The organism is Faecalicatena faecalis, from assembly GCF_012524165.2.
GTDB classification, from domain to species: domain Bacteria; phylum Bacillota; class Clostridia; order Lachnospirales; family Lachnospiraceae; genus Faecalicatena_A; species Faecalicatena_A faecalis.
Genome location: NZ_JABACJ020000027.1, coordinates 1 through 57,671, shown reverse-complemented (window position 1 = coordinate 57,671; position 57,671 = coordinate 1). Strand labels below are relative to the sequence as shown.

Annotated in this window: 52 protein-coding genes and 2 tRNA genes (1 of these 54 running past the window's edge); 26 read left to right on the top strand and 28 right to left on the bottom strand. The window is 44.5% G+C overall.

Annotation, left to right across the window (positions count from 1 at the left end):
* The 16 genes from HGO97_RS20090 to HGO97_RS20015 all read right to left on the bottom strand — a co-directional run.
* Positions 1-1,673: the 5' portion of a CD3337/EF1877 family mobilome membrane protein gene (locus HGO97_RS20090; protein ID WP_216244646.1), read on the bottom strand. 517 nt of this gene lie to the left of the window's left edge; 1,673 of the gene's 2,190 nt are visible here — the first part of the coding sequence; its start codon is at positions 1,671-1,673; its stop codon lies off the left edge, out of view.
* Positions 1,674-1,678: 5 nt separating this feature from the next.
* The gene (tcpF, locus tag HGO97_RS20085; protein ID WP_216244643.1) at positions 1,679-4,129 is read right to left on the bottom strand and encodes a conjugal transfer ATPase TcpF; all 2,451 of its coding nucleotides are present in this window, start codon (positions 4,127-4,129) and stop codon (positions 1,679-1,681) included.
* Positions 4,116-4,505, bottom strand: coding sequence for a conjugal transfer protein (locus HGO97_RS20080; protein WP_025490949.1), 390 nt, complete (start codon positions 4,503-4,505; stop codon positions 4,116-4,118). Before HGO97_RS20080 ends, tcpF begins: the two co-directional genes overlap by 14 nt.
* Before the next feature lie 111 nt (positions 4,506-4,616).
* On the bottom strand, positions 4,617-5,114 hold the full coding sequence (locus tag HGO97_RS20075) for an antirestriction protein ArdA (protein ID WP_181970303.1): 498 nt from the start codon (positions 5,112-5,114) through the stop codon (positions 4,617-4,619).
* Between the two features lie 12 nt (positions 5,115-5,126).
* Positions 5,127-5,621, bottom strand: a complete 495-nt coding sequence (locus HGO97_RS20070) for an antirestriction protein ArdA (RefSeq protein ID WP_216244640.1) — start codon at positions 5,619-5,621, stop codon at positions 5,127-5,129.
* Between the two features lie 76 nt (positions 5,622-5,697).
* Positions 5,698-6,168, bottom strand: coding sequence for a hypothetical protein (locus HGO97_RS20065; protein ID WP_216244638.1), 471 nt, complete (start codon positions 6,166-6,168; stop codon positions 5,698-5,700).
* 10 nt (positions 6,169-6,178) lie between these two features.
* The gene (locus HGO97_RS20060) at positions 6,179-6,649 is read right to left on the bottom strand and encodes a DUF6650 family protein (RefSeq protein WP_216244636.1); all 471 of its coding nucleotides are present in this window, start codon (positions 6,647-6,649) and stop codon (positions 6,179-6,181) included.
* Between the two features lie 70 nt (positions 6,650-6,719).
* Entirely contained in the window at positions 6,720-6,941 is a 222-nt protein-coding gene (locus tag HGO97_RS20055) for a hypothetical protein (protein ID WP_025490955.1), read from the bottom strand.
* Entirely contained in the window at positions 6,938-7,072 is a 135-nt protein-coding gene (locus HGO97_RS20050) for a DUF3789 domain-containing protein (protein WP_216244635.1), read from the bottom strand. Before HGO97_RS20050 ends, HGO97_RS20055 begins: the two co-directional genes overlap by 4 nt.
* A 3-nt stretch (positions 7,073-7,075) precedes the next feature.
* The gene (gene mobT, locus HGO97_RS20045) at positions 7,076-8,284 is read right to left on the bottom strand and encodes a MobT family relaxase (protein WP_456298624.1); all 1,209 of its coding nucleotides are present in this window, start codon (positions 8,282-8,284) and stop codon (positions 7,076-7,078) included.
* Between the two features lie 230 nt (positions 8,285-8,514).
* A complete protein-coding gene (locus tag HGO97_RS20040) occupies positions 8,515-9,873 on the bottom strand; it encodes an FtsK/SpoIIIE domain-containing protein (RefSeq protein WP_216244634.1) in 1,359 nt (452 codons plus the stop codon).
* A 13-nt stretch (positions 9,874-9,886) separates the two neighbouring features.
* Complete coding sequence (locus HGO97_RS20035; protein WP_216244633.1) at positions 9,887-10,702, bottom strand: Mom family adenine methylcarbamoylation protein; 816 nt, start codon at positions 10,700-10,702, stop codon at positions 9,887-9,889.
* Positions 10,703-10,710: 8 nt separating this feature from the next.
* On the bottom strand, positions 10,711-11,103 hold the full coding sequence (locus HGO97_RS20030; protein ID WP_216244632.1) for a YdcP family protein: 393 nt from the start codon (positions 11,101-11,103) through the stop codon (positions 10,711-10,713).
* A 15-nt stretch (positions 11,104-11,118) separates the two neighbouring features.
* Entirely contained in the window at positions 11,119-11,433 is a 315-nt protein-coding gene (locus tag HGO97_RS20025) for a YdcP family protein (RefSeq protein ID WP_054353011.1), read from the bottom strand.
* A 208-nt stretch (positions 11,434-11,641) separates the two neighbouring features.
* On the bottom strand, positions 11,642-14,698 hold the full coding sequence (locus tag HGO97_RS20020) for a VaFE repeat-containing surface-anchored protein (RefSeq protein WP_216244631.1): 3,057 nt from the start codon (positions 14,696-14,698) through the stop codon (positions 11,642-11,644).
* Between the two features lie 223 nt (positions 14,699-14,921).
* A tRNA-Trp gene (locus tag HGO97_RS20015) sits at positions 14,922-14,992 on the bottom strand.
* A 328-nt stretch (positions 14,993-15,320) separates the two neighbouring features.
* Between HGO97_RS20015 and HGO97_RS20010 the strand changes: the two genes are divergently transcribed.
* From HGO97_RS20010 to HGO97_RS19985, 6 genes are all read left to right on the top strand, one after another.
* A complete protein-coding gene (locus HGO97_RS20010; protein WP_216244630.1) occupies positions 15,321-16,007 on the top strand; it encodes an N-acetylmannosamine-6-phosphate 2-epimerase in 687 nt (228 codons plus the stop codon).
* An 84-nt stretch (positions 16,008-16,091) separates the two neighbouring features.
* Positions 16,092-17,009, top strand: a complete 918-nt coding sequence (locus HGO97_RS20005; protein ID WP_168866692.1) for a dihydrodipicolinate synthase family protein — start codon at positions 16,092-16,094, stop codon at positions 17,007-17,009.
* 74 nt (positions 17,010-17,083) lie between these two features.
* Positions 17,084-18,589, top strand: a complete 1,506-nt coding sequence (locus HGO97_RS20000) for a sodium:solute symporter (protein ID WP_216244629.1) — start codon at positions 17,084-17,086, stop codon at positions 18,587-18,589.
* Between the two features lie 86 nt (positions 18,590-18,675).
* Positions 18,676-19,128 carry a YhcH/YjgK/YiaL family protein gene (locus tag HGO97_RS19995; protein WP_216244628.1) on the top strand — a complete coding sequence of 151 codons (453 nt, stop codon included), beginning with the start codon at positions 18,676-18,678 and terminating at the stop codon, positions 19,126-19,128.
* Between the two features lie 109 nt (positions 19,129-19,237).
* Positions 19,238-20,167: an ROK family protein gene (locus HGO97_RS19990; protein WP_216244627.1), complete on the top strand. Its 930-nt coding sequence runs from the start codon at positions 19,238-19,240 to the stop codon at positions 20,165-20,167.
* Positions 20,168-20,252: 85 nt separating this feature from the next.
* The gene (locus HGO97_RS19985) at positions 20,253-21,095 is read left to right on the top strand and encodes a MurR/RpiR family transcriptional regulator (protein ID WP_216244626.1); all 843 of its coding nucleotides are present in this window, start codon (positions 20,253-20,255) and stop codon (positions 21,093-21,095) included.
* Positions 21,096-21,237: 142 nt separating this feature from the next.
* On the opposite strand, the gene tsaA is transcribed toward HGO97_RS19985, so the two are convergent.
* Positions 21,238-21,924, bottom strand: a complete 687-nt coding sequence (tsaA, locus tag HGO97_RS19980; protein ID WP_216244625.1) for a tRNA (N6-threonylcarbamoyladenosine(37)-N6)-methyltransferase TrmO — start codon at positions 21,922-21,924, stop codon at positions 21,238-21,240.
* A 3-nt stretch (positions 21,925-21,927) separates the two neighbouring features.
* On the bottom strand, positions 21,928-22,863 hold the full coding sequence (locus HGO97_RS19975) for a cation diffusion facilitator family transporter (RefSeq protein WP_216244624.1): 936 nt from the start codon (positions 22,861-22,863) through the stop codon (positions 21,928-21,930).
* A 234-nt stretch (positions 22,864-23,097) separates the two neighbouring features.
* Here HGO97_RS19975 and HGO97_RS19970 point away from each other — a divergent pair, with 234 nt between their 5' ends.
* The 4 genes from HGO97_RS19970 (at position 23,098) to HGO97_RS19955 (ending at position 28,108) form a co-directional block, all read left to right on the top strand.
* Complete coding sequence (locus HGO97_RS19970) at positions 23,098-24,123, top strand: aldo/keto reductase (RefSeq protein ID WP_216244674.1); 1,026 nt, start codon at positions 23,098-23,100, stop codon at positions 24,121-24,123.
* 61 nt (positions 24,124-24,184) lie between these two features.
* Complete coding sequence (locus HGO97_RS19965) at positions 24,185-26,104, top strand: sensor domain-containing diguanylate cyclase (RefSeq protein ID WP_216244623.1); 1,920 nt, start codon at positions 24,185-24,187, stop codon at positions 26,102-26,104.
* A gap of 150 nt (positions 26,105-26,254) precedes the next feature.
* Positions 26,255-27,049 carry an SseB family protein gene (locus tag HGO97_RS19960; protein WP_216244622.1) on the top strand — a complete coding sequence of 265 codons (795 nt, stop codon included), beginning with the start codon at positions 26,255-26,257 and terminating at the stop codon, positions 27,047-27,049.
* Between the two features lie 138 nt (positions 27,050-27,187).
* Positions 27,188-28,108 (top strand): class II fructose-bisphosphate aldolase, encoded by a 921-nt coding sequence (locus HGO97_RS19955; RefSeq protein ID WP_216244621.1) that lies wholly within the window; start codon positions 27,188-27,190, stop codon positions 28,106-28,108.
* A gap of 52 nt (positions 28,109-28,160) precedes the next feature.
* Here HGO97_RS19955 and HGO97_RS19950 read toward each other — a convergent pair whose 3' ends face one another.
* Positions 28,161-29,012 carry a PocR ligand-binding domain-containing protein gene (locus HGO97_RS19950; protein WP_216244620.1) on the bottom strand — a complete coding sequence of 284 codons (852 nt, stop codon included), beginning with the start codon at positions 29,010-29,012 and terminating at the stop codon, positions 28,161-28,163.
* A 170-nt stretch (positions 29,013-29,182) separates the two neighbouring features.
* On the opposite strand from HGO97_RS19950, the gene HGO97_RS19945 reads away from it, so the two are divergent.
* From HGO97_RS19945 to HGO97_RS19930, 4 genes are all read left to right on the top strand, one after another.
* Positions 29,183-30,583, top strand: coding sequence for an L-fucose/L-arabinose isomerase family protein (locus tag HGO97_RS19945; RefSeq protein WP_246597633.1), 1,401 nt, complete (start codon positions 29,183-29,185; stop codon positions 30,581-30,583).
* Positions 30,584-30,702: 119 nt separating this feature from the next.
* Positions 30,703-32,199, top strand: a complete 1,497-nt coding sequence (locus tag HGO97_RS19940; RefSeq protein WP_216244619.1) for an FGGY-family carbohydrate kinase — start codon at positions 30,703-30,705, stop codon at positions 32,197-32,199.
* Between the two features lie 168 nt (positions 32,200-32,367).
* A complete protein-coding gene (locus HGO97_RS19935; RefSeq protein WP_216244618.1) occupies positions 32,368-33,327 on the top strand; it encodes an aldose 1-epimerase family protein in 960 nt (319 codons plus the stop codon).
* A gap of 115 nt (positions 33,328-33,442) precedes the next feature.
* The gene (locus HGO97_RS19930) at positions 33,443-34,993 is read left to right on the top strand and encodes an AAA family ATPase (protein ID WP_216244617.1); all 1,551 of its coding nucleotides are present in this window, start codon (positions 33,443-33,445) and stop codon (positions 34,991-34,993) included.
* A 60-nt stretch (positions 34,994-35,053) separates the two neighbouring features.
* Here HGO97_RS19930 and HGO97_RS19925 read toward each other — a convergent pair.
* The 7 genes from HGO97_RS19925 to HGO97_RS19895 form a co-directional block, all read right to left on the bottom strand.
* A tRNA-Ser gene (locus tag HGO97_RS19925) sits at positions 35,054-35,139 on the bottom strand.
* A gap of 120 nt (positions 35,140-35,259) precedes the next feature.
* A complete protein-coding gene (locus HGO97_RS19920) occupies positions 35,260-35,880 on the bottom strand; it encodes an SdpI family protein (RefSeq protein ID WP_246597631.1) in 621 nt (206 codons plus the stop codon).
* Positions 35,861-36,169 carry an autorepressor SdpR family transcription factor gene (locus tag HGO97_RS19915; RefSeq protein ID WP_216244616.1) on the bottom strand — a complete coding sequence of 103 codons (309 nt, stop codon included), beginning with the start codon at positions 36,167-36,169 and terminating at the stop codon, positions 35,861-35,863. The genes HGO97_RS19920 and HGO97_RS19915 overlap by 20 nt, the downstream gene beginning before the upstream one ends.
* Positions 36,170-36,202: 33 nt before the next feature.
* Positions 36,203-36,409, bottom strand: a complete 207-nt coding sequence (locus HGO97_RS19910) for a DUF1648 domain-containing protein (RefSeq protein ID WP_216244615.1) — start codon at positions 36,407-36,409, stop codon at positions 36,203-36,205.
* 40 nt (positions 36,410-36,449) lie between these two features.
* A complete protein-coding gene (locus HGO97_RS19905; RefSeq protein WP_216244614.1) occupies positions 36,450-38,048 on the bottom strand; it encodes a hypothetical protein in 1,599 nt (532 codons plus the stop codon).
* The gene (locus HGO97_RS19900; RefSeq protein WP_216244669.1) at positions 37,987-38,751 is read right to left on the bottom strand and encodes an ABC transporter ATP-binding protein; all 765 of its coding nucleotides are present in this window, start codon (positions 38,749-38,751) and stop codon (positions 37,987-37,989) included. Before HGO97_RS19900 ends, HGO97_RS19905 begins: the two co-directional genes overlap by 62 nt.
* Positions 38,752-38,942: 191 nt before the next feature.
* Positions 38,943-40,292: an MATE family efflux transporter gene (locus tag HGO97_RS19895; protein WP_216244613.1), complete on the bottom strand. Its 1,350-nt coding sequence runs from the start codon at positions 40,290-40,292 to the stop codon at positions 38,943-38,945.
* Between the two features lie 466 nt (positions 40,293-40,758).
* On the opposite strand from HGO97_RS19895, the gene HGO97_RS19890 reads away from it, so the two are divergent.
* From HGO97_RS19890 to HGO97_RS19845, 10 genes are all read left to right on the top strand, one after another.
* Positions 40,759-41,103 (top strand): PadR family transcriptional regulator, encoded by a 345-nt coding sequence (locus HGO97_RS19890; RefSeq protein ID WP_168866801.1) that lies wholly within the window; start codon positions 40,759-40,761, stop codon positions 41,101-41,103.
* A complete protein-coding gene (locus tag HGO97_RS19885) occupies positions 41,100-42,119 on the top strand; it encodes a hypothetical protein (protein WP_216244612.1) in 1,020 nt (339 codons plus the stop codon). Before HGO97_RS19890 ends, HGO97_RS19885 begins: the two co-directional genes overlap by 4 nt.
* A 161-nt stretch (positions 42,120-42,280) precedes the next feature.
* On the top strand, positions 42,281-43,399 hold the full coding sequence (locus tag HGO97_RS19880; protein ID WP_216244611.1) for an ROK family protein: 1,119 nt from the start codon (positions 42,281-42,283) through the stop codon (positions 43,397-43,399).
* Between the two features lie 21 nt (positions 43,400-43,420).
* Positions 43,421-44,032, top strand: a complete 612-nt coding sequence (locus HGO97_RS19875; protein WP_246597629.1) for a DUF1016 N-terminal domain-containing protein — start codon at positions 43,421-43,423, stop codon at positions 44,030-44,032.
* 123 nt (positions 44,033-44,155) lie between these two features.
* On the top strand, positions 44,156-46,864 hold the full coding sequence (locus HGO97_RS19870; RefSeq protein WP_216244610.1) for a translation factor GTPase family protein: 2,709 nt from the start codon (positions 44,156-44,158) through the stop codon (positions 46,862-46,864).
* A gap of 281 nt (positions 46,865-47,145) precedes the next feature.
* Positions 47,146-48,174 (top strand): zinc-dependent alcohol dehydrogenase, encoded by a 1,029-nt coding sequence (locus HGO97_RS19865; RefSeq protein ID WP_216244609.1) that lies wholly within the window; start codon positions 47,146-47,148, stop codon positions 48,172-48,174.
* Between the two features lie 54 nt (positions 48,175-48,228).
* Positions 48,229-49,677 (top strand): MFS transporter, encoded by a 1,449-nt coding sequence (locus HGO97_RS19860; RefSeq protein ID WP_281420009.1) that lies wholly within the window; start codon positions 48,229-48,231, stop codon positions 49,675-49,677.
* A 207-nt stretch (positions 49,678-49,884) separates the two neighbouring features.
* Positions 49,885-50,688, top strand: coding sequence for an FAD binding domain-containing protein (locus HGO97_RS19855; protein WP_216244608.1), 804 nt, complete (start codon positions 49,885-49,887; stop codon positions 50,686-50,688).
* Positions 50,689-51,153 (top strand): (2Fe-2S)-binding protein, encoded by a 465-nt coding sequence (locus HGO97_RS19850; protein WP_216244607.1) that lies wholly within the window; start codon positions 50,689-50,691, stop codon positions 51,151-51,153. It begins immediately after the preceding gene.
* Positions 51,150-53,432: a xanthine dehydrogenase family protein molybdopterin-binding subunit gene (locus tag HGO97_RS19845; protein ID WP_216244606.1), complete on the top strand. Its 2,283-nt coding sequence runs from the start codon at positions 51,150-51,152 to the stop codon at positions 53,430-53,432. Before HGO97_RS19850 ends, HGO97_RS19845 begins: the two co-directional genes overlap by 4 nt.
* A 129-nt stretch (positions 53,433-53,561) precedes the next feature.
* Here HGO97_RS19845 and HGO97_RS19840 read toward each other — a convergent pair whose 3' ends face one another.
* Positions 53,562-54,050, bottom strand: coding sequence for a GNAT family N-acetyltransferase (locus tag HGO97_RS19840; protein WP_216244605.1), 489 nt, complete (start codon positions 54,048-54,050; stop codon positions 53,562-53,564).
* A 235-nt stretch (positions 54,051-54,285) separates the two neighbouring features.
* Here HGO97_RS19840 and HGO97_RS19835 point away from each other — a divergent pair, with 235 nt between their 5' ends.
* Entirely contained in the window at positions 54,286-55,683 is a 1,398-nt protein-coding gene (locus HGO97_RS19835; protein ID WP_216244604.1) for a L,D-transpeptidase family protein, read from the top strand.
* A 135-nt stretch (positions 55,684-55,818) separates the two neighbouring features.
* Positions 55,819-56,781: an ATP-grasp domain-containing protein gene (locus HGO97_RS19830; protein WP_216244603.1), complete on the top strand. Its 963-nt coding sequence runs from the start codon at positions 55,819-55,821 to the stop codon at positions 56,779-56,781.
* 65 nt (positions 56,782-56,846) lie between these two features.
* Here the strand turns inward: HGO97_RS19830 and HGO97_RS19825 are convergent, their stop codons facing one another.
* On the bottom strand, positions 56,847-57,494 hold the full coding sequence (locus tag HGO97_RS19825) for a hypothetical protein (RefSeq protein WP_216244602.1): 648 nt from the start codon (positions 57,492-57,494) through the stop codon (positions 56,847-56,849).
* Positions 57,495-57,671 lie beyond the last annotated feature (177 nt).

Below are 57,671 nucleotides of genomic sequence, written 5' to 3'. Positions count from 1 at the left end.
ATGCCACGCTTGAAATCTGATACGTTTTCTTTCGTCTTTTCCTTTACGGAGTGGACAGCATAGCCAGCCTGTGTCGGCATATCCTTGACCTGCTCCTTGACGGTCTGTGCTTTGTCCTTGACCCTCTGTCGGGTATCCAGAACCGCACCGACCTTTGAGCCAGCACGCTTGCCAAAGCTGGGAGTACCGCCAGATTGCTGTCCTGTGTCATGGTTCGGACGTGTGGCCTGTCTGGTATCATTCTTCTTTGCATGAGAAGCCACCGCTGCACCTACCGCACCGCCAGCCATGCCAGCGGCTAACGTCCTGCCGACACGACGCTCCAAACGCCTTGCCCCACGGTTTAGTAACAGATAAGGGCGGCGCATGATACGCCTGCCGACCTGCTGGGTGTCCCCAGATTGCAGGCTGAACATTCCCATCAAGTCCCCAAGTTTGAAATAGATACCGCCATAGGTGACAATCTGCAAAAAGGCAATCATAAAGAACGGATACCCTGCTGAAATGGAGTAGAACATGGTACTCACGCTAAAGGCAGCGGTGATAATGAGGGTGATACCTGCCCTCATCATAATCGTGTTGAACAGTTTCGTGATGGCCTTTTTCCCCATGCCCTCATAGGTAGGTATCATGGAAAGAACAAAACTCACAGGCAGGAACATGGCATAGATGATGAACAGCACTTGCGAAAAAATCATCATGCCTGTAAGCAAAAATACAAAGATGGAAATGCCAATATTGAACAGGAACAGAAAGACCACCGTTCCCAAGCGGCTCATGGTCTTTGTGACGCTCATGTTGGGATTGTCCTTGTCCTCGATTTCCTCTATGACCTTATCCTCTCTGGTGTCCGTGTCTGGGCTGGCGGAAAGCAGACCGTCCACACGGTCAGCCCCAAGCTCCTCCATATCGGAAGTCCCATACTGCAATAACAGCCAAGGCTGCTGCACCTGTATGGAAAACAGGCTGTCCCGTATCAAGTCCACGCTGTCTTTCCCTTGACTGTCCGAGTTGGGCAGGGTGATTTTCGTTCCCAGCGTCAGTGCCGCACTACTGATGTCCGAAGAAAAGTCATTGATTTTAGTGATGTAGTTGGGCGCATAGGCGATAAAGGACGCTGACAGAAGAAAGACTACAAGGAAGTTGACGACCGCATGGACAGCCTTTGTGGTTTCCCGTTTGATAAGCCCCGTATAGGCAACATAGATACCTACAATAAGCACAAGTATAAGCAGGAAACCCACATAAAATCCCTGTGTGGAAAAGCCGCCAGCACTCACACCAGCCAAGGTCTGGATATTCTTGCCGATTGCGTTTGCGGTGTCCGAGATAAAATCCAGCTTGTATGCCTCCTGTACCACATACCCTGTGGCATTGGAGATATACATACTCACTGTCCAGACAAAGTTGGTGATGGCATAGAGTCCGTATTGGATAGACTTGCCGATACCGTCAAGCCAGTTCCAAGGCAGCCAGTCCCATGAGCTGTCCACATAGAAATCAAGCTGGTAGTTTTCCAGTGGGTACTTTGAATACTGGTTGGCAGCGTCCACCGTGTCGTCCACCAGACCAGCGGCGTGAGCCACCGTGCCTGTGATGGATAAGAAAGCGAGGATACCGACCACCACCAAGAGGGTGATACCTGCATAGCGCAGGATTTTTTGTTTCCTCATGGGCTTCACCTCGTTTCTTCATTCTGTTTTGGCGGTCTGGTGTCAAAGGCAGCGAACAGGTCAGCGAATACAGGGTGTATCTGGATAACGCCCACACGACCGTAGAGGTCTTGAAACAGGCATTGCCCGTTCTCCAAATCCCTTAGACGCTTCTGGTTGTTTTCGTCCTCTTTATCCACGCCGAAAAATTCAAGGGTGTTCTTAATCTCACTGATGTCCGTGGAACGGAACGCAAATTTTAAGCCGATATTGTTCTTCATCTTCTCGTCGTCCACGTCACCAGAGTTCTGTGTCACGAAATAGACAGCGGCGTTCATGGAACGCCCTGCACGTATGAGCTTATTGGACAGAGCCTTGCCCTGTGCCACCTGCAAGAACGTCCACGCTTCATCTAAATCCACCATCTTGAAAACGCTACGGTCTGAATGGATAAAGTCGAGGGCAAAGGTGGAAATGACAATCAGCATAGCCACCGAGAGCAGCTCCATGGTGGTGTATTCCTCAAACTTTGTGTCACGGTCGGGCAGCACAAGGTCAGCCACCTGTATGACATTTAGCTGCCTGTCTAAGCTGATGGACTGTTCCACCGTACCATCAGAAAAGAGCAGGTGTGCAAAGTCATAGTCCACCATGCTCTCGATATGCTCCGCTATGTTGTTGGACACGGGCGTGTTTTCTTTTCTAAGCTCATCAATGACAAGCAGCAGCCCATGCCTTTTTCCCTGTGTCACACAGCGGATTGCCTTTCTAAGCACAGGGAATTTTTCACCGTCACGGGAGCTGATACCTGTTAAAAAGGTCAGTATGTCGATGGCAAGGCTCTCGGCGTCTTTTAGGTTCTTCATAATCACGTAGGGGTCAAGCAGCCCCTTGTTCCTTGCTTCACTGGTAAGGTTCACGATATTGATTTCATGGGCGATTTCTGGCAGTGTTTCTTTCCAGTTCCCACGCTCACTTTTGGGGTCTACAATAACCGCACTGCCGCCGAACAGAACCGCATAATAGACAATGAGGTTGTTGGCAAAGGATTTCCCACCGCCCAGTGAGCCTAAAAAAGCGGCAGCCAGAGCATTTGTGACAGAGCCTTTGACTCCCTGTGCCGCAAGGCTGGGCTTCAAATACACATTTCTGCCTGTATCGAGGTTATAGCCGATATAGATACCGTCATTTTCCCCAAGCTGCTGTGTCGCACCAAAGCCAAGGCCAGCGAGGAAGTCCGAAGTCACGTACTGGATATAATCGTTGATGTACCGCCTGCTGGCAGGGATAAACTCCCCGTGTAACCCAAGCATATCCCCGAACGGACGCACCAATTTTACATTGAGGTCGTCGTAAAAATCTTTTACCTCGTCGCAGCGGCGTTTCAGCTCGTCTAAGCTATCAGCCGCCACACGCACCACGTAGGACAGCTTATACATGGACTCTTTGGACTGGTCAAGGGCTGTTTCCAACTCATTCACCGAGTCGAGGGCTTCTACCACGTTGCTGCTGGTTTCGTTGTTGGACTCCCATGCGTGGTTATCCAAGTCTTTCAGTTCTTTCTTTTTATTGCGGACGGTCGTTAATGCTTTTTTGTTGGTGACGATTTCTACATTCATAGAAGTGGAAACAGGGAATGTGAATTGCTGTTGTTGGTAGTAGAAAATCTCGCTTGAGGGAAAATCCAGCTCCCCGACGATATTGTTAATGGTGAAGTAGGCCACATACGTTGTCTGATCTTCACTGTCCAGCTTTAGGTATCGCTGGTTTTCTGTAATCTGGCAGCGTGTGGGACGGATAAGGTCGTACCGCTTTACCAGCGTTTCCTTTTTCATCTTCTTTACAGGAAAGTCATAGGCGTAGTCCTCATAGGCAATCCCTGTTTTTCCGTAGATATGCTCCAAGAGGTAGCCGAAGTCTTTCTTTTCCAACCGCCTTATTTTAAACCGCCTTGAGATTTTGCTTTCCAAGAGCTTTTCCATCTTTAGGAAACGGTTGATTTCATCATTACTCATGGAAACAAAGTCCCCCATCAGATGATGGTTGACCTCATAGAGAAAATCAGCAAAGGTCATGGCAGCGGACTTCCTTGCGTTTTTCAGACTGATTTCTTCCTCATTCACCAGCAGCTTGAAGCCAAGGAAAAAGCGGTAGTCTATCTGATTTTCCCCAATCATTTGCACCAGAGCTTCGGTCAGCTCGTCTATCTTTGCACAGGCGACCCCACGGAGTCGGCCTGTGACCTCCTGTTTGGAGCGTTCCTGTGTGGCTCGGATACTGGACTCGGTGCTGATCTGCAAGGCATGTATTTTCCCGTCACGGTTCTGGGCGATTAGCTGGCGGAAGTTGTCATGCACCATGTACTTTTCCTCTGGGGATAAGAACGAATAATTGTAGGGTGTCAGCTCATAGTAGGCAAAGCACTCCCCATCATGGTTGAATACAAGGTTGTTTTCGATATATTTAATCGGGAACATATAAATCACTCCTAACTGCTGTGACAGCGGTATTGAAAGTTTCCGTTTTCAGCTTGACCGTCTTTCCTGCATAGGTCACTTTGGGGCGGAGCAGGTAGCTGATACTGGACTTTAGGAAACCGAAAGGCTTCTTGCCATCAAAGGTTTTCTGGCTCGCAAACCACGTGACTGCCACGGGGATACCAAAGTATTTGAGGAACGCACCGTCAATCATGTTCAGCGGTGGCAGCTCGGCAAACACAATCACCGCAAACAGGGATACCACGAACCATGCCATCTGTGTAAATGTGATGGGGAACGGGAGCTGAAAATCATTGATGGCGTAAATGACCTTTTCCACGCTCCAGATACTTGTATAGCTTCTTATTTTCTTCAATGTTGTGTACCATTCCTTTCTGTAAAAATAGAAACAGCAGCCTGTTTTTTACAGACTGCTGTGCAATGAAATAAGCTGCCAGAACCGCATTTGTGTTGGTCTGCCAGCCAGTTAATACAGGCACTCAAAAACTCCGTACCTTGTTTCCACGAAGCAGCCCTCCAAGTCAAGGTCACGGGCAAAGGCTTCATAGTCAATGTAATGTTTCAATCGGTCGGGTATCTCACCCAGAGCTTCGCACTCATCAATGAGGTGGTAGGCAACGTCCACCATGTCGTCGCAGCCAGGGTACTGAATGATGTCGTCCTTGTGGTCGTAAAGTTCTTCTATGCTGCAAAACTGGCAGAGCAGGTCGTCTATCACTTCATTTAACGGATAGTCCAATTCCTCCACCATAGCGCACAGACGGTTCACTTCCTCAATGGGCGTGTACTCGTCGATTTCAAAGGGCAGCTCATAGTCATGGATTGCGTATTCCTCGTAGCGGTCATTCAAACCGATACGTTCTGCCATCTCGTCATAGTCCACAGGCGGCGTGAACCAGTCGCCTACAAGCTCACCCTCGTTATATTTGCCTAAGTTGGCGATATAGACTCTCATTTCCTCCATAGGGACACCGCCTTATGGGTAACGGAACACGCCGCTGGAAGTAAAGAGGTAAGCGTCGCTTTGTTCCAGCTCATACCCGTAGGAAGTAAAGTCAATGTGCTGCACCAGTTCTGGCGGCAGCTCCCCGAAGCAGTGTTCCTCCATGATAAGGTATTCAGCCAGCGCAGCCGAGTCCGACACGTCATAGTGGCGTATCTCGTCCTTATGTTCGATAAAGTCCTCGATATTTTGAAACCACTTTGCCTGTATTTCTTTCAACTCATTTCCCACAGGTGTGCCCTCGATTTCCTGTATCATGCGGCACAGAACATTGATTTCCCATAAGGGCATATCGGGGTTTAAGGCAAAGGGCAGCTCATAGTCTGCAATCTCAAAATCTTCCTCTTGTTCGACACCAAGCCTTTCCTTGATTTCTTCCAAATCCACAGGGCAGTTGAACCATGCGCCTGCATACCCGTCCTCGTCCTCATGGTAGGGCTTTCTGATGTCGAGGATATATAATCTCATTTCATACATTTGTTACCAAATCACGTCCTTTCTGTTTTTGCGTAATAAAAAAGCAGCAAACCTTTAAGATTTACTGCTAGACTTTTCGCACCGTAGATACTCTAGTAAAAAATTTCTTATATTCTGTACCCTCTGTATCTTTTACGTATGCGTATATTTTAGTTGAGCCATTAACTTGCATTGACGCTAATGCATTTCTAAAATCCTCAATTTGAAAATATTGAGATGTTGCTTCTCCTTGACTAAGCATGATCTGACTTTCATGCAAGGTAAACTTGTTTATATATACATGTTGATTTATCTTAAAGCCGATATTTGAAATTTTCACTTGTCTATTTCCAATATTTGTTGCAGTGATATGATAGCCAATACCAGCTTCACTGATAAATGAACCGCCAATAACAAGTAATTTCTTTTTATAAGGCAATCTAGCTGTATTTATTGAAACAGCGATAGCTATTATACTTACCAACAAAGTAAGAGTAGACAACAATAGTGTAGCAAATCCAATATTTGAATTACACCATGTAATTATTTCTTTTATCATTTACCCACTCCTATTCTGGAATGATTTGTGATAAATCATCTTCTATATCCACTCCATATGCTTTTGCTATTTGTCCTATCATTACGCCGAATACACCTCTTAATTCACCGATTGCTGACGTAAAAATCCAGTTATCAATATTCCCATTCATGCAAGCAAGATAACGAAAATCTTCTCTATCAGGGCATTTGCTAAGAAATTTATTACATGAACTTCTCATGGCTCTAATATAAGAATTTAAGTTAGATTTTTCATCAACATGCTCTAACTGTGCAGTTAGGTAATTCCTAATTTCTACTATGGAATCAATACATGGATGTACTGTCTCATATTCATATGGAGAATACAATACACGTCGTGGCTCAAGAAATATAATAATTCTACGAGCAATAGAACGTTCTGTTTCTTGCGGATTCCAAGAAACTCCGAAAACAGGGCAACTAATACCAGTCAAGCGATTAGCTAATTCTTTAAACTTCATAATGTATTTTTCCTTTCTTGAGTTATCTAAGATACATTATAACAGTCAATACAATTTAAAACAATATTCTTTACGCCCCAATAATCTTGTTAAACAGTTGCAGCAACACGTCTTTCACGCCGCCAGCATTGAACACCAAGCCGACCGCAATCAAGGCAATCACCAGAAAGCCGATAAGTTTGCTGAACTCACGCTTGAAGCCTAAGTAAATGCCAATCACCACAATCGCCATAAGCACAAGGCTCTGTGCATTGCTTAAAAACCAGTTGTATAAGTTCTGTCCGAAATTCATTTGTCTTTACTCCTTTCCATTTCTTTTAAGTGGGTGTCCGCTTCTTTTCCTACTTGCAGGATACACATAAGCACCACACCCATGCCCATTCCTACTGACACCAGCAGCAGGTCAAACAATAAATGCCACACTTTTCATTCCTCCTTGTCGTCCACGGTCATTTCCTCCATGGTGACGGATAGCTGCTGTAAGACCTTTTCCAGTCGGTCAGTCAGCTTTGCGTTTTTCACCATGTCCTTAATGATCGTCGTGTTGTTGAGTCTATCCAGCTTTTCAGCCACCTGTAAGGTGGGGGCGACCTGCCTTGCCAGCCAGTTCAGCGTCCGCTGGAAGTTATAAGGCTCTGGTTTTGTCGTCAGTTTCAGCCGACCACGGTTCTCACCAATAAACCAAGCCCAACGCTCATTTGTCTGCCATTCGCTACGACGCTTTGTTTCGTCTTTGTCAGCAAAACGCACATAACGGTTGATGATGGAAAAGGCAGTGCGTTCAGCGTCGTGGTAGGTCAGCAGGTCACGCAGCGCATAATAGGCTCGTTCATTCTTTAAGCGGATTTCAAATCGGTTCTTGATGGGTGTTTCCTCCACTGGAATACCGTATTTCACATACTGCTCGTAGTCTTTTTCATACACGCAGAAGTAAACCTCTGATTTCAGCGAACCGATATAGAGCGTATGTCCCATGCTGGACTTGTTTTCTTCATGGCTCTGCACCAGCTCCCCAGAACGGTAGGACTTAAAGCTACGGAACACGGAGATACATTCCTCGTTCCTGCATTTCCTTGTCAGCTCTGGAATATCCAGTATCCCCACCATATCATTGATGGCAAGGTCTATCCGCTTGCATACGCCGCCCTCACACAGAGCGTCCATAAAGAAGTCGTACCAGCTCCTATGCTGTGCCAGTAGGAAGTTTTCAAACTGGCGGCAGCCTTTTCCTTTCAGTTCCAGCAGCACCCCTTTTTCCTCGTCGGGGGATACCAAAACGAAGATGTCTCCCATGTAGTAATGTTCTGGGTAGGAATAGAAACCGAAATCCTCATGTATCATAAAGTCCAGCTTTAATTTAAGGATTGTTTCTACCACGAACCGCACGTCTGTGGTGGGAAAACGTATCCTCACGTAATCAAACAGCATGGTAAGCGGTGTTTCTGGATTGTACCGTTCCAGAGCTTGCAGCAGGTTTTCTTTCAGTTCTTCGCTGGGGGCGGCACTGCCAGACTCTATCTTATTAAGGTACTGCCTTGTAATGCCAGCAGCTACCGCCAGTTTGTTTTGTGAAACACCGTATGCCAGCCGCTTTTCTTTGAAATCCTTTATCCAGCCAGCGTCATTCAGCAAAATCCCTCCTATCTGGAAACGGAAGTGTCAACTGAAAGCGGTCTTGTTGACACCCTCAAAAAGCAGGAAAAGTCCCCGTTTTACAAGGACTTTCCATACTTTTATGACTGTTTCCTATTGTATTTGTGCCCCTCTGTTAGATACCGAGGGGCTTATGGTTGGCGTGGCTTGCGCCACACCAACACAGGCTAGTCCGTGCCAGCGGCTTTCGCTTCGCACGCCGCCTGCCCGTCCTACCTGTTCTGCATGAGTTTCCCTATGTCTTTTAAGAAGTCATGTCCTTTGGGGACAAGGGGAGCGTAAAACTCACTGATGACACTTGTCCCCACATCAACATAGCCACGCCCTCTGATCTGCTTCAGAAAAAAGTCCTTGTCTACTTCGCCGAACATCATCGAATAGCCCAGTTCACTCATGCGGCCTAACGCCACACGGAAATTAAACTGGTCACGGATACCGTCGCCCAAGTATTTAGCGTCTGGCCGCTGACAGGCGAGTATCAGAAAATAGCCTGCCTGCCGCCCAAGCATGACAATCTGTTTCAGCTTATTCAAGACCGCAGCGTTTTCCTTTGTCGTCAGCATTTCCATGAAAGCCACGTATTCATCAAAAATCAGAAAGTGGGGTGGCAGACCTAAATAGGCGTAGTTTTCCCCTGTCTTGTAGCCCTCTAACTGCTTCATGGTTTCGCTCCGTTCCATCATGCCCTCATAAAAACGGTCGATACAGTCTGTGATTTCCTCCTTTCGGTAGTAGACTTCGGGCATGACATTGGACAGGTCGGCAAGGTCAGCGTTCTTTGGGTCAAGCACATACATTTTGGCGTTGGTACGCAGGAGGGCTTCTATGATGGTAAGGATAAAATACGTCTTACCGCCGCCCGTGCCGCCAGCTATCAGCATATGGGGGAGCTTGTCATACTCCCACCAGACGTTTGCCATGAGCTTTAAGCCGCCATTTTCCGCCCGTACCTCATCAATGGTGATACGGTTGGCTATGGTGTCATAGAGTAGGATATATTCCACAAAGCTGTCTTTCAGCTCTTTGGATACCAGCTCACAGTAAAGCCCTGTTTCCAGCTTCTTTTCCAAGTGCAGGAGCTGGTCTTGATATTTCCCCAGCGTGATTTCAGCCAGAATGTGAATGAGTCCGTTATCCAAGCGGTAGTACACTTTGGGGAAATGGGTGATTTTCTCTTTTGACCTGCTGGCTGGCAGGTCTTTGAAAAAGCCGCTGTCCTGTGACTGCTCGGACTCGTACCAGCCATTTTCCAGTATCATACGGGAAAGTTTCTGGCGGTGGCAGAGCTGCTTTATCTTGTCTGGACAGTAACGGGCATACAGGAACGAAGCCACGCCGCATGCCAGAGCCGCAGCCATGACGGAAACCATCATATAAGGCGTGACGGTAAGTTTTATGCTGCCCTCATGCAGCAGCGAAACCCTGTTCCAGTCGGCGTGCAGCAGGGCAGGAATATTCAGCAGCAGGACTATCCCAAGGAACAGCACTGCCAGCCGCAGGATGATTGACCGCACCACCAGCGACCTGTCACTGGCTCGGATACGGTTGCCTTTCCTCTGTATCTGTTTCATAAGTCCTCCTTTCTCATCGGTTGTAATTTTGTGTATTGTAGCGGCAGGTGTTTTTATCAAATTGCGGCTGCTGAATGGTTTCATAGACTCTGTTGGAAACCCGCTTTTGGAACAGCAGGCTATGGTCTTTTGGGTAGTTATTTCTCACATAGCAGGGATAGTCCCTTAAAATCTGCCTTGCTTCTTTTGTTAAGGGGTAGATATAGCGGAACATAAGTCCGTTGATCTTCTCAATTCCTTTGTACTCACAGAAAGCATGGGTCAGCCAGTGCCGCTTTTTGACTCCATCTATACGGGCATTTTCTTCCAGCAGTATTCTGGCACTTCGGGGGTGTATCTTTTCCCCCGTCTGGCTGTCACGGTACACACTGGTCTTGAAGCTGCCAAGATAGTAGAAGTTAGAAGCCTGATATACATAACCGCATTTTCCTTCTATGCCATCTGCAAGGGTATATAGAAAAAGGCAGCCTGTGTTATCCCGAAGCCACTTAATCAAAGTGGAAAGGGCTAGGCTGCCGAAATACTGGTTGTGGTTCATTTCTGGGAGAAAGCACATTTTCCCGATTTCAAGGTAATCCGCTGTCACAAGCTCATGCTGTGGGAAAATCTTGCGGATTGTCTGTAAGGGTTGCGTGCCCCACCCAAGTTCCACCACACCTGCCAACTGGTTTTCATGGTAAATCCCCAGAAAATAGACGCATAGACGGGGTATCACTTTGGAATAGTGGTACTCACGAATGAAAGCAACCGCTGTTTCTCTGGGGATTTCCTGTATCGTTAAATTCTCAATAAATCCTTGACTCCTTTCTACAAAATCACCAGCCCCCATTTACAGGTTTACTTCCCGTTTGGGCTGTCTTTCTTTGGCTGCTGGTGCTGTGGGTTTCCTGCTGGCTGGTTCTGCTTATTCTTCAAGATGATGTCGTCGGCCTTGATGTACCAGTCCACGTCTGCACCTTGAAAAGTAGCGGTCGCCACCGTGTCCGCCACAGGGTTGATGATTTCCACCTCGGCATTGTAGTCAAATTCCTTTAAGGGAACAGAAGCAGGGATACTTACCTGTATCATGCGTCCCTGTCCTCTGGACTTCAAATCATAGGTGCGTTCCTTGATTTCCTCGGATACCGTACCGTCCTCGTTCTGGACGTGTACCTCACGCCGCAAAGCTGAAAATTTCAATACGCCGAATGTTTTTTCCTTGTCAATGATGATACCATTTGCTAATCTCATAGTTTCTTGACCTCCTTATGCTTTTACCATGTCGTCAGCGGACAGGATATAATTTGTAAATCCACGATTGCCGATTTTGTAACCGTCAGCAGTGATTTTCGGGTTGATGAGCTTCACTTTTTCCTCCACCTCGAAATTCTTTTCGCCAGCGGACGCAGGCAGGATAACCACAATGTCGTCGGCTCGCTGTACGTCAGAATACAGGTTGAAGCTACGGGAAATGACCGTCATGCGTCCATTGACTCTACGCTGTTCGGTCTTGCCCTCGCCAGCAAATTCCAGTGTTCCGAATGTCTTTTCCATGTTTGGGATAACGTGTTTTAATTCCATAAATTTTTACCTCTTTTCTTTCTTCATCTATTTTGAGTGTAAGAGCATGGGGGAGCTACACTCCCCCAAACCCCCTAGTGGACTGTTTTTTTCTATCAATCAAAAAGACGATTGATAGAAAAGAAACAGTGTAAAGGTGAAACCGTGGTCTGATTGATGTTATGGGCGGTGAACGGATAGGCAGCTTCATAGGCAGATACCTCAGATACTACTTATCCGTGTCATGCTTCATAGCATGGCGTTTCTTATAGGCTGCAAATGCAAGGCCAGCCGCAGAAAGTCCAAGCATGAGAGCAAAGCCAGCCACATTCGTGTTGTCGCCTGTTTTTGGTGAGTCCGTTGGTTTATGGCTAGGGGTAGCTGGTTTTTCTGGCTGCTCTGATTTCGCTGGTTCTTCGGGCACTTCCTTGATCGTCACGGTCTGTCCCTTGTCCTCAATATCCTTATGTTCAGTGACCTTTACAGGCTTATCGGGATTGGTTACGTCGTAAAGTTCCTCGAATGTGACTAACTGCTTACCTCCAAGGGAAGAAGCGTCGAAAGTAAACTTGATTTCCAGCTCCATTTTGGTATCGGTTGCAGTGAATGTAAGCTCATTTTCCACAGGTTTCCCGTCAATGAGCAGCTCGGCATTTTTGCCTTTGTCCATCTGCCAGCCTTTGAGCTGGTATTTTGCACCCACTTCCAGACCATCTAAAGTGACGGTATCCACGATTGTGACCTCTTTGCCAGCTTCCATGAATTTTTCACCGTCCATGCTGGCAGCGGACGTGTGGATTTTGATGATACGTTCCTTGATAGAAACCGTCTGCCCGTCGTCTGCGATGTCTTTATGCTCCGCAACCTTTATAGGCTCGTTTTTGTCGGACAGGTCGTAAAGTTCCTCAAAAGTCACCAAATCCCTGCCGCCAAGAGCAGAAGCATTGAACGTGTATTCCATTTTGATTTTCATTTCCTCACCGTCAGCAGTGAATGTGTATTCATTCTCCACACGCTTGCCATCAATGAGAAGTTCGGCATTTTCAGCTTTATCCATCTGACAGCCCTTGAGCTGGTACTTTGTGCCTTTTTTCAGACCGTCCAAAGCAACGGTATCCACGATAGTGACCTCTTTGGCGGTAGTGATTGATTTCTCACCGTCCTTGCTGGCAGCGGTAGTATGGATAGAAAGCTCTTTTTCGTAGTCGTCTGTAAGCGTGCCTAAATCAACCACTATGTTGTTTCTGGACACCACAATCTCAAAAGCAGGAATGAGCTTGAAACCTTTGTTGCTTTCGCAGCGGAGTTCCTCAACCATGTAGGTATCATAAAGAAGCGCACCTTTGGAGTCGTCTGGTTCAGACGTTCCGAACCAGATACCGTCCTCGCTGGACGTTCCTTTATTGGTATTCTGTTTGTGGGATACCCAGTCAGAAGCAGTGGAAAACTGCCCGTTTTTATCTGTCACGATAATATGGCTCTCACCAGTCGTCTGGCTGGTGATCCGAAACGGTACGTTTGCAAGACGCTTGTGTGTACCATTACCGATTTTTACGCCCTCAATGTCGCCACGTTTAACCTGGTTGTAGATGGAAGTATCCTCACCAGTCAAATCCACGATTTTGCCATTTTCCTTGATTTCAAATTCAATAGGTTTTGCACCATCTTTCAAGTATCCTGTCGGGCTTTTACTTTCATCAATGCGGTATTTTCCATAGGGTAAGGTATCCGCAGCGGTAGAAGCGATACCGTCAATCCCCGTGAGGATTGTCTTTACCACCTCGTTTTTCTGATAGAGCTTTCCGTCTACCAGCACTGCATTGTCATTTAAGGAAGTAATCGAAAAAGCAGTGTCCTTTAAGGTTGCACCGCCCTGTGGTTTGGTATCCTTTGTTTCATAATCTCTTTTCTGGATTTTCACGCCGCCACGGATAACCTTTTCTGATACGGAGTATTGGTTGCTGCCTGTAAGGACAGCCAGCTCCCCATCTTCGGTAATCTGTGTCAGATACATACCTTTCATCTGTTCCTCACTGCCATCTGCCTGTAAAAATGCACCGTCCAGTAAGTAACCTGTCGGACTCTTACTTTCGGAAACAGTCAACGTACCAAGCGGCAGGCATGGAACGCCATTTTGTGTGTAGAAGCTGTCGCCAGATACCTTGTAGCTGTCAGCCAGCTTTGTGATGTAATGAATGTTACCGTCGCTGCCTTTTTCAGCCACCGTTTTTGTTATCCATGTACGGGTAGGCTGTTTCGGAAGAGTGTCTTTGTTGTAGTAGCCAGCATAGAATTTCCATGTGAACTCTGCACCCTCTAAAGAAGCGTTTCCCTGTGGCACAGATTTTGAAGTATCCATATCAATCTTAAACAGTTCGATAAGGGTAGTTGTCGCCTTTGGGGTATCACTGACTTTCAAGGTAGCGGTCTTTCCAGCCTTGACAGTCAACGGATACACATTTTTATCCAGTGTAAAGCCTGCTGGTGCAGACAGTTCCTTGATATAGACCGTACCAGCTTTGACTTCCACGGTTTCCGTGTTCCCATTTTTATCTGTGGTAAGGGTAGCAAGCCTGTCTGTGCAGCCTTTGTCGGCAAACACGCCATAGGTCGCACCTGCCACAGAATAGATGGTGCTGCCCTCTGTGAGTCCTGTGTTCGCTGATGATTTTTGCAAGGTGGCATTTCCGACCGCCAGCTTCGCCCAAAACTGTCCCAAGTCCTGCCCGTTGCCAGTATAGAGATAGCCGCCGCACTCATAGCGGCCTTTGTTTTCTTTGACGAAAGCCTTTGCGCCAGCGTAGACCTCATTTTGGACTGCTTTGGATATTTCATCATAAGCAGCCCTTACGTTGTCGCACTGCCAGCCGAGGTGTACGCTCAATCGCTGCCAGACAACGCATTGTTCTAACAGATAGACTTGTTTGTAATTCAGCTCTTTGTGGCTGGCTGCATACTGTTTGACGTATTCCAAAGAAAGGGCTACGTCCGCAATCTGGTCGGCACTCATACGTGTGCTTGCGTCGCTTCGGGTCTTGTAACCAGATATAAAATCCGTGTTGATGTCAATACAGTAGGCGTTTTCACCCTCTACCTGCATAATGCCCTCATGGAATGTCGAGCCTATGCTGCCATCATTCATCACCTTTTCCACATAGCCTGCTTTTTCCTGTGCGTCCGTCCAATACTGTTTTTCCGCAGCCTGCACCTGTGAAGCAGATACGGTTGTGAAAACCGCAGCCAGACTAAGCACGCCAGCAAGCAGGCGGTTCATAATCTTTTTCATTGTATTTAATTCTCCTTTTAATTTTGGGGTCAAAAAAAGACGCTCACTTTTGAACGTCTAAAAGAATGGTTTATTTTTAATTTTAGATGAGTTTAAGACAAAAAAATAACCAACTTTACTAAGTTGGTTATTCTTGATTACCTTTTTGATTACCTTACGATTACCAAAAAATTGAGAGAATCCAAAATCCTCCTTTCTATAAGGAGTTTTTGACTTCTAAAAACAGGGGATGAGAGAATCGAACTCCCACCAAAGGTTTTGGAGACCCCTATCATACCATTTGACCAATCCCCTATATGTTTGTGACTCAGTTATCAGTCACTTGATTATTATACTCAGAGGAGGTGGATTTGTCAATAAGAAAATTTCATTTTTTTACAATTTTTTCGGAAATTTCAAAAATATTAATCGAGGATTAACAGAAAGTTTATAAAACAGCCCTTTCTACAGAAAGAAGGAACGAGGGATTGTGCAATTTTAACAAATGAAGGTACTTAAAAATAGGTATATTGCCATGTCGAAAGAAAAAAGTGTGAAAGAACTTTCAATGAAATCGACAAGTATTGAAATTAAAAACATACAAGACTATACTAATAACAGATCAAGCAAGGAGGATGAAAAGATGAATGAACGTGTAGAACAGTTAAAAGGAAAACTTATCGTATCCTGTCAGGCACTTCCTCATGAACCACTGCATTCTTCCTTTATTATGGGAAGAATGGCACTGGCTGCAAAGGAAGGTGGTGCGTCCGGTATCCGTGCGAACACGAAAGAAGATATTGCTGAGATTCAGTCCCAGGTAGACCTTCCGATCATAGGGATTGTCAAACGCGATTATGCGGACAGCAAGGTATACATCACACCTACCATGAAGGAGATTGATGAACTGATGGAGGTGAAGCCGGAAATCATCGCTATGGATGCGACACTTGATAAGCGTCCAAAAGGTGTGAGCCTGGATGAATTTTTTGCAGAGGTAAAGGCAAAATATCCAGATCAGCTCTTTATGGCAGACTGCTCCACAGTGGAGGAGGCACTCCATGCAGACGAGATCGGTTTTGATTTTATCGGAACGACAATGGTTGGATATACAGAGCAGAGCAAAGACTTAAAGATAGAAGAGAACGATTTTGAAATCTTAAGGACAATCGTAAAAAATGTAAAGCATCCGGTAATTGCAGAGGGAAATGTCAACACACCGGAAAAGGCGAAGAGAGTGATTGAACTCGGCGCATATGCAGTGGTGGTCGGCTCTATTATCACAAGGCCGCAGCTCATCACAAAGTCATTCGCAGAGGCGCTTGACTAAAAGCTTTGGAAGTGTCTGATTAGAACAGACCATTCAAACAGGTAACAATGTCAGTTGATTCATATAAGAAAAGGAGAATGTATCATGAGAAACTTGGAGAAGTACAAAGGCGTTATCCCGGCATTTTACGCATGCTATGACAAAGAAGGAAAAATCAGCCCAGAAGGAGTGCAGGCCTTGACACGCTACTTCATCGAAAAGGGAGTAAAAGGTGTCTATGTGAACGGATCTTCTGGAGAATGTATTTATCAGAGCGTTGAGGACAAGAAGGTAGTACTGGAAAATGTAATGAAGGAAGCGAAAGGAAAACTGACTGTCATTGCCCATGTTGCATGTAACAACACAGAGGACAGCAGGGAGTTAGCTGCACACGCAGAGAGCCTTGGAGTAGATGCAATCGCTGCAATTCCTCCGATTTATTTCCACCTGCCTGAGTATGCAATCGCACAGTACTGGAATGACATCAGCGATGCAGCACCGAACACAGACTTCGTCATCTACAACATCCCACAGTTAGCAGGTGTCGCACTGACTATGAGCCTGTTCGCAGAGATGAGAAAGAATAAAAGAGTCATCGGTGTAAAGAACTCTTCTATGCCGGTACAGGATATCCAGATGTTCAAGGATGCAGCAGGAGAGGATTATGTGATCTTTAATGGTCCAGATGAGCAGTTCATGAGTGGACGTGTAATCGGAGCAGAGGGCGCGATCGGTGGTACTTATGGTGCAATGCCTGAATTATTCCTCAAGCTGGATGAGTATGTGAGAGCTGGTAAGATGGAAGAAGCAAGAGAGCTGCAGTATGCAGTCAATTCCATTATCTACAAGATGTGTTCCGCACACGGCAACATGTACGGTGTAATTAAGGCAATCTTAAAGATCAATGAAGGCCTGGAATTGGGTGGAGTACACAAACCGCTTCCATCTCTGATCGAGTCTGATATGGCAATCGTAGAAGAAGCTGCTAAGATGATTCGAGATGCAAAGGCAAAATATCTGTAAGAGACGGGCTTTCGTATCAGATCAATGGGATACAAAAGAGGAATTATGAGAGAAAACATTAGGAGGAAGATGATATGCAGGGTTTTACAGTCATAGATTTAATCATTTTGATTGTATATCTGGCGGCAGTATTATTTGCCGGACTTCATTTCGCAAAGAAAGAGATGAAGGGAAAAGAGTACTTTAAGGGAGACGGAACCGTACCGTGGTGGGTAACCTCCGTATCTATTTTCGCAACATTATTAAGTCCGATTTCTTTCCTGTCACTGGCAGGAAACTCATATGCAGGAACTTGGATCATGTGGTTCGCACAGTTGGGTATGCTGGTAGCAATCCCGCTGACCATTAAGTTTTTCCTTCCAATCTACAGTAAACTGGACATCGATACAGCTTACCATTATCTGGAGCTGCGTTTCGGAAGTAAGGGGCTTCGTGTCCTCGGTGCAGTGATGTTCATCATCTATCAGGTGGGACGTATGTCCATTATTATGTACCTTCCATGTATGGTGCTTTCAAACCTGATGGGAATCAACGTAAATATCCTGATCATCATCATGGGTATTATTGCAATCATTTACTCTTACACAGGCGGACTTAAATCTGTACTTTGGACAGACTTTATCCAGGGATCTGTGTTACTGATCGGTGTTACCTTTGCACTGATTTTCCTTCTGTCACATATCGATGGAGGAATCGGGGCAATCTTCGCATCTTTTGCAACAGAGCATAAGTTCCTTGCAGTAGATCAGCCGATCTTTAACCCGAACATTTTCAAAGACAGTGTATTTATTCTGATCGTTGGTGCAGGACTCAACACAATGGGCTCCTATGTATCCAGCCAGGATATTGTACAGCGTTTTACAACAACAACAGATACAAAGAAACTGAATAAGATGATGCTGACAAATGGAGCATTATCCATCTTTATTGCAACCGTATTCTACCTGATCGGTACCGGACTGTATGTATTCTATCAGCAGCATGCACTTCCACCGGCAGCAGCACAGGATCAGATCTTCGCATCCTATATTGCATTTGAGCTTCCGGTAGGTATTACAGGACTTCTGCTTGCAGCTATTTATGCGGCATCCCAGTCCACACTGTCAACAGGTCTTAACTCTGTAGCTTCTAGTTGGACGCTGGATATTCAGTCCCGTCTGTCCAAGAAAGAATTAAGCTTTGAGAAACAGACAAAGATCGGACAGTATGTATCTCTGATCGTAGGTATCTTCTCTATCGTAGTTGCAATGGTACTTGCAAACGGCGGAGTAAAATCTGCATATGAATGGTTCAACGGATTCATGGGACTTGTACTTGGTATTCTGGTAGGAACATTTATCCTGGGTGCATTTACAAAGGTTGCCAACACATTTGGCGCTACATTGGCATTCATCGCAGCATCTATCGTGATCATCAGCGTGAAATATTTTTCACCGGCAGGAAGCGTTACAATCTGGTCATACTCTGTAATTACAATTACAGTATCACTTGTAGTAGGAATTCCGGCCAGCCTGATCTGGAGAAAGGTAAAAGGAGATACCTCCGTACCGGCACCATATACAACAATCTACAAGGACTAAGTGAAAAAAGAAAAGCATATAAGGTATTGTAAGCCGCAGGTCAGTAGGTCATGCTGATCTGCGGTTTCAAGAAAGGATCGTGGGCTATGATTTTTGGAAATATCCGAAATTTAAGTGAATACAGCTATTTGGACAGCCAGATCAAGGAATGTTTTGATTATGTGAAAGAACATGATCTGATGTCATTCGAAAAAGGAACGCACAAGATCGATGGAGACAGACTGTTTGTGAATATCGTTGAGTATACGACGACTACACCAGAAGAGCGTTTCTGGGAGGCACACAGACAGTACCTGGATATCCATGTGATGCTTGACGGACCAGAACAGATCGACGTCAATTTCATTGAGAACATGGAGCAGAAGGAGTTCCAGCCGGAAGGTGATTTCCTTCCTTTAGACGGAGAGCCGAACAGCCATGTCGTGTTGAATGAAGGCGATTTTCTGATTTGCTATCCTCATGATGCGCATCGCACAGCAGTGGAGGTAGACGGACCAAAAGCAATCAAAAAAGCAATTTTCAAAGTGAAGATTCAGTAGTACAATAGAAAAAAGAGGGTCAGGCACCTGGTCATGGTGTGTTTGATGATGAGGATTATCAAATATACTGCCGGGGTCTGGCCTTTTCGACATGAAAGGAGTGTTGGATATGACTTTGCATCATTCACAGGCGGATGCAGCAGCTAAAAAGTATGTGAGCATTGATATCGGAGGCACCGCGATCAAGTATGGGATCATTGATGGGACAGGAAAGATCTTGACCCGCAGTGAGATGCGCACGGAGGCTGAAAAGGGCGGCCCGTCTATTTTGAAAAAGGCGGTCGGGATTGTACAGGAATTAAAAAGGAAGGAAGAAATCAGTGGAATCTGTATCTCCACAGCGGGAATGGTGGATACGGAAAAGGGTGAGATTTTCTATTCGGCTCCATTGATTCCGAATTACGCGGGGACAAGATTTAAAGAAGTCATGGAGGAGACCTTTGGGATTCCATGTGAGGTGGAAAACGATGTGAACTGTGCAGGCCTCGCAGAGAGTGAATCCGGCTCTGCTAAGGGGAGCAGCAGTACGCTGATGCTGACTATTGGTACCGGAATCGGCGGATGTATTGTACTGGATCACAAAGTGTTCCATGGATTTAGCAATAGTGCCTGTGAGGTCGGATATATGCATATGTTCGACAGCGATTTCCAGACACTTGGGGCAGCCAGCATCCTGACGAAGAAGGTAGCCCTAAGAAAAGGTGAGCCGGCTCATTTCTGGAATGGGTATCATATCTTTGAAGAGGCAAAGGCAGGAGATGAGATTTGTATTCAGGCGATTGATGAGATGGTGGATATTCTCGGCAGGGGAATCGCGAATATCTGCTATGTACTGAATCCTCAGACAGTCGTGCTCGGAGGCGGAATCATGGCTCAGGAGGAGTATTTAAAGGAACGGATCGAGAATGCCGTGGCAAGATATCTTGTTTCGAGCATCGCACAATGTACCACGATCAAGTTCGCTCAGCATAGAAATGATGCAGGAATGCTCGGTGCGTTCTACCATTTTATGGGAAAGCGTGGTAAGATAGAAAAGTAAAAAGACAATGCTGTGGGTATGTCATGCTGAGAGGGGACAGCCTTGTTGCGGACGAGAATTAGTTTTAAGATAGGATTGGTGGGGTATGGAATATTATGTAAAGTCCGTAGTACCGATTATTGAGTCAAATTATGATAACTTTACAACGGTAGAGAAGAGCATTGCAGACTTCTTTATTCAGAACAGGAAGAAGATGGATTTCTCAGCAAAGGCAGTTGCAGAACAGCTTTTTGTATCAGAAGCTTCTCTGTCTCGTTTTGCAAAGAAGTGTGGATACCGTGGGTATCGTGAGTTTGTCTATCAATATGAGGAGACATTTGTGGAGAAGCCTGAGTCGATAACCGGGAATACGAGGATGGTACTCAATGTATACCAGGAACTGCTGAACAAGACTTATAGTCTGGTGGATGAGGCGCAGATCGCCAGAATCAGCCGATATTTAAGTCAGGCGTCCAGAGTATTTGTTTGCGGTATGGGGAGTTCGGGACTGGCAGCGAGGGAGATGAAGCTTCGGTTCATGAGGATCGGTGTGGATATCGATTCTATACAGGACAGTGATCTGATGCGGATGCAGGCAGTCTTCCAGAATCAGTCATGCCTTGTGTTCGGAATCAGCATCAGCGGAGAGCGCGAAGAGATCCTTTACCTTTTGAGAGAAGCACATAAGCGGAAGGCGAGGACTGTGATGGTGACTGCAAAGAACCGGGAGCTGTTGGAAGAATTTTGTGATGAGGTACTGCTTTTACCTTCTTTAAAGCATTTGAACCACGGAAATGTGATCTCGCCGCAGTTTCCAGTGCTGGTGATGCTTGACATCATTTATTCTTATTTTCTCGAACAGAATAAGTACGAAAAAGAGACTTTGCATGATAATACTCTGCGGGCACTTATGGAGAGAGAAAAAGATGAATTTGGGGACAGATTTTAACTTCATCAAGAATATAGAAAAGTAGATTATGGAAGATTTACTTAGACATATCCCTGTCAGACGATGTACTTTGGGGAAAGTGCATGGCCTGACAGGGATATTTTTGTGAGCTGGGAAACAAAGTTCCCTGTTGAATGTGATTTTATATTTCAATTCCGCAGACATGCAGAGTTTTTCCCTCTACATAGAATTTTACGTTCATCATGGCATATTTCATCCCATAGATTCGTGAAGGGTCCTGCTGGTATGAGGGGCGCGGGTCCTGTGCAAGGATGGCCAGAAGAGCATCCCGGTGTTCTGGTGGAATCTGTTCGAAGTATGCAGATGGACAGTCCACGTCCAATCGATAATCCTTTTTTGCAGTGCCAAAACCTCCGCATGCATCGGGATAGCTTTCCACATAGGGCAGATACGGTTTGATATCAAAGATAGGAGTGCCGTCCATAAGGTCGGCACCGGATACATGGAGGATGCTGCCGGATTCCTCTGTGGGCTCGATTCCATCTAAGCGAACTAAGGAAAGTCCCAGAGGATTCGGACGGAAGGGAGAGCGGGTCGCGAATACCCCCATCCTCTGATTGCCACCGAGGCGGGGCGGACGCACTGTAGGGGACCAGTGCTTACGGACGGCCTTGGAAAAGCCCCAGATGAGCCATATGTGGGAGTAGCCCTCCAATCCTTTTAGTGCATCCGGGTTACGGTATTCGGGCTCGAAGATGATCTTGGCCTTTAACTCTTGAATCAGCCCGCTCTGGCGTGGAATCCCGAATTTCTCAGGGAAATCGCTCTGGATGCGGGCGATGGTCTTTATGGTATAAACGGAATCCATGACTTATACCTCTTTCTCTTTTTTATCGTCAGACACGAATTCAATATCGGGCAGAAGTTCAAAATAAAAGTCGGAATATTTTTTCGCAAGGGCCTGGATACAGAAATTCTGTACGATTTTAAAACGGCGGATGGAAACTTCGTCCCGGTCAAATGTAATATAGACGCTGATCCACAGCTTGCGTCCGGTACGGACAATGTCATAGTACAGCTTTTCGTAGCCGTATGCTTCCAGGATAGGCTCTACTGTCTCTTTGATTTCTTCTACTGTTTCCTCTTCCGGGGGCAGCAGAAATAGATCTCTCAATCCTTGGATAACCGCCTTGATTGGAGTGGGAATCATGAAAATGGACAGCACAACGGTAATAATCTGGTCCAGGTACGGTATAAGGCCCTTAAAAGGACCGAATGGGATGACGACAGGTAGAAAGAAAGCCACCGCCATTCCCAGGGACGCCACACTGTCGAGCTGCCATCCATTCATCTCCATCTCTACCAGATGGGAGTTCATCACCTTATTTTTCCTACGCAGATAGATGGAAACGGCAACGCCGAGGATACAGGCGGCCAGCTCGAACCAGGCAATCGTGCCGAAGGAGACCGTATGTCCTCCATGGAGCATGAGATTGATATTATTGAAGATCAACCCAATAGTAACGGCGGCCATAGTCACACCTTTTACAACAACGAACATGGACTCGATCTGCATATACCCGAAGGGATGCTTTTCGTTGGATGGCTTGTAAAGGAGCGGAATCAAGAATATGGATGGAAGGAGCATGAAGAATTCGACTCCGTCATATATTGCATCCAGAAGTACGGCCTGTGAACTGGTGTATACGGCCATGATCAATTCCAGGATAACGAAAACGATGTTCCCATACAGGGAAACCGTCATGGCTGATTTTTCTTTTTTCTGAGCTTTTGCACCTACGTGCATAAAATAGACCTCCTAAATTTGGCTTGTTCTGATAATCTATTTTACGATATTTCCGGCGTATTGACAAGGAGAGGGCGAAAATTGCGAAGAAAATGGGATAGGAACGAGAATGCTTTTCCTTTTGTTTTACTTAGAAAATGTGTATAATAGAGGAAATGGTGAAAGAAAATCAATTGCCAAAACTGGCAGGAGAAAACAGGATAAAAGAGATTCAATCAATTAGGAGTGAAGATGATGAAAAAGGTTACATTGGGAACAACAGGGATTACAGTACCACAGAATGGATTCGGAGCACTTCCGATTCAGAGGGTCAGCATGGATCAGGCAGTCGAGATTTTGAGAAGGGCTTATGAGGGAGGTATGACTTTTTTTGATACCGCGCGGGCTTACAGTGACAGCGAGGAAAAGTTAGGGCAGGCCTTTGAAGGAATCCGCAAGGATCTATACATAGCCACCAAGACGATGGCACGGACTCCACAGGAATTTAAGAGTCAGCTTGAGACTTCCTTAAAGCTGCTTAAGACGGATTATATCGATATCTATCAGTTCCATTGTGTGGATGTCTGTTACCGTCCGGGGGATGGAACAGGGATGTATGAGTGCATGCTCGAGGCGAAGGAGCAGGGGAAGATCCGCCATATCGGTGCGACAGCACATAAGCTGAACGTGGCAGAGGAGTGCGTTCGATCCGGTCTGTATGAGACTCTGCAGTATCCCCTTAGTTACCTGTCTTCTGAGAAGGAACTAAAATTGGTCGAGCTGTGCAGGGAAAAGAATATGGGATTCATTGCAATGAAGGGGCTTGCTGGGGGACTCATCAATGATTCCAAAGCGGCCTGCGCCTATATGTCACAGTTCGATAATGTGGTGCCGATCTGGGGTGTGCAGAGGATGGAGGAACTGGAAGAGTGGCTTTCCTACATGAACGATGCCCCCGCTCTGGATGCGGAGGTACTGGCCTATATTGAGAAGGAGAAAAAGGAGCTCAACGGAGAGTTCTGCCGTGGATGCGGTTACTGTATGCCATGTCCGGCGGGAATCCAGATCAATAACTGTGCGAGGATGTCACTGATGGTAAGAAGAGCGCCGTCCGCAGGATGGTTAAATGAAGAGTGGCAGGAGAATATGAAGAAGATCGAAGAATGTCTGGATTGCGGCCAGTGCATGAAGAAGTGTCCTTATGAGCTGAATACGCCGGAACTATTAAGGAAGAATTACGAAGATTATAAGCAGATTCTCGCAGGGAATATTACGGTGTAAGCAGAAGCGAGCGTAACGATGCAGTCTGTATCATGTCTATATTAGCTTAAGGAGGATACTTATGCAGAGGATATTCAAAAAATATACGATGATCATTATGACCTTTGCTATATTTTCCATCCTTGCCGTGAATTGCTATTTCTCTGCTCAATCGGTGGAACAGCAGCAGTTCACGACCTTTTGCACAAAGATCGATCAGGTAATCCATACCATCAAGAATAATCAGGAGGAGCTGGCTGCAATTAAGACGAATCTTGACGAGGATTATCTTACCAGGGCCAGAGCTGCGGCATATGTAGTGGAAAAGAATCCTGATATTTTGGGCAGCGTGGAAGAACTGAATAATCTGGCTAAGCTGTTGGATGTGGACGAACTTCATGTGACAGAGGAGGATGGAATTATTCGTTATTCTTCTGTACCCAAGTATATCGGGCTGGATTTCCATTACGGAGAGCAGATGAGGGGATTTTTGCCCATCTTGGAGGGGGACGATGAGGATGCTTATATCATACAGGAGGCACAGCCCAACACAGCGGAAAAGAAGATGATGAAATATGTGGGCGTCGCAAGGAAGGGCGTCAAGGGACTGGTCCAGGTTGGTCTGGAGCCTGTCAGACAGATGGAGGCCCAGGAGCGCAATACATATGAATATATTTTTTCCAGATTCCCGACGGATATTGGAGAAGGATTTTTTGCGGTCGATATGGAGGCTGGAAAGATTACGGCCTATTCTGGTATGAATGAAGACGTGAATGTATCTACAGACAAACTGCGTGCCCATCCTGAAAAGTTCCAAAATGGAGGTTACATTCAACTGAAAGATGGAAGGGACTATTATATTGTGACTAAGTCCTATCAGGATGTCATAATCGGTGCATTTATTACAAGGACAAATCTGTATGAGACTTTTTGGAAGAATATGCTGCACACGCTGCTTTATCTTGCAATTGTTGAGATGATTGTGGTACTCACATTGAACTATCTTGTGAAGCAGAAGGTGGTAAATGGGATTCATGAAATCCGCGATGAACTGCTGGAAATTACGAAGGGGGATTTTGATACAACGGTAAATGTGGGAGGAAATCCTGAATTTGAGGCATTAAGCCATGGAATCAACAGTATGGTGAAAAGTATTGTAAGTTCTTCAGCGCGTATTTCCAATATTATAGATATCTCCGAAATCCCGCTAGCAGCATTTGAATATCAAAATGGGATGAATCATGTATTTACTACTACGAAGCTAAAGGATATGCTTGGAATTTCCAGTGAAGAATTTGAAAGGCTGTCCTATGATCCGGGGGCATTCATGCAGAAGATCAAGGAGATCATGGAGGAACCAGAGGAAGAGGAAAGTGATGTTTACTGTGTGGCCCCTGATCAATATGTACGACTGCATTTTGCAGTAGAGCTTTCTGGATATTATGGAGCAGTTACAGATGCCTCCAGGGAGGTTATGGACAAACGCAGGATGCGGTATGAGAATAATCATGACCAGTTGACGGGGCTGGCGAGATATGTCTACTTTAAGGAATTAGCAGCAGAGATCCTAAAGAATATGAAGGTGGATGAGGTATGTGCCTGTGTGATGATTGATTTAGATGAGTTTAAATCAATCAATGATACCTATGGGCATGATGTAGGCGACAGATATCTCCAGGAATTCGCAAAATGTATGAATGAGCTTCCAAAGGACCACTGTGTCATCGCCAGGCGTTCTGGGGATGAGTTCTGTATTTGGGCATTTGGATATCGAGCAGAGAAGGAGATACAGGAACAACTAAAGGCATTCTGGGAAAAGCTCAACAAAAGGACCGTCCGGCTTACAGAAAGGGAGTCTTGCCAGATCAGCGCCTCAGGAGGGTATGTCTGCACAAGTGACCGCAATGCAGAGGTAGAACAGCTTCTTTATGAGGCGGACCAGATCCTTTATTGTGTGAAAAGGGAAGATAAGGGTTCTTTCGGGTCACGGCCCTTTAGATGACCTTACAGAAAAGCAGTGTTACAGGACATAAAAGAGGGGCAGACAGCCAGGATATGGTCTGTAATTGGTTGCTGCCGGGAGCGATTTTGATTTGATTCCAGGAGCGTCCTATAGTATAATTTAAGGAAAACAAATGAATCGAGGTTTATCATGGAAAATAATTTTCAAATTCAAGTGAAGAAGCTGCAGAGGCTTGAACAGACATACGTCGCTTTCAGCCAGGGGACCAGGATGCCGTTCATTACATGTGATGAGGAGTCTTTTAATGACCAGATCTGGGTCTTTACGACGGAGGAGAAAGCAAAGGAATTCGGCGAAAAACGAAGAGACGAGATGAAGGACATTCTGATGGTAGTGCGTCTGGAGAATAAGCAGCTCCTTGGCTTCTACAGCAGTCTGTATCTGCTGGGAGTGAATGAGATAGTCTTTGTGGAGGAAGAACAGACCACGAAGATTCTGTTGGAACGGCTTGTGAAAGCGCCGGATTATTCGAATCTGCCGAAGGAAAAGCAGCCTCTGATGAATCCGCAGATGCAGTTGACAGGGCTGTATTTTATGCAGGAGCTGCTTAGGGCAATGCCGAATAATGAGAAGCCGAAGCTGCCGGAGCTAGAGGAGGAGATGGTGGTCAATCTGATCCGCTCAAGGTTCTTTATGCCAATTGAGGTGATTGGGGAGAAGATTCTGAAAGATGGCTCTAATATAAAGATCCCATGTGTGAAGAATAAGGAAGATAAGATGTTTCAGCCTATCTTTACAGATTATAATGAGTTCCAAAAGTTCAACAAGGAAGGTAAGTTTCAGGCGAATATCATTGAGTTCGTGAATATCGAGAAGGTCCTGGGGCAGAGCGTAGAGGGAGTCGTAGTAAATCCACAGGGCATGAATACCGTGATTGCAAAAGCGATGATTCCGAACCTTTTGAACCGTTTTTCTAAGGGTTAAATCGGGAGCTAATAGAGCATATCAAAGTGAGACCGAACAAATTCAAAGTTATTTGAACGTTTTTCTCTATCATCTTTTCCTGGAAAAGGTATATGATGGATTCAGATAAGGTAGAAGGATGGCAGGGAGGAATCGATAATGTTAGTGACTTTGAAGGATATTTTGAATTTATGTGAAGCAAAAGGATGTGCAGCAGGTTCTTTTAATACTCCGAACCTGGAGTCTATTATGGCAGTCATAGGTGCGGCAGAGGAGTTGGAGGTGCCGGTGATCATTCAGCATGCGCAGGCGCACGAGTCTATCATGCCGCTGGACACGATCGGACCGATTATGCTGGAGCTTGCGAGACGTGCGAAGGTACCGGTGGCCGTACATATGGATCATGGTGAGACTGTAGAATATGTGTACCGTGCGATGGAGATGGGATTTACTTCTGTGATGTATGATGGTTCTACTCTTCCGTTTGATGAAAATGCAGCCAATACACAGTTGGTCGTTTCTTTGGCGAAGAGGACCGGGGCAACGGTGGAGGCTGAGATCGGATGCATGGGAAGACGAGAGATGGGAGATGGATCTGCTGGCACAGGAGAGGACCCAGAGAAGATCTATACGGACCCGGACCAGGCGAAGAAGTTTGTAGAGATGACAGGAATCGATGCTCTGGCCTGTTCTTTTGGGACAACCCATGGGGTATATTTAAGCGAGCCGAAGCTGGATTTCAGTGTAGTGGAGAATGTCAGGAAGAAGGCACATATTCCGATTGTTATGCATGGAGGTTCCGGCGTGAGCCGTGAAGATTTTCAGACAGCGATTAAAAAGGGCGTCCGTAAGGTGAATTATTATACCTATATGGCTATGGCGGGCGGTGAGACTGTTGCGAATCAGTTCCGTATGGGATGTATTCCGGTCGAGAAGAACGGGAAGAAATACAAATACTGCTATTCTCTCGTAGAGAGTGGACAAGATGCCCCGATTATGTACCACGATATTGTACAGTGGGGAACACAGGCGATGAAAGATAATTGTAAAAAAGCAATGGAAATCTTTTCAATGAAATAAAAAAGTGACTTATAAGGTTACTAACAGCCAATAGAAAATACAGACAGGCCAGCTATAGGAAATCCTTCCGGCTGGTCTGTCTGTATTGTTTAGGGGACATTTGTGTCATACGTTTGAAAATCGTAATAAAGTAATTATAATCGTTAAATCCACATGCGGAGGCAATCTCACTGATGTTCATCTCGGGATGAGCGGTCAACAGTGATTTTGCTTTTTCAATACGCAGACTACGTATGTGGGCTGCAATTCCAGTTCCATAATTCTGATCTGCAATCTCATAAAGGGAAGTCTTCCCAATCTTAAAATGTTCGCAGATCGTTCTCACATCGATGTCTTCGGTGTAATGTTCCATAATATATTCATCGATCAGTACGGGCAGCTCCTTCTGGCCGAGGATTGCCATCCGCTCCAGACAGAGATAGGAAGCGACGGCCTGTAGGATATGTGAGGCTGAATCTATATAATTTTCGGAAATAAGAGGGCGCTCCCAGCAGGCCTGCTTTAACTGTTCCTGATCTACCTGATAGGATCGGCACAGATCGCTTATGATTGTCCAGCCTTCCTCGTGGGAGGAATAGGAAAAGACATGCCCGAACAACAGATAACCGATGATAAGATTCCCCATGTAGAGAGGGGCAATGCTCTCTGTCAGACCAGCATGGCAGCGGTAGGTATAAGAGGTACGCTGTCTTGCTGCAGTCTCACAGGCAATTGCATCACAGCGGCGGCATTCCATATCAGCCTTCTCATCTGTCCTTAAAAGCTGGCAGATGGGGGCAATCTGTTCGGGGAAGGAGGCGAGCTCACGGAAGGTCTCATCAAATACGGTGATACGTATCTGTGTGATTGTAAAAAAATCCTTTAAAAGGGAATTCAGTTTGGTCAGGTTAAAGGTTGAAATCATAGCTGTCCTCCTTTTTACATTTATTGTATGGTTCTTTGTTCAGCATAACATAACAGCGAACAAATTCAAAGTAAAAAGAACAGAATACTATATATTAAACAGTGGTGTTTCGATACAATAAAAATTAAGATAACGCATTGTACATACAATCGTATAAGGAGGACAAAGAGATGAAAAAAATGACGTTCGCATTATGTTTCTGTAACCGGGGATTTATGCCGGGAGAATTAATTTATGGAGCAAGAGAAGACATGATCAAGGCCGTGACAGATGCAGGCTATGATTACATAGCAATGGATGCAGAACTGACCAGATACGGCGGGGTCGAGACAAGAGAAGAAGGGCTTTTATATGCAAAATGGCTGAAAGAGCACGACGGAGAATATGATGGGGTGATTTTTTCCATGCCGATTTTTGCAGATGAGAACGGTGCCATCACAGCACTTAGAGATGCCGGGGTTCCAATTCTAATGCAGGCATACCCGGATGAAATTGGAAAAATGGATTTTGCACACAGAAGAGATGCTTATTGCGGGAAGTTTTCCGTTACAGATGTATTTACCCAGTATCAGGTTCCATTTACCGTGATGAAACCTCATGTGGTACATCCGTTATCTCCTGCATTTGCGGAAAATCTCAAAGATTTTGCTGCAGTCTGCAGGGTAGTAAATGGAATGAAACGCTTTAATGTGGGATGTATCGGAGCCAGGACGACTGCGTTTAAGACGGTTCGTTTTGATGAGATCGCTCTGCAGAAATACGGAATCAATGTGGAATCATTTGATCTTTCCGAAGTATTTTATAAGGTGGGACAAAAGGAGGACGATGAGGAGGCTGTGCAGGCTAAGATAGAGAGACTGCAAAGTTATACAGACTTTTCCAAAGTTCCGCAGAGCAACATGCTCACGCTTGCTAAGCTGGCAGTCGTGATAGACGAATATATTGAGGAATATCAATTGGATGCCCTGACCTTACGTTGCTGGAATGAGATGGAGACGGTTCTGCGTATCTGTCCGTGTGTACTGCTCAGTGAACTGAATGACCGGGGGATTACTGCTTCCTGTGAAATCGATATGTGCTCTGCACTGACCATGCGTGCGATGAGCCTGGCAAGTGAAAATCCGACCACAGTCCTGGATTGGAACAATAACTATGGAGATGATGAGAATAAGGTGATCCTGTTCCATTGTGGTCCGGTTCCGCAGACGTTGATGGCTGGAAAAGGAAACGTCACAGAGCATAAGATGTTTGCGAAGGGTGACCCGGGGTGTGGCTGGGGAAGCAATGAGGGGCGGATCAGACCATTTGATATGACCTTCTCGAATTGCCAGACAAAGGACGGAAAGATTATTGTATATGCAAGTGAGGCGAAGTTTACGGATGATCCGATCGAGGAGAGCTTCTTTGGATGCGGCGGTGTTGCTGAGATCCCGGATCTGCAGGATAAACTAATCAAACTGGCGCGGGGCGGCTTCAAGCATCATACATCCGTAGGAATGGGACATATGAAGGAAATTCTAAAAGAAGCATTTACCACGTATCTGCATTACGACTGGGTGGATATTGACTGATTTGGGCAGTTTCGAGCCCACACCGGGAAGAGATATGAGATTTTTAATGCGCCATAATCAGTTGTGGCTGTCATCCGTGAGATTACCGAGTGTGGATGGAAACTAAGGAGGTGAAGAAGATGAAAATAGCAGGATTGGATATCGGAACGACAGGCTGCAAGTTGACAGTGTTTGATTCGGACGGTAAATATCTTGGCAAAGCGTACCGGGATTATCCGGCCAGCCGCACAAAAAGTGAGCATGAGATCGATGTGGAGATGATCATGAAGGGTGTTCTGGAGGTCATGAAAGAGATGGCAGGAAAGTACCCTGACATTGCCGGAATTGGCGTGACCAGTTTTGGGGAGACCTTCGTACTGGCGGATGAGAACGGCACACCCCTCCATCATGCCATGCTGTATACAGATCCGCGCGGGGCACAGGAATGTGCCGAGCTTACGGAACAGATCGGCGGGATGAATATCGCATCGATCACCGGGGTGAAGCCCCACGAGATGTACAGTATTTCCAAGGTGATGTGGATGAAGCGGCACAAGCCGGAATTGTATCAAAAAGCGGCTCACATCTTTTTGATGGAGGACTATGTCGTGTATCATCTGACGGGAGCTGCCCAGATCGACTATTCACTGGCCGCCAGGACCATGGCCTTTGACATTACTTCTTTAAAATGGAGTGATGAGATCTTTGAAAAGGCAGGGATCGATGTCAGGCTGATGTCCAAAACAGTGCCTACCGGGACTACGGCAGGCGCGGTGCGTAAGGAGATAGCAGACCGGACAGGACTTGCAGCGGATACACAGATTGTCTCCATCAGCCACGATCAGGTGGCTGCGGCAGTCGGCGCAGGGGTGTTTGATTCGGATCAGGCGGTAGACGGTGCAGGAACCGTGGAATGCATCACCCCGGTTTACGACGGGCTGCCGGAATTAGAGGTCATGTACAATGGAAATTATGCGGTAGTGCCATATGTGATTCCTGGGAAATATGTCTGTTACGCATTTTCCTATACAGGCGGTGCGCTGATCCAGTGGTGCGTGGACACGCTGGCAAAGAAAGAGAAGGAGCTGGCGCGTGAACGCGGAATCTCTGTGAATGAAATGCTGGAAGGAAAGGTGGAGGGACAGATAGAAGAACCAACGGGGCTTCTGGTGCTTCCACATTTTGCAGGGGCGGCGACCCCATATATGGATACAGGCTCAAAGGGCGCAATCGTGGGACTATCGACCGATACATCGGTCAGTGACATTTACCGTGCATGTATGGAAGGCGTGGTCTATGAGATGCTTCTGAACATGGAGTACCTGAAAGACTCCGGGACCTGTTTTCGCATGCTTCATGCAACGGGAGGCGGCGCCAGGTCAGAGGTGTGGATGCAGATGAAAGCGGATATGCTGAATCTTCCGATCACGGCGCTGAATACAGCGGATGCAGGAACTGTTGGAAGCGCCATGCTGACCGGGATCGCGGCAGGATGCTTCCGGGATCTTAAAGATGCGGCAGAGCATATGGTGGAGAAGAAGAAGGTCTATGAGCCAGATTCGAAGATGCATGAGAAATATAGGGAAGTGTATGAGCGGTACCGGAAGCTGTATCAGGCGGTGCGGCCGCTGGTATAGTGTGAGAGACGCTGTACTGGTGCAGGTTCTTATCTGGAATAACTAGATGAAAGGACAGATACAGGAAATATAGATTCGATTTTAAATTAGAAACAATTAAAGTTCATCAGGGAAGCAGCATAGCGGATTTTAAATATCCGCTTTGACTTGCTTTAGAAAGGAAAAAATATGAATCCATATATAGGGCATGATTCACAGCTTTATGGAATTGAGGAACACCGGCTCGTCGGTGGAAAAGGCGATGGAATGCGTCTTCTGGAGGTGAATAACGGAAAAGGGCTGGAGCTGACGGTCTCACCGGACCGGTGTGCGGATATTTCCAGGCTTCGTTACAGGGGAATCAATATGTCATACTTTTCACCCTGCGGTTATGCTGCCCCGGCATTTTATGACAGGACAGGTTCTAACTGGCTGAAAACATTTACGGCAGGATTTTTGACGACCTGTGGGCTTCAGGCCGTTGGCTCTCCGTGTGTGGACGAAGGAGAGGAACTTCCATTGCACGGCACGATCGCCAACACTCCGTCGGACCAGGTCTACTGGATTGAAGAGGACGGTTATCTGGTCATCCGGGCAGTGATCCGGGATGAGGCTTTGTTTGCCCGGAAGTACCGTCTGGACCGGGAGATCAGGGTGAGCCTTACGGAAAACGAATTTGTGATCAGAGATGTGATTGAAAATACCGGTGATGCAGTACAGCCTCTGGAGGTGCTGTATCATATGAATATGGGATATCCGCTGTTGGATGAGGATAGTATCGTGGAGATTTTGTCAGACGAAGTGGCTGCCCGCGATGAACATGCAGCGGAGGATCTTGAGAACTGGATGAAGATGATCAAGCCGGAAGCGGGATATGTGGAGAGATGCTATTATCATAAGTTCGAGAAAGAAGGGAAAGCTTCTATCTATCAGCCGAAGATCGGGCAGGGACTGGAGATTTCGTTTGATCAGGAAGTGCTGGACTGCTTTGTGGAATGGAAGATGATGGGTGTGCGCGATTATGTGCTGGGACTGGAATGCGGGAACTGCTATCCGGACGGGAGAGATGTCATGCGTGAGAAGGGGATGCTGAAATTCCTGGAGCCGGGGGAGAAGGTGAAGTATGAGGTGACGGTCAGGATGCTGTAAGAGCCGTAACTGTTCACGGGTATCCTGTGCACAGTTACTAAGAGCACCAGATAGAAACTTTACATTGCTGAAATCCTGGAAATTGTCTATAATGATGAAAAGGGAGGTGCATGGAATGAACTATCTGAACACACCATATCCAATGATTCATTTTAGAAAAGTACAAAAGCAGAAGATTTACGTGGATAAGAGCATGCTGATCAGCAGATTGAACGGATTGATTGGAACAAATGACTGCTATGTCTGTATCACCAGACCAAGACGTTTTGGAAAAACAACTAATGCAAATATGCTGGGAGCCTATTATACAAAGGAGGCAGATGGTCATTCTTTATTTGATCATCTGTCTATTTCAGACGATCCTACCTATCAGGAACATCTGAACAGGCACAATGTGATTTATATTGATTTTAGCCGGATGCCGGATACATGCAGCTCTTATGAAGACTATATTAATTACGTTAAGGATGGAATCCGGGAAGATCTGGAAGAGACATATGGACTTTCTGGCAGGCCAGGTGTTTCGGTCAGTGACCTGTTACGGGATTCAGGTGAGTTTTTCATCTTTATTCTGGATGAGTGGGATGCTGTTTTCTATGAGAAATTTATGAGCAGAGAGGATAAGACACATTATCTGAAGTTTATCAAAAATCTGCTCAAAGACCAGCCTTATGTAGAACTGGCCTATATGACAGGAATTCTTCCGATTGCTAAGTACTCCAGCGGGTCAGAGCTGAATATGTTCCGTGAGTATAATTTTATGAATGATTATATTTATGAAGCATATTTTGGGATGAGTGAAGAGGAAGTCAGGAAACTGTGCGGGGAAAATCAATCGGTAAGCTATGAAGAACTGAAATACTGGTATGACGGATATTATATGAGTGACGGGAGAAGTCTTTTTAATCCACGCTCTGTGAACTGTGCTCTGAGTGACGGGGTGTGTCTTAACTATTGGACTGAGACAGGTCCGATGAATGAAGTTGCTGACTGTATAGAACACAATGTGGATGAAGTGAGGGAAGATATCGTCAAAATGGTAGCTGGGATTCCGGTTGAAGTAGAGCTGCAGGGATACAGCGTATCCGAACTGGAGTTGAATACCAGAGACGAGATTCTTTCAGCGATGGTGGTTTACGGATTTTTATCTTATCATGACGGGATGCTTCGGATACCAAATTATGAGCTTATGGAGAAGTATCAGAAGGTACTGGCGCGGGACAGCATGGGGGAAGTAAAGAAAATTGTTAATGGTTCCCGGGAAATGTTGGAGGCTACGCTGGCGTGTGATGAAATAAGGGTAGCATCTATGTTGGAAGAGGTGCATGACAGAGAAATTCCTTTTCTGGAATATCACGATGAAAATGCATTATCCTGTGTGATCACACTCTGTTATTTATATGCAAGAAAAGATTACGAAATAGAACGAGAAGCAAAAAGTGGGAAGGGGTATTGTGATTATTTATTCCGCCCTAAAAAGGCTGGCATACCGGCGATTATACTGGAACTGAAAGTGGGGAAATCCTGTGAGGACGCGATTGCACAAATTAAAGAAAAGAATTATATCCAGAAAGTGAAGGAATGCCGGGAAATACTGCTTGTTGGGATCAACTATGATAAAAACAAGCATCATGAATGCAGGATAGAAAAAATCGTAACGAAATAGTCTAAAGGCACGTTCAGAAGGAAAATTACTGTTCCTAATCTGGACGTGCCTTTTTGCAAGCGCAGCAGGAGGGATTTGAACCCCCGGAGCGTTGCCGCTCTTCTGCTTTCGAGGCAGATGCCATCAGCCAACTCGACCACTGCTGCATATGGGGCGCGGTATTCTACCGCGCCTTGAATATTGTAACAAATTTCAACAGGAAAAACCAGTATTTTTTACGAAAATTTTTTAGAGTTTTTCCATCTTCTTGCGCAGTTTTCTGTGTGTCAGCTATGTTGCCTGTTAGTGGTAAAAACAAATAATGAATAAATGCATACGATTATAATCCACAAGCCAATCCCGAATAAAAATATTAGGTTATTATTTTGAACAAATAGGGCAAGCAGACATTGCATAATACCAAAGGGAATTGCCGTATATCCTGCAAATCTATGTGTTTTCTGCCAGCATAATTTATCCTTTAGTATCCAGGGTAATTTAAATCCTATCCGACTGCGGAAAGGCATTTGTGGCAAAAAATTTCCTATCAAAATCATCATAGCCCCAATGATCAGTATAATTACTTTCAAATAATCTATTTGAAAACCACTGTACTGCGCTATGGTTGCAAGATAATAGAGTAACACTCCAATTCCCAGAAAATTAAAAACAACGATTGTAACTTCATTTCTTACAATATCATCACTTCTTGATATTTTTTGCGGACAAAATGAAACAACCGCTAATGTAAACAGAATGGCGAAGCTAATTCCAATAAAAACAATTCTGTTAGGAGACTGCATAAACAGGGGAATTTCATTCGGAAGATTTTGATAACAAAAAAGCGTTCCTAAAATGAATATAACTAACAAAAGCACGTTCAGATTTTTATATATCTTCATCTTCATTTCTATTTTCCACCTTTCCAGTTGTTTTATTATTGACATCAAAAAATTCTAAAAAAGCCCCTAGTGTGGTTTGTAATACAGAAGCATTGAGAGAATAAGTCACGGACATGCCTGTTCGTTCACTTGTGACTAATCTCGCTTCTTTTAATATATCAAGGTGTTTCGATATAGCAGGTTTTGATATTGTAAAATTTTCGGCAATTTCCTTTGCTGTCAAATCGCCGTTGGCTAATAACTTCAGGATCTGTCGTCTCGTATCATCAGACAAAGCCTTAAATACAGTTGTCATTGATAAAAATCTCCTTTCTGAGTATTACTGTATTTATTTCTTCTTATGTGTAAATTGGTGATAAATCAAATACGGAACTGGTGTAAGCAGTAATATAAAATACTTACTTGCATACCAGCCTGCTTCTCCATCAGCGTCAAAATGGAAAGGAATTTCTTCCGGGAGAAAAAATGTTACCACGAATAATAAAATAAAAGTTCCAAACAAGAAAACCAGGGCAGTTAAATTCTTTTTACTCATAAATCACTCCTCCTTTTGATAAGTATCTTATGAAAGGTAATCACTCTTGTTCAAGTGTAATTCCTATGCATACAATTAAGATCAAGACGAGCAGGCTGCATGATATGACCCCTGTTATTACAAAAGGGGTAAAGCATCTTTGTATCATCTTCATTACGATTAAGAAGTAACCTGCGGAAATGATAATACACACAACAATTGATAAAATCACATTGATATTTTGTTTGACTGCTTCTACTTCATTAGTCCACTCTAATTTCGGATGTTTCATATCAATAAATACTCCGATCGTGTTCCACAGGATAGTAAACAAAGTGCCTGCCAAAACAATCACAAAAATCTGGCGGAAATTATAGTAAAAGTACAGTTTAAAAATCAAACAATTTATTATAATTCCAACAAATGATACGATTACAGCGAATAAGATTTTTACAAAAGCCTGTTGCTTTAAACCATATGGAATTAGTTTCGCTATCCATAAGTTCGCTCCCTCTCTGGAAAAACTACTCGAAGCAATTACATTGATTGACGATGTAAGTACAATTACTGCAAGTGAAAATAGTGTTGCATAGAAAGAAAATTCTGGAGCTGTCACCAATATTCTTATTTGCTCTATACTTTCCGCGGCTGCACTTACCCGGAAGGAGAACGGCAATAGAAACGGTGTAATGATAATCCCAAACAATCCGTTTATAACATACACAGGATTTCGAAAAAACATTTTACATTCTTTACTGAAATAACTCTTCAGCTTTGATGATGAATGGTATTTCATTTTTGCAGCAATAAGCCGTACCTGCCTGCTGTAAACAGCATATTTTATTCCAATCACAAAGTTGCTCAAATAGTAATATCCCACAACTGCTATTACAGAAAGAATGGCAGCGAATAATTTTAAACCTGTATTTAAACAGATATATTTATCGTAAAATGGAAACGGTGTGCATAACTGAGTGACCCCACTTAGGAAATTCTGTTCTAAATTCATATGTAAATCCGCAGTCGCTACTCTATATATTACATTTCCAGCCAGATATATCCCAATTCCTGTCACAGCCAGTATAGTCCTCATACGTCTAAGATACATGGCAATTTTCAAACATATTGTAACAATTACTGATAACGGAAATGTTACAATATGAGGAAGCATTATGATTGCAGAAATATAAGTGATAATCACAGAGATGTCTCCTGTATGTTCCGTTTGAATAATACAGACCGGAAACAACAGCAATATTTCTATTCCATAACAAAACAAGATATTTGAAATATATTTACTTGTAAAGATGTCACAAGGCTGTATAGGAAACAGCAGTATATTCTCCAGATCTTTTGAAAAGCAAAACAAGTTTATCAAAAGAAAGCTGCTTATAATTGTAAGTATGATAGACAGTCCGGAAAGTATAAGAGGAAAGAATAAATTGGCCATTCCGAATTCAACTAATCCTGTATAAGCCTGCTCCATTATTTGAAAGTAATAATAATAAAATACACCTATCATGCCTGCGATAAAGCAAAGCAGCACGATAAAATAAATATCCAGCTGTTCCTTTAATCTGTGTCGAACATTCAAAAAGCTAAAATTCAATCGGCAGATTGTCCTGCTTAGTTGAAAAATCTTTATCCAGCGGCTCATCATTTACCACCTCCATATAGATATCTTCCAAAGAAATGTCAAGGAAGTTATCTTGAAGTATAATCGTTTTCCTGATTGTTCCTTTTTGAATAAAAACAATGGTATCGCATAGCTTTTCACATATTTCCAATATATGAGATGAGAATAAAACTGATTTTCCATTGCCTGCCCTTGACTTAATCAATCTTTTCAATACTTGGGCGGCTTCGATATCCAGTCCCGTCATAGGTTCATCTAATACCCAAAGCTGAGGGTCATTTACGAGAGAAGATATAATTGCAATTTTTTGTTTCGTTCCGTGGGAAAAATTTTTAATCGGCTGATTTAAATACTTTTCAACTTGAAACTCCTTAATCAATGGAGCATAAATTTTCCTTCTTTCTTCAGTTGATACCCCATACATATCTGCTATAAAATTCAGGTACTCTTTTCCAGTAAGATTATTGTATAAATCGTGGCTGTCCGAGACATAATTGATTTTTTCTTTGTACTGTAAAGGCTGTGCATCTAAAGAACAATCCTGTAGAGTAATAGTGCCTTTTTCAATCGGTAATAAGCCTAATATCAATTTTAAAGTAGTGGTTTTACCGACACCATTTTTCCCTAATAATCCGACTACCTTGCCGTCTGGTACAGAAAATGTAAGATTGGTTAGTATGGGAACATCAGGCTGATAATGAAACGAAAGATTGAAAACTTCCAGCATAAATAACACGCCTCCCTCTCCTTGGAATTAACCTTTTGGTTAATAGGTTAATTCCAGTATATGTCTAATACCTGAAAATGTCAACAAAAAAACCGTAGACAAACTGACTAAATCAGCCAGAATGTCTACGGTTTTTGATACTTCATCATAGGAAGCACGTACATTGTGTGTTTTAGAGGATCAGCAAATTTTCAACTGGTTTTTACGGTAAAATTTTTAGAGTTTTTCCATCTGAAGTAGCTTAGGCACAGGATAATCTGCACCACGGTGGAGCAGGGTGTTGCCAGTGCGATATGGAACAGGGAAACTTCTGCGGCCTTACTCATCAGGTAGGAGACCGGGATTCTGACTCCGAAGGCACCGACAAGTCCCTGTACCATAACGAAGGTGGTGCTGCCGCATCCGTTAAAGTATCCGATAAAGCAGAACAGGAAGGATACGAGCAGTGTATCGATGGCATACCCTTTCAGGTATTCTGCGGAGGCCAGGATGACGGCGCTGTCTTTGGCAAATACCCGTGAGAGTGTTTCCCCATGGAAAAAGGCGAAGTAACTCATGATAATACCGAAGCAGAAGGACGTGAGCATTCCGTAGTACAGTCCTTTTTTGGCACGTTTTTTAAGTCCGGCTCCGATATTCTGCGCTACGTAGGCGGACATGGACTGGGTGTAGGAAGAGGGCACCAGCATGATAAAGCCGCACAGTTTTTCCGCAACACCTACTCCGGCAGAGGCAATCACGCCCAGCTGATTGACGATTGCGGTGATTGCGAGGAAGGAGATGCTGACAAGCAGATCCTGCAGGGCACAGGGGGCACCCATTTTGATGATACGCAGGATAATCGTTTTGTTAAAGCGGATCTGTTTCCGGGAAAAGGGGAAGATCAGACCACGCTTTCGAATGATCAAAAGGGAAAGAATCACACTGCATGCCTGGGCCAGTATGGTCGCCAGGGCAGCACCGGCCGCTCCCATTTTAAATACGGCCACAAAAAGCAGATCCAGTCCGATATTGGCGATACAGGCGATCAGGACTGCAATAAGTGGTGTCCGGGCATCCCCCATACCACGGAAGATACTTCCCAGGGTATTATAGGCGGCGATGAACAGGATTCCCGCGGAGCAGATCATGACGTATTGTACTGTATAGTCAAAGGCCTCAGGCGGTGCCTTCAGCAGACGCACGAAAACGGGTGTCATGATTAGCATGATACCTGTCAGGATCAGGCTGAGCACTGCAAACAGGCAAATGCCCGCGCCTACGGTATTGCCAATCTCCTCCTCTTTCCGCTGGCCGAACTGCTGTCCGATCAGGATGGTAACGCCCATGGCCAGTCCTGTAATGATGACCGTCAGCGAGTAGAGTACCTGGCTTCCGGTGGCGACTGCAGACACTGAGGCCGGGGAGGCAAACTGTCCTACTACGAGCAGGTCCACTGCACCGTAAAGTGTCTGTAGGACCAGTGCGGCCATGATCGGCAGAGTAAAGCGCATCAGCGGTCCTAAGATGCGGCCCTGTGTTAAGTCAATATTCTTCTTCATTTGTATCAATCTCCCTTGTGTTGTTTCTTCCTATATCAAAAAAAGGATAAGAGAGCAGGCGTTCCAGCCTGCCATCTTATCCGGCAAATCACTTCTGTATGAGTATCTGCCCTCCGATGAGCAAGTCTATTTTATCGGGGAAAAAGAGAAAAGTCAACTGCATTTTTATGGATTTTTATGGATTGCATTTTTATGGATTTCCATATTAAGAATAAAAGTGAATACCGTATTTTTTTAGTGGCATGAGCCGGGGGAATGGGAGAAATAGGGGATTAGGAGAAATATATTTAATCTCAACAAGGGAGTAGAGGATTCTGAATATCCGGTTTGTCTGGGCATAGGAATTGCGGCGTTTGAAGGAGGCTTTCGCTAATAGAGATTTTTTATATTGTCATAATTATTATAATATGATATTGACAATAGTGTGTGATACACAGTATAATGTAACACACAAGGAGGAAGTGCAATGGGAGAAGAAAAAGATCTGATGACCAATCTGGTTTCTGAATTAAGGCGGGGGACCCTGATCCTGAGCGTACTCAGCCAGCTTGGTGAGGCGAAGTACGGATATGCACTTGTACAGAGCCTGGAGGAAAAGGGCGTGGAAATCGACCCGAATACGTTATACCCGCTCTTAAGGCGTCTTGAGAAGCAGGGACTATTAAGCAGCCAGTGGGATGTGGGAGAGTCCAAGCCAAGGAAGTATTATACAAGAACCCCCATGGGCGATGCTATTTTTCGGGAGCTTAAGGCACAGTGGGAGAGGCTGTCAGCAAATATGGAACAGATACTAAAGGAGGGAGAAGCATGATAGACAAAGACAGGGAACTGATCAACCGATATGTATATGAAGTGGTAAAGCGCGTTCCGAAGGAGCAGAGAGAAGAGATTGAGCTGGAACTGCGGGAGCTGATCGGTGATATGAGCGAGAACATGACACTGGAGCAGATCTTTGTAAAGCTGGGGGATCCGGCTGTATTTGCCAGAAAGTACAGAGAAGATAAGAATTACGTCATCGGGCCGGAATACTATGATAATTTTCTCTGGGTAATGAAGATCGTCCTCATCTGCACATGGGCAGGGATTCTGGTTTCGGCAGTCGTAAAGTGCATTGTAGACTACCGGGAGATTGTGGATGTCATTGCGTCTGGCTTAAGCAATGCGATCATGGGGAGCTTAAGTGCTTTTGGCTGTGTGACACTGGCTTTTGCTGTGATGGAACGGCAGAAGATCAAGGTAGATTTAAAGAGAGAGAAAGTCTGGACGCCGGAGCTGCTCAATCCAATCCCGGATAAGAAGGCGAGGATCAGCAGGGGAGATTGCATTGTATCCCTCGTGTTCATTATCCTGTTCAGCTGTCTGCTCATCTTTGCGCCACAGTTATTCGGCGCTTATTCCGTAAAGGGTGGAGAACTGGCTTATGTGCCGTTCTTTAATCTGGAAAGGTGGAGATTTATCCTTCCCGTATTTCTACTGGGAATGGCAGCAGGTTTTGTAGATGAGCTTATTAAGCTGGTGACAGGATGCTACTGCCGGATCGTCATGCTGAGCAGCATTATCACGAATACATTGGGAATCCTATTCTCTATAATTGTGCTGAAAGTAATGCCATTCTGGAATACAAACTTTGCCAAAGAAGTCGCAGAACAGTTCGATGATACATTCAAGCTGAAAGTCTTTTGGCAGAACAAGCAGGTGCTGGGCTGGGACGGGCAGAGACTTTCCAAGATTGTACTGACAATTATCATAGCTGCATCAATATTAGAAATTGCAGTCACAGTATACAAAACAATGCGGTATGGGACAGATGTCCGGGGGCAGAATTAATAAGAATACGGAATATTCTGACAATGAAGTGCAAAAGGGTCTGACCCTTTTGCACTTTCTCTTGATTCTCAAAGCAAAAAAGGGTAAGATACTTTTATCAAACAATTTATAGAAGCGTCTGGCAGGTTACATTGTGCGAATGCTGGAAAGGAATCAGGAGTATGAATACACTCGGGAATGTGGATAAGAAGAGAATGAATCTGATCAGGGTGGCGAAGTTCATTCTGCATCAGGGGATGACATCAAAGCCGGAGATCGCGGCGACTCTGGGGCTTAGTATGCCGACTGTCCTGCAGAATGTGAAGGAGCTTTTGGAGCGGGGAATAATTGTCGAGGATGGCGAGTATGAATCTACCGGCGGGCGGAAAGCCAAGGCTCTCTGCGTGAATGCGGGATTGAAGTATGCCGCGGGGATCGACATCACGAGCAACCATATCAGCTATGTGATGATCGATCTGACGGGGAAACTGGTGGATAAGGTCAGGATCCGGGAAAAGTTCGAGAATTCTTTGGAATATAATGAGACGGTGCACCGTCATTTCTGTGAATTCCTTGAAAAATCGGGGGTGGCACGGGACAAGATACTCGGAGTCGGAATCTCGTTCCCGGGAATTATTGATAAGCAGTATGAGACTCTGATTATTTCTCATATTCTGAAGGTACAGAACTTAAGCCTTCGTAACTTAAGCAGCCTGTTTGAATACGAGGTTTGTTATGAAAATGATGCGAACAGTGCGGCAATGGCCGAGATGTACCGACTGGAAAAGAACGCGGTATATCTGTCCTTGAGCAATTCTGTGGGCGGTTCCTTTTATATCCATAACGGAATCTATGAGGGGGATGACTACAGGAGTTCCGAGTTCGGGCATATGGTCATCGTTCCCGGTGGACGCAAGTGCTATTGCGGAAAAAGCGGCTGTGTGGATGCCTATTGTTCTGCACTGGTACTGGCGGAGAAGACAGGTGGGAATCTGGAACAGTTCTTTGAAAAACTGGACGCAGGAGAGGAAGAACTGAGAAAGGTATGGGAGGAATATCTGGAATACTTGTCAATCACGGTGACGAATCTGAGGATGGCTTATGACTGCGATATCATCCTGGGCGGTTACGTCGGGGGATTCATGGGAAAATATATGGCGGACCTGAGCAAAAAAGTGGTAAAATATAATGGTTTTGAAAATGATACCACATATTTGAAGACCTGCAGTTATAAAAAGGAAGTATCGGCGGTGGGAATCGCGATGAGTTTCATTGAGAAATACTTCGAATCATTGGAATAAAGGGGAAGGAGCCATTTAGATATGTCTGATAGATTAGCAGATTTTGGACAGAATACATTTATGGAGAATTTTTCTAAAACAGATGATATTATAAAGGATATGCGCGAAATCATTGAAATCTCAAGAGATACGGCGTATCGGGCCGTCAATACAGTTCTGTTACAGAGAAACTGGCTGATTGGATATCGAATTGCGGAAGAAGGATTTCAGGGGGCAGAGCGCGCAGAATACGGAGCTGCTATCATTGCAAAACTTTCTAAGACACTCACAGCAGAGTATGGGAAAGGATTTACAAAAACAAATCTATACCATTTTTATTCTTTTTATAGAGAATATCCGGACATTTTCCAGACAGTGTCTGGAAAATCACCAATGTTATTATCCTGGTCGCATTATGCAATCCTACTTCAGGTAAATGATAAAGAAGCACGTGACTGGTATGAAAAGGAGGCAGTCAGCCAGACATGGAGTGTGCGTACCCTACAGAGAAATGTTTCTTCCCAATACTACTACCGTATGCTGCGGACGCAGAAGAAAGAGGCAGTGGTAAGTGAAATGAAAGAAATCACAAACAAATATCAGAGCAATCGATTGGAATTCATAAAGAATCGTTATGCAGTTGTTTGCATCTAAATATAAGCTGTATCTTCCGACAGAAGAAGAGTTGAGGGCGGAGATCGAAACTCAGAAAATGATATTTTACTTACAACAGCATGATGAATAAAGAAGGACATTTTTAGAGAAAGAGGTAGTTGGATGGCAGATACATCACAAGAGAAACAAAACAACCACAAAAAGCACATATGCATCGGTATCCTTGCTCATGTCGATGCGGGGAAGACGACGCTGTCGGAGAGTATGCTGTATACAAGCGGCAGTATCCGCAAGCTCGGCAGGGTGGACCATCAGGATGCTTTTCTGGACACGTTTGACCTGGAGCGCGCGCGGGGGATTACGATTTTCTCGAAGCAGGCGGTGTTCTCCTGGAAAGATATGGATATTACGCTTTTGGACACTCCGGGGCATGTGGATTTTTCAGCAGAGATGGAGCGGACCTTACAGGTGCTGGATTATGCGATCCTTGTCATCAGCGGTGCGGATGGGGTGCAGGGGCATACCGCGACGCTCTGGCGTCTGCTAAAGCAGTATCAGATTCCCACATTCCTGTTTATCAACAAGATGGATCAGGAGGGAACAGATAGAAAAGCAATCTTAAAAGAGCTAAAGAAACAATTAAGTGACGGATGTGTAGACTTCGAGCAGGCTTCCAGTCTGGAATGTGCAGAGGATGAATGGCTTGAGAACCTGGCAGTTTGTGATGAGGAGATGCTGGAAGAATATCTTGAGAACGGCACAGTAGAGCCGGAATCCGTCATCCGCGCAATCAGCGGACGGAAAATATTTCCCTGCTATTTTGGTTCTGCACTACGTCTGGATGGAGTGCAGGAATTTATGGAAGGACTGAGGCAGTATACGGTCAGCCGGAAGTATCCGGATGAATTTGGGGCCAAGGTCTATAAGATCGCGAGAGACGACCAGGGAAACAGACTGACATATTTAAAAGTGACGGGTGGATGTCTTCATGTGAAGGATATGCTTCCCGGGATGGAGGAAAAGGTCAATCAAATCCGTATATATTCCGGCTCTAGGTTTGAAATGGTGCAGGAAGTAAACGCAGGAGGAGTCTGTGCTGTGACGGGGCTTAGTACGACTTATCCAGGACAGGGAATTGGAGCGGAGAAGGCGACTGATATGTTTGTGCTGGAACCCGTCCTTACGTATCAGATTCAGCTTCCACCAGGCTGTGATGTGCACAATATGCTGCAAAATCTCAGACAGTTGGAGGAAGAAGAACCGCAGCTTCATATTGTATGGGAAGAGCAACTGGGTGAGATTCATGCACAGTTGATGGGAGAAGTTCAGATTGAGATTTTGAAAAACATCATTTTCCAGAGGTTTGGGGTTGCTGTTGAATTTGGTGCAGGGAATATCGTTTATAAGGAAACAATAGAAGAGCCGGTGGAGGGAGTCGGACATTTTGAACCTCTGCGCCACTATGCGGAAGTACATCTGCTGCTTGAACCGGGAGAAAGAGAGACAGGGCTTCAATTTTTTACAGACTGCAGTGAAGACGTGCTCGATCGGAACTGGCAGCGTTTGATTATGACCCATTTGGAGGAAAAGGAGCACAAGGGAGTACTTACTGGTTCTGCGATTACAGATATGAAGATTACCCTGACGGCTGGGAAATCCCACCTAAAGCATACAGAAGGGGGAGATTTCCGACAGGCAACTTACCGTGCTGTGCGTCAGGGACTAAAAAAAGCGAAGAGCATCCTTTTGGAGCCGTGGTATGAATTTCGGATGGAAATGCCATCTGTGAATATCGGTCGGGCCATGGCGGATATCCAGAAGATGCACGGGCAGTTTGAACATCCTGAGACAGATGGGGAAATGTCTGTTTTAAAGGGGAGTGCTCCGGTGTCTGAGATGAGGGGGTATCAGAGTGAATTCCTATCTTATACTGGTGGGCATGGACGTATGTTCTGCAGTTTGAAAGGATATGAACCTTGTCATAATCAGGAGGAAATCATCGAATCAGTTGGATATGATTCAGAGAAAGATCTGGAGAATCCAACGGGTTCTGTATTCTGTGCACATGGTGCTGGATTCGTGGTAAAGTGGAATCAGGTGGAAGAGTATATGCATGTGGAGAGCACATGGAAGTCTGGGGAGGTACAGTCAGAAGAGGATTACATACCTCCAAGAAACGAGTCGTCTTCACGAATTGAACTGACAGAAAAGGAGCTGGATGCCATCTACCGGAAAACGCCGGACCCTGTCAGAAGGAAGATAAGTGCGGCTCCGATCACTGTACATGCGAAAGAAAAGGGAACTCCTGACCCGAAATGGACTGAGTGCCAGAATGAGAAGACAAGGCAGGAAGAATACCTGCTTGTTGATGGATATAATATTATTTTTGCATGGGAAGAATTAAAAGAACTTGCAGAGATTCATATTGAGAGTGCCAGGGACAAGCTGATGGATATCCTGTGCAACTATCAGGGATATAAAAAATGTACGGTTATTCTTGTGTTTGACGCCTATAAGGTAGAGGGGAATCCGGGAGAGGTCTTAAAATACCACAATATTTATGTGGTCTATACGAAGGAGGCCGAGACTGCGGATCAATATATAGAGAAAACGGTGCGACAGATGGGCAGAAAATATCAGGTCACGGTAGCAACATCTGATGCATTGGAGCAGGTCATTATTTTAGGGCAGGGGGCACAGCGGCTTTCGGCGGCAGGCTTAAAAGAAGAGGTAGAACTGATGCTCAAGGAAATCCGAAGCGAATTCCTGGGGAAAATCCCGGAAGACAGGAATTACCTTTTTGATTATTTAAGCCATGACCTGGCAAAAGAAATGGAGCATGTCCGCCTGGGAGGAAAGGTTAAAAAGTAGATTAAAAATCAAGACGGCTGAGTATCAGGGAGAATTCCTGCTGCTTGGCCGTTTTTTTCGTGATATAAAAAATTTGGTTCCCTATATCACAAAAAGCTCCACGGCTGTATTGTTAATAATATATAAATTTTAGTTCTCTATTTTGTACAATAAGCTGAAAGAAGAAAAAAATTAAAAAGTGTATTGACTTTTTCCATTCTTAAAAGGATAATGTAATTACTTTAATAAAATGATTTATAAAAGATAACAACAAAACGAATTCAAAATAGGAGGATATGAACATGCTACAGCAAGTTATGACAGAACCAAAGGTGATTACATTCCAGGAGGTACCGACTCCAGAGCCTGCCAAAGGAGAAGTACTGGTCAAAGTAATGAATATTGGAATCTGTGGATCTGATATTCATGTCTACCATGGACAGCATCCATTTACGACTTATCCGGTCACACAGGGGCATGAGGTCTCAGCAGAAATCATAAAGCTGGGAGAAGGTGTGGAAGGTTTTGAAGTAGGACAGAAGGTAACGATTCAGCCTCAGGTCGTATGCGGAGAATGTTATCCATGCCGCCATGGAAAATACAATCTTTGTGAACATTTGAAGGTAATGGGCTTCCAGACGACAGGGACGGCCTCCGAATATTTTGCAGTGGATGCAGAGAAAGTAACACTTCTCCCAGAAAATATGAGCTATGAAGAGGGCGCTATGATTGAACCACTGGCAGTCGCAGTCCATGCTGTCAGACAGGCCGGCGATGTGAAGGGATTAAAAATCGCGGTATTGGGTGCAGGCCCTATTGGAAATCTGGTAGCACAGGCGGCCATAGGGATGGGAGCAGAATCCGTTCTGATTACGGACATCAGCGATCTTCGTCTTAAGAAAGCACAGGAATGTGGAATCGAGTACACGGCCAACACGAAGACAGAAAACTTTGGGGATGCCATGCTCCGGGTATTTGGACCGGATAAAGCAGATGTAATCTACGACTGTGCCGGAAATAATGTGACAATGGGCCAGGCAATTCAATATGCAAGAAAAGGAAGTACTATCATTCTGGTTGCGGTATTTGCAGGGATGGCACAGATCGATCTTGCCGTGCTCAATGATCATGAGCTGGATTTAAATACAACGATGATGTATCGGAATGAGGATTATATCGATGCAATCCGCCTGGTAAATGAAGGAAAAGTTCATCTGCGGCCGCTCATTTCTAAAACCTTCGCATTCCGTGATTATGCAAAGGCCTATGAGTACATAGACGCAAACAGAGAGACCACGATGAAAGTGATCATCAATGTGCAGGAGCTGTAACAAGCAGTGGGTTTCATTTTGTAGTAGTCGCTAAAAATTGGGAGGAGAAAGAAAATGGGAGTTGGAACATTGCGTGCAGAGATGGCAGTAAAACCAGAAAAAGAAGCTGCATACCAGAAGAGAGTTTCTGCGGCAGACGAAAATAGAGGAGCGTCAGATACCAATATCAAGGTGCCGCTGATCAGTAAGATCGCCTATGGGATGGGAGACGTAGGATGTAATTTTAGTTGGATGTTCGTAGGAAATTTCCTGATGATATTTTATACAGATGTTTTTGGAATTAGTATGAGTGCAGTAGCAGGTTTGATGCTGTTTTCCCGGTTTTGGGATGCAATTAATGATCCTGTCATCGGCAGCCTGACAGATAAGACCAAATCCAGATGGGGACGTTACCGCCCTTGGCTGCTAATTGCCGCCCCGTTGACAGCAATTGTCCTGATGCTGACATTCTGGGCACATCCAGACTGGTCACCTACTGCCAAAATCGTATACATGGCTGTGACCTACTGTATTTTAGTGCTGGGATATACCTGTGTGAATATTCCTTACGGGACACTGTGTGGAGCCATGACACAGAATATTGAGGAGCGGGCTAAGATCAATACATTCCGCTCAGTGGCGGCCATGATTGCAATCGGAGTCATCAATATTATCACAGTGCCATTGATTTCCAAACTAGGAGCCGGGGATGAAAAAAGAGGCTATCTGCTGATTGCAGTGATTTATGGATGTATCTTTGCGGCCTGCCATATCTTCTGTTTTTCAAAAACAAAAGAAGTCGTAAAAATTCCTGAAAAGCAGAAGGTATCGCTCAAGTCTCAGTTAAAAGCAGTGATGGTAAATAAGCCTTACATATTAGCACTCATCGGTCAGTTATTATTTGGTTTTACTTTATATGGAAGAAATGCTGATGCACTTTATTATTTTACCTATGTGGAGGGGAATAAAGCATTCTTTACAACATATTCCATGTGTATTATTATTCCGTCCATTATCGGTGCAGCATGTTTCCCACTGCTTTTTAAATGGACCAATAACAAAGGCAGAGCAGCTTCCATATTTGCCCTTTTGACCGGAATCAGCATGTTGAGCCTGTATCTGTTCAGTGTCCGTACTTCTCCGGCACTGTTCTATGGAATATCTGGCTTGACACAGTTCTTCTTTTCCGGGTTCAATACTGCAATCTATGCGATTATCCCGGATTGTGTAGAATATGGGGAATGGAAGACCGGCCTTAGGAACGATGGTTTCCAATACGCCTTCATCTCTTTGGGAAATAAAATTGGAATGGCCCTTGGAACCTCTCTGTTGGCTCTGGTCCTCGGAGCAGTCGGATATGCTGCAAATCAGCAGCAGAATGAGGCAGTACTGGCAGTCATGAAACACTCCTTCACGACGATCCCGGGGGTCTTGTGGGTAGTAACAGGAATCGTGCTGTTCTTCTATCGGCTCAATAAAAAGCGCTATAACCAAATTGTCACAGAAATTCAGGAAAGAGGGTAAAAGGGAACGGCATTTATAAGGCAATTTTTTGTTAACATTTCTTTGTTAATATAATGTCTTTCTTTGACAAAAAGTGACACTTATGATATGATATTTAAACGACAAGGTGTGAATGACAATCAGCATTTACACCTTTTTTTCGCGCTGGTAACTATTAGATTACCAGGAGGCAGATGGAGAAGTGGTGTAGTAGAAAGGAGAGCTATTTTGCTTACGATTAACAATTATGTGAAAGCGAAATCCCTGGAAGAGGCATATGAATTGAATCAGGCCAGGAATGCCCGGGTGATGGGCGGTATGATGTGGATGCGGCTTGGGAATGCGAAGGTACAGACCTTGATAGATTTATCGAATCTGGGATTGGATCAGATCGAGGAAACGGAGCGGTACTTTAAGATTGGTGCGATGTGCACTCTGAGGCAGTTGGAGCTTCACGAAGGACTGCGGGAGGCATATGGAGATTCTATCGCGGAGTCTGTCCGCCATATTGTAGGAGTGCAGTTCCGCAATCAGGCAACAGTAGGGGGAAGTATCTATGGAAGATTCGGCTTCTCCGATGTACTGACCTGTCTTTTGGCTTTGGATACATTTGTAGAATTATACGACGGAGGAACCATCCGCCTGTCAGAGTTTGTGAACCACAAGCGGGACAAGGACATTCTGCTTTCTATTATTATTAGAAAAAGCGATAGGAAGCTGCATTACGATTCTATCCGTCAGACGAAGACGGACTTTCCTGTGCTCGCATGTGCGGTTGTGACAGGCCCGGTGCACGGAAAAGAGACCTGGTATTTTTCAATAGGTGCCCGTCCGATGAAGGCGGCAGTGCTGGAGAAGGAATGGGAGATTCCGAAGGATATCTCTGATGAGCAGCTGGAAATCTATGCAAAGGAAGCAGCGGCGCAGTTCACATATGGGACGAATATGAGAGGCAGTGCGAAGTACAGGCAGCATCTGGCGGAGGTTCTGATCATGCGTGCCATGCGTTCGATTTTAGCGGAGGACAAATAGATGGAAATTAAAATGATGTTAAATGGAAAACAGACGACCACAGAGGTCAAAGCGGATTCAATCCTTCTGGATGTCCTGCGTGACCTGGGGTGCCACAGTGTAAAATGCGGCTGTGAGACGACGAACTGCGGTCTATGTACTGTATGGATCGATGGAAAATCCCGTCTGTCCTGTTCCATACTGGCTGTCAGTGTGGATGGACACGAGATCACGACGTTAGAAGGGGTAAAAGCAGAGGCAGAAGAGTTTGGAGAATTTCTGGCGAAGGAAGGCGCGGAACAGTGCGGCTTTTGCTCTCCGGGATTCATTATGAATGTTCTGGCAATGGTACGGGAGCTTGACGATCCCGATATAGAAGAAATCAAAGAGTATCTGGCTGGAAATCTATGCAGATGTACAGGCTATATGGGACAATTGCGTGCCATCCAGAAGTATTTACAGTTCAAAAAGGAGGTGCGTTCATGAGAGTGGTAAATCAGCCAATTCCAAAAGTGGATTCCAAAGCACTGGTTACGGGAAAAGGTGTCTATACAGATGATCTGGCACCGTCTGACTGTCTGATCGTAAAGATTCTAAGAAGCCCTCATGCACATGCTCTGATCAAGGATATTAATGTGACACGGGCACAGGCAGTGGAAGGGATTGAATGTATACTGACCTATGAGGACTGCCCGGAGAAACGTTTTACAATGGCGGGACAGACTTATCCAGAGCCGAGCCCATATGACAGGCTGATTCTGGATCAGCGTGTGCGTTTCGTAGGGGATGCTGTTGCAATCGTAGCAGGAACCAGTAAAGAAGCTGTCAACAAGGCATTAAAATTAATCAAGGTAAAATACGAGATTCTGGAGCCTGTTCTGGATTTCCGTGAAGCAAAGGATCACCCGGTACTGGTACATCCTGAGGAGAATTGGAAGAGTCTCGTTCCGGTAGGAGCGGATAACAAGAGGAACCTCTGCGCACACGAGGAAGATTCATCAGGAGATATTGATGCTGTGCTGGAATCCTGCGAGTATGTGGTGGACAGGATCTATCATACGAAGGCGAATCAGCAGGCAATGATGGAGACTTTCCGTACATATACGTATATGGATGCATATGGAAGACTTAATATTGTATCCTCCACGCAGGTGCCGTTCCATGTGCGACGCATTCTGGCAAATGCGCTGGATGTTCCAAAGTCCAAGATCCGTGTGATCAAGCCAAGAATCGGAGGCGGTTTTGGAGCAAAGCAGACGGTCGTTACAGAGGTCTATCCGGCACTGGTTACTTGGAAGACTGGAAAACCGGCGAAGATTATTTATACAAGGGAAGAGTCTTTTATCGCATCATCTCCGAGACATGAGATGGAGATTCATGTCCGTGTCGGTGCTGATAAGGATGGAATCATCAAAGGAATTGATGTATATACACTGTCCAACACAGGGGCTTTCGGTGAACATGGTCCGACAACAGTCGGTCTGTCCGGGCATAAATCCATCCCACTATATGGAAAAGCAGAGGCATACCGATTTGTTTATGATGTGGTATATACTAATGTGATGTCTGCTGGAGCATACAGAGGATATGGAGCTACGCAGGGCATTTTTGCGGTAGAATCAGCAGTGAATGAGCTGGCGGCCAAGATGGGTACAGATCCTGTTGCCCTTCGGGAAAAGAATATTGTCCGGGAAGGACAGGTCATGCCTGCTTACTATGGTGAGACCGCAAATAGCTGTGCGTTGGACCGTTGCTTACAGCGCGCCAAGGAAATGATCGGTTGGGATGAGAAGTATCCATGCCGTGACATGGGCAACGGAAAAGTCAGAAGTGTCGGTGTAGCCATGGCGATGCAGGGGTCTGGTATTTCTGCTGTGGATACCGCATCAGTAGGAATCAAGGTCAATGACGATGGTTTCTATAGCCTTATGATTGGTGCAACTGACATGGGGACAGGGTGTGACACCATCCTGGCTCAGATGGCAGCAGAATGTCTGGATTGTGAGATGGAGGATATTATTGTACATGGCGTAGATACAGATGCCTCCCCATATGACTGTGGTTCTTATGCATCCAGCACCACATATGTAACAGGTATGGCAGTGGTAAGGACTTGTGAAAAGCTGCGTGAAAAAATCTGTGAGAGGGGTGCGGCGTACCTGGGGTGTTCTGTTGAAGACGTTGAATTCGATGGAAAGCAGGTCATTAATTTGAAAAATGGCGAGAGTATTTCCAGAGTGGATATCGGCAATCAGGTCATGTGCAATAATGAAGAAGCTCTGTACGCAAGCGAGGCCTTCAGCTCTCCTGTTTCTCCGCCGCCGTTCATGGTCGGAATGGCAGAGGTCGAGATAGATAAGGTGACGGGACAGCTTGAGCTTCTTGACTATGTTGCAGTGGTAGACTGCGGGACCGTAGTCAACCCGAATCTGGCACGGCTTCAGACAGAAGGCGGAATTGCCCAGGGAATTGGAATGGCGCTTTATGAGGATATTGTATACAATAGTAAAGGAAAGAATTTCAGCAATTCCTTTATGCAGTATAAAATCCCGACACGATTGGATGTTGGGATGATTCGGGTGGAATTCGAGAGCAGCTATGAGCCGACAGGACCGTTCGGTGCGAAATCCATAGGCGAGATCGTAATCAACACTCCGCCTCCGGCAATTTCTAATGCAGTGCAGAATGCAACGGGAGTGATTGTCCGGGAGCTGCCGATTACCTCAGAAAAAATATACTGGGGAATGCACGGACAGAATGTGTAAAAGCGTGATAATAGAAAGAGGCATCATAAGATACAGGTCTTCCTTTCGGAAGCAGGTTTGGAAATAGATTCCAAGCCTGTTCTTGAAAAGAAGAAGTATCTTATGAAGCCTCTTTTTTAGATGAATTTACTATTTTATCTTTTTCTGATAGGCGAGTCTTTCTGTGCCATCATCAGAATAGATAATTCCACAGTATGTAAAACCATTCTTATCTAAGGTGTGCTGCATGACCATGTTGTCACGGTGGGTATCCATCCTTAAGTTACCGCATTGGTTCAGAGCCCAATTGATACAGTAGGTAGCCGCACCCCTTACAGTGCCGTCGGAGGTGATTCGATGAATAACACCATACGGAGAATCATCGAGCCACTGGCCCTCATAAATTTTCACATAAGTATCGTCTCGTCCTTCCTTATAATAGAAGGTCGCAACTATCTTATCTTGTTCTATGCAGACATAACTGCATCCTTCCTCGATATCCTTGGCGACCAGTGGTTTTGGTGGATAAGTATTTCCCCACTGGGTCGGGTTTCCATGGCTTGACATAAACGAACGGGCATTTTCGTACATTTTCATCAGTGTATCCAGATCTGTAAGTTGTGATTTTCTGATTTCCATAATTAAATAACCTTTCAAATGTTTTAGGATTGTGGGAGCACAAAGTGCAAAGCAATCCGTAGGTAGTATCTTGTTGGGGAGAAAATACCTTCTGACCCCAATATCATGTTAATATTGTAAAACGGATTCTTTTATTAAGCAATTAGAAAAAAAGCTGAAATATGAAACCTTTTGGCTTGAAAAACTGTCTATTTAATGTAATGATAGAAATATACATATGAGGAGGGCACATTAGATGGGCAGAAAGAAAAAAATATTGCTTGCATTGGGTATCACAGCGGGGGTCTTAGTCTGCGCGTATATTGGAGTATCTATTTATTTCATGAATCATTTCTTTTATGGGACTCATATCAACGGTGTTGAATTTTCCATGAAGACAGCAAAAGAAGCAGAAAAGTTTCTTAAGAAACAAATAAAAGATTATGAATTATCGATCATACCGAAAGAAGGGGAGAAGGAGACCGTGTTGGGATCAGAGGTCTCTATGAAGTATGTCCATAATAAAGATTTGGAGCGTTCGATGAAAAAGCAGAATGCATTTTTGTGGCCGTCCATGTTCTGGAAAGAAAATAAAATGGATGTGGAGCTGGATTTTATATTTGACGAAAAAAAGCTGGATGAAAGGCTGCAGTCACTCAAGAGTTTTCAAAATGAGGGAAAAACAGATCCACAGAGTGCAAAACCGGAGTTCAACAATGAGAAATTTGTGGTAAAACCAGAAGTGCTCGGAACAAAGGTGGATCAGGAAAAGATGAAAAATGCGGTCAAGGAGGCAGTTTCTGGTCTGGCAGGATCAATAGACCTGGAGAAAGAGGATTGTTATCAGAAGCCCAAATATACGAAGGATTCCAAAGAGGTGGCAGCAGCCTGTGATGTTCTCAATCAATATTGTAAGGCAAGTATCACTTATGATATGGCACCACAGACAGAGGTAGTGGATAAGAAGCTGATTTCTCAATGGTTGTCTTTTGATGAGAATATGAACGTAACGTTCCATGAGGATAAAGCCAGGGAATATATGAATAATTTTGCTGCCAAATATGAGACTCTTTACGCGACCAGACCGTTGACGACTCCATGGGGAAAAGCAACGGAGGTGTACGGCGGGACATATGGATGGGCATTTGATGAGGCCGCAGAGGCGGAAGCACTGATTGCCAGTATCAAGGCTGGAGAAACGGTGACCAAGGAGCCGGCATATGAACAGCGTGCGGCGACACATGAGCCTCAAGACTGGGGGAAGACATTTATAGAAGTGGATTTGAGCGAACAGTATATGTGGTATATTGCAGATGGGAATGTGGTCTTTGAGACTGCGGTAGTGACAGGGAAACCTTATGAACATTCCACTCCATCCGGGGTGTATGATATTTTATTGATGCAGCCAAATGCAACGTTGGTCGGAAATATCATGCCTGAGACAGGAGAACCGGAATACCGTACCCCTGTGGCTTATTGGATGCAGGTAACCTGGGGCGGAGTCGGTTTTCATGATGCGACCTGGCAGCCGGCATTTGGCGGTGATCTGTATTGGAGCATTGGATCGCACGGATGTATCAATATGCCGCTGGATGGAGCGGCGACATTGTATAGCCTGATTTCACCGGGGACACCAGTTGTGATGCATTATTAGGGAGGGGAATAAGAGATTTTCATGTTATTTCTAAAAGGTTCTTATTGTAACAAGGGGAGTTCAGGGCTATAATTAAAACAGTGTATATGAACAACAGATAATATATAGTTATCTTTTATGTAAGGAGGTATCATATTGAATATTTTGTTACCACAGCCCCATTATTTTTCCTCAATTTGCATTTTAAAAATGTTAAGAAAGCTTCCTGATATATCACCGAAAATAATAGGGTGTTCACAATTTTCTAAAAATATAGTAAATGGTGGAGGTTTGGTTGATGAGTATTATGTAAGTCCTTCACTAGAAAACGAAGACGCATATATTGGTTTTCTTAAAAAAATATGCAGAGAATGTGACATTAATATACTGATATCTTCAGATGAGGATGAATTAAAATTACTCAAAAAGAATGAACAATTATTTGAATGCCTTATGATTATTCCTTCACTCGAAATATTGGAGTTGTTTACTGATAAATTAACAGCTAGCATAGAAATAAATAAGTTGGGAATACCTATCCCACAAATATACAATGATTTGTGTCTGGTTGATAAAAATAAAAATAGTAAGATTATATTTCGAAAAAAGACTTCTGTGGCAAGCCAGGGTATATGGATAGCCGATTTAAAGGATCATTATATTGAAAATCACTTCACAAGTGATAATTTTATTCAAGAATATATTGATGGTTACGAATACACAGTAGATATATTTTGTGACAAAGAGGGTAATTTAAAGCTTGCTATCCCACGAAAACGACTTGATGTTCGAAGTGGTGTTACATACAAATGTCAGATAGAGAAAAATGAATCTATTATTGAGTCCTGTAAGACCATTTATTCATATTACAGCATTCCAGGTTTTTCGAATGTACAATTTAAATTTCGAGATAATAAACCATATTTTATTGAACTCAATCCACGTTTTGCTGGTACAGGTATTGCAAGTAGTTTAGCATCATTTAATATTATGATTCCCTTTGTAGAACATTTTTATTATAATAAGCCTTTGGAATCTTTTGAGTTTTACATGGGAACTGTTGCATGGAATTCCATTATTACAAGATTTTACGAAGAGATTATCTCTCCCTCATTATAAATAATAATATTGTCAAGAAATTGCCACTGACATTTCTTGACAATGTTACATGAAGACTCTAATACTCAATACAAAAGATCATAGGTCCAATATTCCAAATAGAAAAGAACCCATTTTTTATTTAATACAAATGCATATTCTTTATCGATATAGTTATGAAATTTCGCCTTTACTATAGGACACCATTCTTCTAGCTCTTGTGCTTGCATTTTATATTTGTCTGCTATTTCTTTTTGCCCATTTAATGAATAGTAATAATATACATCATAGTAGGCGGCAGATACAATCGCCTTATCTGGTTCCAAGTCAGTATATTCTAGTATTTTTTGCAAGATAGGTTCACAATTATTACAGTTATCATTTTCAATAAGCCATACCAATTTACATATCTGTATAGCAAGTTTATCATATGAGACTCTTGCTGACATTTCAGCTATATCAAGAAAGTTCCATATGGAATCATCAAATATCCCCATATGCATACTTATTACAGCTTTATTTACTAAAAACATATGTTGTCCCATCTGTTTATTTATCAGTAACCCTTCTGCTTGCAATATATAAGAAAGTGCTTTATTGGGGTTCCCTAGGCTAGATACAAAGTGTGAATATGTTATGAGAGATTTTCCTGCTTGCTGTAATTCCGCTCTTTTTGTGAAAAAGCGATAACTTTTTTTAATTAGTCTTAATGCCTTTTTACGAGGTAGATACATACATGTAAGCCGCAAAAAATATCCATATTCATTATATTTACGATAGTTTCTATTTTTCTGTATATGATTGATTATTCCGGGCGATTAGCCCATGCGCTGAAGCGCGTTCAGCGCATGGGTATCGCCGTTTAGCAAAGGCTGGTCGCAGTTCAGCCCAGGTCATCAAGCATGTGATAG

Excerpts from the sequence above, each read along its gene's own strand:
- tsaA (WP_216244625.1), bottom strand. The coding sequence starts at position 21,924 with ATGGATTCCGTTTATACCATAAAGACCATCGCCCGCATCCAGAGCGAT.
- HGO97_RS19935 (WP_216244618.1), top strand. The coding sequence starts at position 32,368 with ATGAATCCATATATAGGGCATGATTCACAGCTTTATGGAATTGAGGAA.
- HGO97_RS20040 (WP_216244634.1), bottom strand. The coding sequence starts at position 9,873 with ATGAAACAGATACAGAGGAAAGGCAACCGTATCCGAGCCAGTGACAGG.
- HGO97_RS19960 (WP_216244622.1), top strand. The coding sequence starts at position 26,255 with ATGGAAAATAATTTTCAAATTCAAGTGAAGAAGCTGCAGAGGCTTGAA.
- HGO97_RS20000 (WP_216244629.1), top strand. The coding sequence starts at position 17,084 with ATGCAGGGTTTTACAGTCATAGATTTAATCATTTTGATTGTATATCTG.
- HGO97_RS19905 (WP_216244614.1), bottom strand. The coding sequence starts at position 38,048 with ATGATGAGCCGCTGGATAAAGATTTTTCAACTAAGCAGGACAATCTGC.
- HGO97_RS20055 (WP_025490955.1), bottom strand. The coding sequence starts at position 6,941 with ATGAATTTCGGACAGAACTTATACAACTGGTTTTTAAGCAATGCACAG.
- HGO97_RS19970 (WP_216244674.1), top strand. The coding sequence starts at position 23,098 with ATGAAAAAGGTTACATTGGGAACAACAGGGATTACAGTACCACAGAAT.
- HGO97_RS20075 (WP_181970303.1), bottom strand. The coding sequence starts at position 5,114 with ATGGAGGAAATGAGAGTCTATATCGCCAACTTAGGCAAATATAACGAG.
- HGO97_RS19875 (WP_246597629.1), top strand. The coding sequence starts at position 43,421 with ATGTCTGATAGATTAGCAGATTTTGGACAGAATACATTTATGGAGAAT.
- HGO97_RS19940 (WP_216244619.1), top strand. The coding sequence starts at position 30,703 with ATGAAAATAGCAGGATTGGATATCGGAACGACAGGCTGCAAGTTGACA.
- HGO97_RS19850 (WP_216244607.1), top strand. The coding sequence starts at position 50,689 with ATGGAAATTAAAATGATGTTAAATGGAAAACAGACGACCACAGAGGTC.
- HGO97_RS19965 (WP_216244623.1), top strand. The coding sequence starts at position 24,185 with ATGCAGAGGATATTCAAAAAATATACGATGATCATTATGACCTTTGCT.
- HGO97_RS19950 (WP_216244620.1), bottom strand. The coding sequence starts at position 29,012 with ATGATTTCAACCTTTAACCTGACCAAACTGAATTCCCTTTTAAAGGAT.
- HGO97_RS20025 (WP_054353011.1), bottom strand. The coding sequence starts at position 11,433 with ATGGAATTAAAACACGTTATCCCAAACATGGAAAAGACATTCGGAACA.
- HGO97_RS19825 (WP_216244602.1), bottom strand. The coding sequence starts at position 57,494 with ATGTATCTACCTCGTAAAAAGGCATTAAGACTAATTAAAAAAAGTTAT.
- HGO97_RS19995 (WP_216244628.1), top strand. The coding sequence starts at position 18,676 with ATGATTTTTGGAAATATCCGAAATTTAAGTGAATACAGCTATTTGGAC.
- tcpF (WP_216244643.1), bottom strand. The coding sequence starts at position 4,129 with ATGTTCCCGATTAAATATATCGAAAACAACCTTGTATTCAACCATGAT.
- HGO97_RS19840 (WP_216244605.1), bottom strand. The coding sequence starts at position 54,050 with ATGGAAATCAGAAAATCACAACTTACAGATCTGGATACACTGATGAAA.
- HGO97_RS20005 (WP_168866692.1), top strand. The coding sequence starts at position 16,092 with ATGAGAAACTTGGAGAAGTACAAAGGCGTTATCCCGGCATTTTACGCA.
- HGO97_RS19870 (WP_216244610.1), top strand. The coding sequence starts at position 44,156 with ATGGCAGATACATCACAAGAGAAACAAAACAACCACAAAAAGCACATA.
- HGO97_RS19890 (WP_168866801.1), top strand. The coding sequence starts at position 40,759 with ATGGGAGAAGAAAAAGATCTGATGACCAATCTGGTTTCTGAATTAAGG.
- HGO97_RS19955 (WP_216244621.1), top strand. The coding sequence starts at position 27,188 with ATGTTAGTGACTTTGAAGGATATTTTGAATTTATGTGAAGCAAAAGGA.
- HGO97_RS20020 (WP_216244631.1), bottom strand. The coding sequence starts at position 14,698 with ATGAAAAAGATTATGAACCGCCTGCTTGCTGGCGTGCTTAGTCTGGCT.
- HGO97_RS19990 (WP_216244627.1), top strand. The coding sequence starts at position 19,238 with ATGACTTTGCATCATTCACAGGCGGATGCAGCAGCTAAAAAGTATGTG.
- HGO97_RS19865 (WP_216244609.1), top strand. The coding sequence starts at position 47,146 with ATGCTACAGCAAGTTATGACAGAACCAAAGGTGATTACATTCCAGGAG.
- HGO97_RS19945 (WP_246597633.1), top strand. The coding sequence starts at position 29,183 with ATGAAAAAAATGACGTTCGCATTATGTTTCTGTAACCGGGGATTTATG.
- HGO97_RS20060 (WP_216244636.1), bottom strand. The coding sequence starts at position 6,649 with ATGAAGTTTAAAGAATTAGCTAATCGCTTGACTGGTATTAGTTGCCCT.
- HGO97_RS20030 (WP_216244632.1), bottom strand. The coding sequence starts at position 11,103 with ATGAGATTAGCAAATGGTATCATCATTGACAAGGAAAAAACATTCGGC.
- HGO97_RS19860 (WP_281420009.1), top strand. The coding sequence starts at position 48,229 with ATGGGAGTTGGAACATTGCGTGCAGAGATGGCAGTAAAACCAGAAAAA.
- HGO97_RS19900 (WP_216244669.1), bottom strand. The coding sequence starts at position 38,751 with ATGCTGGAAGTTTTCAATCTTTCGTTTCATTATCAGCCTGATGTTCCC.
- HGO97_RS20035 (WP_216244633.1), bottom strand. The coding sequence starts at position 10,702 with ATGGGGGCTGGTGATTTTGTAGAAAGGAGTCAAGGATTTATTGAGAAT.
- HGO97_RS19845 (WP_216244606.1), top strand. The coding sequence starts at position 51,150 with ATGAGAGTGGTAAATCAGCCAATTCCAAAAGTGGATTCCAAAGCACTG.
- HGO97_RS19985 (WP_216244626.1), top strand. The coding sequence starts at position 20,253 with ATGGAATATTATGTAAAGTCCGTAGTACCGATTATTGAGTCAAATTAT.
- HGO97_RS19975 (WP_216244624.1), bottom strand. The coding sequence starts at position 22,863 with ATGCACGTAGGTGCAAAAGCTCAGAAAAAAGAAAAATCAGCCATGACG.
- HGO97_RS19915 (WP_216244616.1), bottom strand. The coding sequence starts at position 36,169 with ATGACAACTGTATTTAAGGCTTTGTCTGATGATACGAGACGACAGATC.
- HGO97_RS19930 (WP_216244617.1), top strand. The coding sequence starts at position 33,443 with ATGAACTATCTGAACACACCATATCCAATGATTCATTTTAGAAAAGTA.
- HGO97_RS19885 (WP_216244612.1), top strand. The coding sequence starts at position 41,100 with ATGATAGACAAAGACAGGGAACTGATCAACCGATATGTATATGAAGTG.
- HGO97_RS19835 (WP_216244604.1), top strand. The coding sequence starts at position 54,286 with ATGGGCAGAAAGAAAAAAATATTGCTTGCATTGGGTATCACAGCGGGG.
- HGO97_RS19895 (WP_216244613.1), bottom strand. The coding sequence starts at position 40,292 with ATGAAGAAGAATATTGACTTAACACAGGGCCGCATCTTAGGACCGCTG.
- HGO97_RS19920 (WP_246597631.1), bottom strand. The coding sequence starts at position 35,880 with ATGAAGATGAAGATATATAAAAATCTGAACGTGCTTTTGTTAGTTATA.
- HGO97_RS20065 (WP_216244638.1), bottom strand. The coding sequence starts at position 6,168 with ATGATAAAAGAAATAATTACATGGTGTAATTCAAATATTGGATTTGCT.
- HGO97_RS19910 (WP_216244615.1), bottom strand. The coding sequence starts at position 36,409 with ATGAGTAAAAAGAATTTAACTGCCCTGGTTTTCTTGTTTGGAACTTTT.
- HGO97_RS19880 (WP_216244611.1), top strand. The coding sequence starts at position 42,281 with ATGAATACACTCGGGAATGTGGATAAGAAGAGAATGAATCTGATCAGG.
- HGO97_RS20010 (WP_216244630.1), top strand. The coding sequence starts at position 15,321 with ATGAATGAACGTGTAGAACAGTTAAAAGGAAAACTTATCGTATCCTGT.
- HGO97_RS20070 (WP_216244640.1), bottom strand. The coding sequence starts at position 5,621 with ATGAGATTATATATCCTCGACATCAGAAAGCCCTACCATGAGGACGAG.